This is a genomic window from Helicobacter labacensis, assembly GCF_003660285.1.
Classification (GTDB): Bacteria; Campylobacterota; Campylobacteria; order Campylobacterales; family Helicobacteraceae; genus Helicobacter; species Helicobacter labacensis.
The window spans coordinates 1-57,671 of sequence record NZ_QXQQ01000005.1 but is presented as its reverse complement, the minus strand read 5'-3'; the positions used below and the strand labels follow the sequence as shown (position 1 = coordinate 57,671).

At 46.5% G+C, this 57,671-nt stretch carries 55 protein-coding genes (1 of these 55 running past the window's edge); 30 read left to right on the top strand and 25 right to left on the bottom strand.

Features of this window, described 5'->3' with window-relative positions; translation table 11 throughout:
* Window positions 1-464, top strand: the final stretch of a protein-coding gene (locus tag EAO33_RS02940) for a lipid A biosynthesis lauroyl acyltransferase (protein ID WP_120944825.1). Its footprint begins 478 nt before the window's first position; only the last 464 of its 942 coding nucleotides appear in the window; its start codon lies off the left edge, out of view; its stop codon occupies window positions 462-464.
* Here EAO33_RS02940 and lpxE read toward each other — a convergent pair.
* The 4 genes from lpxE to EAO33_RS02920 are packed head-to-tail and all read right to left on the bottom strand — an operon-like array spanning window position 454 to window position 5,075.
* Entirely contained in the window at window positions 454-1,017 is a 564-nt protein-coding gene (gene lpxE, locus EAO33_RS02935; RefSeq protein WP_120944823.1) for a lipid A 1-phosphatase LpxE, read from the bottom strand. The genes EAO33_RS02940 and lpxE overlap by 11 nt on opposite strands.
* Entirely contained in the window at window positions 1,014-2,543 is a 1,530-nt protein-coding gene (locus EAO33_RS02930; RefSeq protein WP_120944821.1) for a sulfatase-like hydrolase/transferase, read from the bottom strand. The genes lpxE and EAO33_RS02930 overlap by 4 nt, the downstream gene beginning before the upstream one ends.
* Before the next feature lie 30 nt (window positions 2,544-2,573).
* Window positions 2,574-3,854: a citrate synthase gene (locus EAO33_RS02925; protein ID WP_120944819.1), complete on the bottom strand. Its 1,281-nt coding sequence runs from the start codon at window positions 3,852-3,854 to the stop codon at window positions 2,574-2,576.
* 57 nt (window positions 3,855-3,911) lie between these two features.
* Window positions 3,912-5,075 carry a YcjF family protein gene (locus EAO33_RS02920; RefSeq protein ID WP_120944817.1) on the bottom strand — a complete coding sequence of 388 codons (1,164 nt, stop codon included), beginning with the start codon at window positions 5,073-5,075 and terminating at the stop codon, window positions 3,912-3,914.
* A gap of 88 nt (window positions 5,076-5,163) precedes the next feature.
* Between EAO33_RS02920 and icd the strand changes: the two genes are divergently transcribed.
* The 5 genes from icd to EAO33_RS02900 all read left to right on the top strand — a co-directional run bounded on the left by icd (window position 5,164) and on the right by EAO33_RS02900 (window position 8,799).
* Window positions 5,164-6,441, top strand: a complete 1,278-nt coding sequence (gene icd / locus EAO33_RS02915; RefSeq protein ID WP_120944815.1) for an isocitrate dehydrogenase (NADP(+)) — start codon at window positions 5,164-5,166, stop codon at window positions 6,439-6,441.
* A 34-nt stretch (window positions 6,442-6,475) separates the two neighbouring features.
* Window positions 6,476-7,120, top strand: a complete 645-nt coding sequence (locus EAO33_RS02910) for a class II glutamine amidotransferase domain-containing protein (protein ID WP_120944860.1) — start codon at window positions 6,476-6,478, stop codon at window positions 7,118-7,120.
* 16 nt (window positions 7,121-7,136) lie between these two features.
* A complete protein-coding gene (locus EAO33_RS09705) occupies window positions 7,137-7,259 on the top strand; it encodes a hypothetical protein (RefSeq protein WP_268877451.1) in 123 nt (40 codons plus the stop codon).
* A 152-nt stretch (window positions 7,260-7,411) separates the two neighbouring features.
* The gene (locus tag EAO33_RS02905) at window positions 7,412-7,996 is read left to right on the top strand and encodes a hypothetical protein (RefSeq protein WP_162982192.1); all 585 of its coding nucleotides are present in this window, start codon (window positions 7,412-7,414) and stop codon (window positions 7,994-7,996) included.
* 44 nt (window positions 7,997-8,040) lie between these two features.
* A complete protein-coding gene (locus EAO33_RS02900; RefSeq protein WP_120944811.1) occupies window positions 8,041-8,799 on the top strand; it encodes a hypothetical protein in 759 nt (252 codons plus the stop codon).
* Here EAO33_RS02900 and EAO33_RS02895 read toward each other — a convergent pair.
* The gene (locus tag EAO33_RS02895) at window positions 8,722-9,189 is read right to left on the bottom strand and encodes a hypothetical protein (RefSeq protein ID WP_162982191.1); all 468 of its coding nucleotides are present in this window, start codon (window positions 9,187-9,189) and stop codon (window positions 8,722-8,724) included. The two genes, EAO33_RS02900 and EAO33_RS02895, sit on opposite strands and share 78 nt — an antisense overlap.
* Before the next feature lie 90 nt (window positions 9,190-9,279).
* Between EAO33_RS02895 and EAO33_RS02890 the strand changes: the two genes are divergently transcribed.
* From EAO33_RS02890 to EAO33_RS02880, 3 genes are all read left to right on the top strand, one after another.
* Window positions 9,280-9,666 carry a hypothetical protein gene (locus tag EAO33_RS02890; protein WP_120944807.1) on the top strand — a complete coding sequence of 129 codons (387 nt, stop codon included), beginning with the start codon at window positions 9,280-9,282 and terminating at the stop codon, window positions 9,664-9,666.
* 159 nt (window positions 9,667-9,825) lie between these two features.
* Window positions 9,826-11,274: a glutamate decarboxylase gene (locus EAO33_RS02885; protein WP_120944805.1), complete on the top strand. Its 1,449-nt coding sequence runs from the start codon at window positions 9,826-9,828 to the stop codon at window positions 11,272-11,274.
* Between the two features lie 486 nt (window positions 11,275-11,760).
* Window positions 11,761-12,144, top strand: coding sequence for a hypothetical protein (locus tag EAO33_RS02880; RefSeq protein WP_162982190.1), 384 nt, complete (start codon window positions 11,761-11,763; stop codon window positions 12,142-12,144).
* 626 nt (window positions 12,145-12,770) lie between these two features.
* Here EAO33_RS02880 and EAO33_RS02870 read toward each other — a convergent pair.
* Window positions 12,771-13,790, bottom strand: coding sequence for an aliphatic amidase (locus EAO33_RS02870; RefSeq protein WP_120944799.1), 1,020 nt, complete (start codon window positions 13,788-13,790; stop codon window positions 12,771-12,773).
* 440 nt (window positions 13,791-14,230) lie between these two features.
* Here EAO33_RS02870 and EAO33_RS09810 point away from each other — a divergent pair, with 440 nt between their 5' ends.
* The 14 genes from EAO33_RS09810 to gyrB all read left to right on the top strand — a co-directional run bounded on the left by EAO33_RS09810 (window position 14,231) and on the right by gyrB (window position 32,467).
* Window positions 14,231-17,008, top strand: a complete 2,778-nt coding sequence (locus EAO33_RS09810) for an McrB family protein (protein ID WP_120944797.1) — start codon at window positions 14,231-14,233, stop codon at window positions 17,006-17,008.
* Window positions 17,005-18,366: an McrC family protein gene (locus EAO33_RS02860; protein WP_120944795.1), complete on the top strand. Its 1,362-nt coding sequence runs from the start codon at window positions 17,005-17,007 to the stop codon at window positions 18,364-18,366. The genes EAO33_RS09810 and EAO33_RS02860 overlap by 4 nt, the downstream gene beginning before the upstream one ends.
* A 163-nt stretch (window positions 18,367-18,529) precedes the next feature.
* Entirely contained in the window at window positions 18,530-19,150 is a 621-nt protein-coding gene (gene ribE / locus EAO33_RS02855) for a riboflavin synthase (protein WP_120944793.1), read from the top strand.
* Window positions 19,150-19,419 (top strand): EscU/YscU/HrcU family type III secretion system export apparatus switch protein, encoded by a 270-nt coding sequence (locus EAO33_RS02850; RefSeq protein WP_120944791.1) that lies wholly within the window; start codon window positions 19,150-19,152, stop codon window positions 19,417-19,419. The genes ribE and EAO33_RS02850 overlap by 1 nt, the downstream gene beginning before the upstream one ends.
* Window positions 19,420-19,513: 94 nt before the next feature.
* Window positions 19,514-19,855 carry a 4Fe-4S binding protein gene (locus EAO33_RS02845; protein ID WP_120944788.1) on the top strand — a complete coding sequence of 114 codons (342 nt, stop codon included), beginning with the start codon at window positions 19,514-19,516 and terminating at the stop codon, window positions 19,853-19,855.
* Window positions 19,852-20,982, top strand: a complete 1,131-nt coding sequence (locus EAO33_RS02840) for a 2-oxoglutarate synthase subunit alpha (protein ID WP_120944786.1) — start codon at window positions 19,852-19,854, stop codon at window positions 20,980-20,982. Before EAO33_RS02845 ends, EAO33_RS02840 begins: the two co-directional genes overlap by 4 nt.
* Window positions 20,983-21,810, top strand: a complete 828-nt coding sequence (locus EAO33_RS02835) for a 2-oxoglutarate ferredoxin oxidoreductase subunit beta (protein WP_120944784.1) — start codon at window positions 20,983-20,985, stop codon at window positions 21,808-21,810.
* Window positions 21,811-21,812: 2 nt separating this feature from the next.
* A complete protein-coding gene (locus EAO33_RS02830) occupies window positions 21,813-22,379 on the top strand; it encodes a 2-oxoacid:acceptor oxidoreductase family protein (protein WP_120944782.1) in 567 nt (188 codons plus the stop codon).
* The gene (gene lysA / locus EAO33_RS02825; RefSeq protein WP_120944780.1) at window positions 22,376-24,298 is read left to right on the top strand and encodes a diaminopimelate decarboxylase; all 1,923 of its coding nucleotides are present in this window, start codon (window positions 22,376-22,378) and stop codon (window positions 24,296-24,298) included. The genes EAO33_RS02830 and lysA overlap by 4 nt, the downstream gene beginning before the upstream one ends.
* Window positions 24,288-25,175, top strand: coding sequence for a DUF2156 domain-containing protein (locus tag EAO33_RS02820; protein ID WP_120944778.1), 888 nt, complete (start codon window positions 24,288-24,290; stop codon window positions 25,173-25,175). Before lysA ends, EAO33_RS02820 begins: the two co-directional genes overlap by 11 nt.
* Before the next feature lies 1 nt (window position 25,176).
* A complete protein-coding gene (locus EAO33_RS02815; protein ID WP_162982189.1) occupies window positions 25,177-26,835 on the top strand; it encodes a bifunctional chorismate-binding protein/class IV aminotransferase in 1,659 nt (552 codons plus the stop codon).
* A gap of 27 nt (window positions 26,836-26,862) precedes the next feature.
* Complete coding sequence (gene ppsA / locus EAO33_RS02810) at window positions 26,863-29,274, top strand: pyruvate, water dikinase (RefSeq protein WP_120944774.1); 2,412 nt, start codon at window positions 26,863-26,865, stop codon at window positions 29,272-29,274.
* Entirely contained in the window at window positions 29,271-29,969 is a 699-nt protein-coding gene (gene pepE, locus EAO33_RS02805) for a dipeptidase PepE (RefSeq protein ID WP_120944772.1), read from the top strand. Before ppsA ends, pepE begins: the two co-directional genes overlap by 4 nt.
* Window positions 29,970-30,163: 194 nt before the next feature.
* Complete coding sequence (gene gyrB / locus EAO33_RS02800; protein ID WP_120944770.1) at window positions 30,164-32,467, top strand: DNA topoisomerase (ATP-hydrolyzing) subunit B; 2,304 nt, start codon at window positions 30,164-30,166, stop codon at window positions 32,465-32,467.
* 175 nt (window positions 32,468-32,642) lie between these two features.
* On the opposite strand, the gene EAO33_RS02795 is transcribed toward gyrB, so the two are convergent.
* Genes EAO33_RS02795 through EAO33_RS02770 form a run of 6 tightly spaced genes read right to left on the bottom strand, consistent with a single transcriptional unit; the run spans window position 32,643 to window position 41,894 of the window.
* Window positions 32,643-34,778: a hypothetical protein gene (locus EAO33_RS02795; protein WP_120944768.1), complete on the bottom strand. Its 2,136-nt coding sequence runs from the start codon at window positions 34,776-34,778 to the stop codon at window positions 32,643-32,645.
* Window positions 34,779-36,020: a tRNA methyltransferase gene (locus tag EAO33_RS09390; RefSeq protein WP_235853013.1), complete on the bottom strand. Its 1,242-nt coding sequence runs from the start codon at window positions 36,018-36,020 to the stop codon at window positions 34,779-34,781.
* A complete protein-coding gene (locus tag EAO33_RS02785) occupies window positions 36,017-38,155 on the bottom strand; it encodes a glycoside hydrolase (RefSeq protein WP_120944766.1) in 2,139 nt (712 codons plus the stop codon). Before EAO33_RS02785 ends, EAO33_RS09390 begins: the two co-directional genes overlap by 4 nt.
* A gap of 2 nt (window positions 38,156-38,157) precedes the next feature.
* Window positions 38,158-39,342: a tRNA methyltransferase gene (locus tag EAO33_RS09025; protein ID WP_162982188.1), complete on the bottom strand. Its 1,185-nt coding sequence runs from the start codon at window positions 39,340-39,342 to the stop codon at window positions 38,158-38,160.
* Between the two features lie 2 nt (window positions 39,343-39,344).
* Window positions 39,345-40,511 (bottom strand): hypothetical protein, encoded by a 1,167-nt coding sequence (locus EAO33_RS09385; protein ID WP_235853012.1) that lies wholly within the window; start codon window positions 40,509-40,511, stop codon window positions 39,345-39,347.
* Window positions 40,512-40,571: 60 nt separating this feature from the next.
* Window positions 40,572-41,894, bottom strand: coding sequence for an NCS2 family permease (locus tag EAO33_RS02770; RefSeq protein WP_120944764.1), 1,323 nt, complete (start codon window positions 41,892-41,894; stop codon window positions 40,572-40,574).
* 88 nt (window positions 41,895-41,982) lie between these two features.
* On the opposite strand from EAO33_RS02770, the gene tilS reads away from it, so the two are divergent.
* The gene (tilS, locus tag EAO33_RS02765) at window positions 41,983-43,014 is read left to right on the top strand and encodes a tRNA lysidine(34) synthetase TilS (RefSeq protein WP_120944761.1); all 1,032 of its coding nucleotides are present in this window, start codon (window positions 41,983-41,985) and stop codon (window positions 43,012-43,014) included.
* On the opposite strand, the gene ybeY is transcribed toward tilS, so the two are convergent.
* Together ybeY and EAO33_RS02755 are read right to left on the bottom strand one after the other, a co-directional pair.
* A complete protein-coding gene (gene ybeY, locus EAO33_RS02760; protein ID WP_407920459.1) occupies window positions 42,983-43,348 on the bottom strand; it encodes an rRNA maturation RNase YbeY in 366 nt (121 codons plus the stop codon). The genes tilS and ybeY overlap by 32 nt on opposite strands.
* 98 nt (window positions 43,349-43,446) lie before the next feature.
* Window positions 43,447-44,367: a hypothetical protein gene (locus EAO33_RS02755; RefSeq protein ID WP_120944757.1), complete on the bottom strand. Its 921-nt coding sequence runs from the start codon at window positions 44,365-44,367 to the stop codon at window positions 43,447-43,449.
* 112 nt (window positions 44,368-44,479) lie between these two features.
* On the opposite strand from EAO33_RS02755, the gene EAO33_RS02750 reads away from it, so the two are divergent.
* Window positions 44,480-45,343, top strand: a complete 864-nt coding sequence (locus EAO33_RS02750; protein WP_162982187.1) for an outer membrane protein — start codon at window positions 44,480-44,482, stop codon at window positions 45,341-45,343.
* Here the strand turns inward: EAO33_RS02750 and EAO33_RS02745 are convergent.
* Window positions 45,340-45,798, bottom strand: coding sequence for a phosphatidylglycerophosphatase A family protein (locus tag EAO33_RS02745; RefSeq protein WP_120944755.1), 459 nt, complete (start codon window positions 45,796-45,798; stop codon window positions 45,340-45,342). The genes EAO33_RS02750 and EAO33_RS02745 overlap by 4 nt on opposite strands.
* 49 nt (window positions 45,799-45,847) lie before the next feature.
* On the opposite strand from EAO33_RS02745, the gene serB reads away from it, so the two are divergent.
* The gene (gene serB / locus EAO33_RS02740; RefSeq protein ID WP_120944753.1) at window positions 45,848-46,468 is read left to right on the top strand and encodes a phosphoserine phosphatase SerB; all 621 of its coding nucleotides are present in this window, start codon (window positions 45,848-45,850) and stop codon (window positions 46,466-46,468) included.
* Here the strand turns inward: serB and mrdA are convergent.
* The 8 genes from mrdA to EAO33_RS02700 are packed head-to-tail and all read right to left on the bottom strand — an operon-like array spanning window position 46,458 to window position 53,233.
* Window positions 46,458-48,230, bottom strand: coding sequence for a penicillin-binding protein 2 (mrdA, locus tag EAO33_RS02735; protein WP_120944751.1), 1,773 nt, complete (start codon window positions 48,228-48,230; stop codon window positions 46,458-46,460). The two genes, serB and mrdA, sit on opposite strands and share 11 nt — an antisense overlap.
* Window positions 48,217-48,657 (bottom strand): hypothetical protein, encoded by a 441-nt coding sequence (locus EAO33_RS02730; protein WP_120944849.1) that lies wholly within the window; start codon window positions 48,655-48,657, stop codon window positions 48,217-48,219. The genes mrdA and EAO33_RS02730 overlap by 14 nt, the downstream gene beginning before the upstream one ends.
* On the bottom strand, window positions 48,650-49,276 hold the full coding sequence (gene yihA, locus EAO33_RS02725) for a ribosome biogenesis GTP-binding protein YihA/YsxC (RefSeq protein WP_120944749.1): 627 nt from the start codon (window positions 49,274-49,276) through the stop codon (window positions 48,650-48,652). The genes EAO33_RS02730 and yihA overlap by 8 nt, the downstream gene beginning before the upstream one ends.
* On the bottom strand, window positions 49,263-49,823 hold the full coding sequence (lptA, locus tag EAO33_RS02720) for a lipopolysaccharide transport periplasmic protein LptA (protein WP_407920458.1): 561 nt from the start codon (window positions 49,821-49,823) through the stop codon (window positions 49,263-49,265). The genes yihA and lptA overlap by 14 nt, the downstream gene beginning before the upstream one ends.
* Window positions 49,820-50,398: a hypothetical protein gene (locus EAO33_RS02715; protein ID WP_120944745.1), complete on the bottom strand. Its 579-nt coding sequence runs from the start codon at window positions 50,396-50,398 to the stop codon at window positions 49,820-49,822. The genes lptA and EAO33_RS02715 overlap by 4 nt, the downstream gene beginning before the upstream one ends.
* The gene (locus EAO33_RS02710) at window positions 50,399-51,370 is read right to left on the bottom strand and encodes a septal ring lytic transglycosylase RlpA family protein (protein WP_407920457.1); all 972 of its coding nucleotides are present in this window, start codon (window positions 51,368-51,370) and stop codon (window positions 50,399-50,401) included.
* Window positions 51,354-52,454, bottom strand: a complete 1,101-nt coding sequence (locus tag EAO33_RS02705) for a lytic transglycosylase domain-containing protein (protein WP_120944743.1) — start codon at window positions 52,452-52,454, stop codon at window positions 51,354-51,356. The genes EAO33_RS02710 and EAO33_RS02705 overlap by 17 nt, the downstream gene beginning before the upstream one ends.
* A complete protein-coding gene (locus EAO33_RS02700; RefSeq protein WP_120944741.1) occupies window positions 52,454-53,233 on the bottom strand; it encodes a TatD family hydrolase in 780 nt (259 codons plus the stop codon). The genes EAO33_RS02705 and EAO33_RS02700 overlap by 1 nt, the downstream gene beginning before the upstream one ends.
* A gap of 143 nt (window positions 53,234-53,376) precedes the next feature.
* Here EAO33_RS02700 and EAO33_RS02695 point away from each other — a divergent pair, with 143 nt between their 5' ends.
* The 4 genes from EAO33_RS02695 to EAO33_RS02680 are packed head-to-tail and all read left to right on the top strand — an operon-like array spanning window position 53,377 to window position 56,456.
* Window positions 53,377-53,850 (top strand): hypothetical protein, encoded by a 474-nt coding sequence (locus EAO33_RS02695; RefSeq protein ID WP_205589484.1) that lies wholly within the window; start codon window positions 53,377-53,379, stop codon window positions 53,848-53,850.
* A 52-nt stretch (window positions 53,851-53,902) separates the two neighbouring features.
* Complete coding sequence (locus EAO33_RS02690; protein ID WP_120944737.1) at window positions 53,903-54,418, top strand: NAD(P)H-dependent oxidoreductase; 516 nt, start codon at window positions 53,903-53,905, stop codon at window positions 54,416-54,418.
* 5 nt (window positions 54,419-54,423) lie between these two features.
* The gene (locus EAO33_RS02685) at window positions 54,424-55,242 is read left to right on the top strand and encodes a hypothetical protein (protein WP_162982185.1); all 819 of its coding nucleotides are present in this window, start codon (window positions 54,424-54,426) and stop codon (window positions 55,240-55,242) included.
* Between the two features lie 8 nt (window positions 55,243-55,250).
* Window positions 55,251-56,456 carry a hypothetical protein gene (locus tag EAO33_RS02680; RefSeq protein ID WP_120944732.1) on the top strand — a complete coding sequence of 402 codons (1,206 nt, stop codon included), beginning with the start codon at window positions 55,251-55,253 and terminating at the stop codon, window positions 56,454-56,456.
* On the opposite strand, the gene EAO33_RS02675 is transcribed toward EAO33_RS02680, so the two are convergent.
* Window positions 56,443-56,751, bottom strand: coding sequence for a cupin domain-containing protein (locus tag EAO33_RS02675; RefSeq protein ID WP_120944730.1), 309 nt, complete (start codon window positions 56,749-56,751; stop codon window positions 56,443-56,445). The genes EAO33_RS02680 and EAO33_RS02675 overlap by 14 nt on opposite strands.
* A gap of 284 nt (window positions 56,752-57,035) precedes the next feature.
* Window positions 57,036-57,554: an outer membrane beta-barrel protein gene (locus EAO33_RS02665; RefSeq protein ID WP_235853011.1), complete on the bottom strand. Its 519-nt coding sequence runs from the start codon at window positions 57,552-57,554 to the stop codon at window positions 57,036-57,038.
* Between the last annotated feature and the right edge of the window lie 117 nt (window positions 57,555-57,671).

Genomic DNA, 57,671 nt, shown 5'->3' with positions numbered 1-57,671 from the left:
CTGTAAACGCCATGCTCATCAAAAGGCGCGAAGCCTTTGGGGTGCGCTTTATTGACAAAATGGGGGCGTTTAAAGAACTCTTGAAAATTTACAACCGGGGCAAGGGGCTAGTGGGGATTTTGGTGGATCAAAATATCTCGCCCAAAGAGGGAGTTGAGGTGGAGTTTTTGGGGCACAGGGCTACACACACCACGATCGCCTCCATTTTATCGCGCCGCTATAACATCGCCATTTTGCCCGTGATCGTGGACTTCAATGAGGATTATAGCCACTACACTGCCACCTACTACCCCCCCATTCGCGCCCAAAACACTAAGGACGCGCAAAGCGATATTTTACAAGCCACCCAAGAGCAGGCTAGCTTGAGCGAAGAGATCATCAAAGCCCACCCGGAAAGCTGGCTATGGTTTCATCGGCGTTTTAAAAGCACGCACCCAGAAATTTACCACAAGCCTAAGTCTTAAGATGGCTAGCCAAACACAGCGCGCACAGCATGCCCACACTAAACCCGGCGATGAGCGCGCCCATAGTGTGCGCGTTATAATAGATACGCGCGCCCATTGTCAAAAAGGCTAGGGGCAAGAAGATCAGCCACACCCAGCCATAACGGCGCACCAAAAAGCCCAAAGCACAGGCGATCATAGAAGAGTGCCCGCTGGGCATGTTCTTGTTGCTCCCATTGGGGCGCTCACCCAAACGCCTACCAAAAAGCACCACATTATTTAGCCCCCATTTGAGCGCGTGCGTGGCGATGGTTGTGGCGATACTCACATGGATAATTTGGATCAAACCGATAGGATCGCGCTTGATCAAGGGTAGGGCAACAGAGGCGATGGTGGGCACAAAACGGGCATAATGTTCAGTAGCGTTAAACACTAAAGGGACTTGGGGTTGTTTGGCGATCTTAGGAAAGGGGGTGATCGCCCCGACTAAGAAAAGCGCGATGAAAAGCATAAGAGTCTTAAGGGGGAGACATCTAGGGAAACTTTGCGCATAAAGGGCTTTGAAAGTTTTCATTGGAAAATATCCCAGTGGGGGTTGTAGGCATTACTAGTCCCTACCACCCCAAACGCCCCCAGAATGCTAGAAAAGATCACGCGTTGATCGTAGTTTTGCAAGAGGGGTTTGAAGCGGTGGGTAGCTTTGAATGCCGGGTTAGCATAGACAATGAAGGGGACTTGCTTTTGCACATCTGGGGCGATCAAATAGGGTGTGCCATGCAAATATAGCCCATGTTCGCCCAAACTCTCGCCATGGTCGCTCATGTAGAGCAATAGCGCGGGGTTTTGGGTGTGTTGCAATGTGTCAATGATATTATCTAGCACCATGTCGTTATAGACAATGGTGTTATCATAGGCATTCACCAAACTCTCCACACTGCAGGCACTAGGCTCGCTATGGGTGCAAAGGGGCTTAAAGGGGGCAAAATCTTGGGGCACTTTGTCCACATATAGGGGTCCGTGTGAACCCTTGAGGTGCAGGATCACTAAGAGATTGTCCTTAGCGTATTGTTGCACCACAAAGGGCAGGGCATGCGCTAAAGCCATGTCAAAACCAAGCTGATTTACCCCCTTAGCTTGCAACCAATGCTGCCATGTATACTCGCTAGGATGCCAATCTACACGCATGGGAGGTTGCCCGTCATTAAGACTAAGCCACACCACTTTTATGCCCTGTCTGTGCAAGAAAGAGGGGAGATTTTCATAACCCTGTTTGCAAGTGAGCATGCAAGAAAGAGCGGCAGTGGTATAGGTGGCACAAGAAGTAGCCTTGAGGGCTAAAATTTCTTGCTTGTTTAAACGGGCTTGTAATTTGGGTGTGGTAGCCCTAGCATAACCATAAATGCCATAATTAGCCCGCCTAGCACTCTCCCCAATGGCTAACACCACGACCGTATTATGGGCTTTAAAAAAGAGATTGTTAAATGCTTTGGGGGGGCTTTGATGCCATGAGGCTAACAACACCCTAAAGGCGTTTACGCTGTAGCTATAGGGCAGGGCTAGCCCGCCAATGTATCTAGCGTGGTGATCTATAAATAACCATTGCTTGGTGTGGGTGAAACTCCAAAGCAAAAACACTAAGGCAGAACCTAAAAAAATGCCCAGTTTAGCCCGCCTCCTAGTCTTAGCCACAGGCAAGATGAAAAATAGCCCAGCTAAAATAAGCCCTAGCACCACAAAAAGCCACAAATGCCCCCCGATGAGCGCGCTCATTTCGCTAGTGTTAGTGTGCAAGACATTGCCCATCATGCTCTTAGTCAAAAATACATGGTAAGTGTCAATGTAATAAAAAGCGATGGCATTGCCCAAAGTCAACAACGCCATCACAGCTTGCATGCAAAAACTCCCCAACAAAGAGAGCAACACCAGCAACATGTTCGTAGTGCAAACATAGGCTAAAGCCACACTCCACACAAGCCCCCACCCCCCCTCATGCTCTAGAATATAGCGCCACAAGGGGGCATGGAAGACAAGCAAAGAGACAAGACTATAGAGTAATAACACCCCCCAAAGAGGCAAGGGTTTGATGCTAAAGCGTGTCAAGCTCTAAGATCAACCCCATATAACAATCCCCTATTTGCCCACATAAACCTGTCGTGGGCGTGCGATCCTAGCTTGGGTGTTTTTCACATGTTCTAAGAGTTGCGCGCACCAGCCCACCGTGCGCCCGATGACAAATACCGGAGTGAAGAAACGCACGGGGATCTTCAAGGCGCGCAAAATCGTGCCGGAGTAAAAATCTACATTGGGGTAGAGATTGCGCGCCACAAAATATTCATCTTTGAGCGCCACCTCCTCTACTTTGGCGGCGATCTCATCTAGATGGGGGTCCATCTTAATGCCCTTTGCTTGCAAATCGTCCTTGAGCTTTTTAAGAATACGCGCGCGCGGATCGTAACTCTTATAGACGCGATGCCCAAAGCCCATGAGTTTAAAAGGGTCGTTTTTATCTTTCACGCGGGCGATGTATTTGTCTACATTTTTCACATCCCCAATTTCTTCTAGCTGAATCAAAACTTTTTCATTCGCCCCCCCATGCAAATGCCCCCATAGCGCGCTAATCCCCGCGCTAATGGCTGCATAAGGGTGCACACCTGTAGAAGCGACATTGCGCACGGTGGTGGCTGAGGCGTTTTGCCCATGATCGGCATGCAAGGTCAAAATCTTATCAAAGGCTTCTACTTCTAGGGGGGTGATTTCCACTTGACCGTGCAAACTGTGCTTAAGTCGACCATGCGGGTAGGCGCGCAACATAAACAAGATATTTTCAATGTAACTCCTAGCCATATCAGGGTAAATCAAGGGCGCGCCAATCTCATTGCGGTAGCAAATAGCGGCTAAGGTAGGCATTTTAGCCACAATGCGCCTAGCCATCGTCTGGTAGTCCTCTTCATTCTTCATAGCCCCATGATCGGAGTAGAAAGTAGACAGAATAGAAACCCCGCTACTGAGCTTTGCCATTGGGTGGGCGTTGGTGGGGAAAGCGTGGAACATATTGCGCAAAGTTTCGTGGATAAAACTCCTATGGCGCAACTCTAACTCAAACTCTAAAGATTCATCGGCATCTTTGGGAAGCGAATCTGTCAGCAAAAGCTTACACACATCGCTATAGCGGTATTTGGCGACTAATTCCTCTAGGGGGTAACCTTTGTAGTAAAGCTCCCCCTTTTGTCCGTCAATATAACTAATTGTAGATTTGCACCCGGCAGTGGAGGCATAACCCGGATCATAGGAGAGAAACCCCGTGCGTTCGTAGAGTTTGGAAAAATCTATACCATCAGCCCCACGCGTGGCTTGGATGGTTTCAAATTCATAGCGTTGTTGGGTGGTATGATCAATGAGTGTAATAGACATGTGTTCCTTTCATCAGTGCGTTTTAGATTATACCCGCCCAAAGATTAAAGCAAGGTTCTATTTGAGTCCCTTAGTGATCTCTAGGTATTTTTGAAACACCTCAGCGCACAAGGTTTTGAGGGCTCGATTCAGGTCTTCAAAATTATCGTCTAAATAGGCGACATAAGCCTTACCCATTAATCCGGTTACTGAGCCTGCTAAGGTGGCGTTGATCGCTCCCCCTGCCAAACTGCCCACCCCCGGGATCAATTTTAACAAGCTCCCCGCACACGCACGCGCCACTAAACCCGTGCCTAGCACGCTAGCAAAAGTGCCCACTAAAGTTTTGGCATTTTCCTCAGAAACCTCTAGATCATAAATCTTGCTGATATGAATGATCATCGCAATTTGGGTGGGTAAGAGCAGGGCAAAGTCCGAAAAAGGGATAGGAGTCGCCCCAATGGCTGCTGCTGCGCTGGTGTAGCCCAAAATAGCGTTGTGGGCTTCCTCTTGGCGTCTTTGGCGCAACGCCTCTTTAGCTTGAGCCTGCATCTGCAAATCGTATTGTTGTTTTCTCTCTAGGGCGAGTTTTTGCGCCTCATCTAATAGATCGCGTGATTTGTCAATGAGTTCTTTAATCCCCCTAATCTTTTTAATATCTCCTTCATCATCTTCAATCTCTAGAGCCCTGACACGCTCAAAATGCGCCTCATCTACTTGAAATTTGGCACGCACGATCTCAGAAAATTTTTCGCCCTTATCGTCCTTATCTTGTTGGGCTTTGGTGATCACCACGATAGTAGGGATCGCACAAGTTTTAAGCATGCTATGAAGTTCTAGCTCCCCCTCTTGCACGCGCCGTCCTGATTCTTGAATACACAGCCAAGCGATGTGGATTTGCTCCTCAAGCACCGCTCCCCTCTTGGTGTCTAAGAAATCTTGAATCTGGGCTTTGGTGCGCTCAAAGTCTTTCATCTCAAGCCCCTTAGTGTCATAAATACTCAAATCCTCTTTAATATAGCGTTGGATCTCTTGGGTTACTGGCTCGCCCTGCCCTGTGGGGGCGACTTGCTCCCCAAAGACCGCGTTAATAAGCGTGCTTTTCCCCACTCCCGTGCCCCCAGCCACTAACACATTGAGATTGTAATGCGTAACTGGGGCTTTAGCCATGATCGCTTGGGCTTTTTTAAAACCCTTAGACATCAAATCCTCCAAGTCCAAAACGATTTCAGATTGCGCCATAATTCTCCTTCATCTTTCTCATAGCTTAACTAAAAATTTTAAACCCCTTATGCTAAAATTCCCTATCTTAATTTAATAGGAGTAGTTCATGTCTTACAACCCCAAGTATTTAACCCCCCCCAAAGAGGGGCAAGCCATCAGCTATGAAAATGGCAAATTGCATGTCCCAAGCAATCCCATTATTCCCTTCATTGAGGGCGATGGGATCGGGGTGGATATTACCCCTGTGATGCGCAAGGTGGTCGATGCGGCTGTGCAAAAAGCCTATAAAGGTGCCAAAAAAATCGCGTGGTATGAAGTCTTTGTGGGCGAAAAATGCTACAACAAATTCAAAGACACACCGGGATTAAGCCTAGAAGAACAATGGTTGTTACCCGATACGATTGAGGCAATCAACCATTTTAAGGTTTCTATCAAGGGACCTCTAACCACCCCCGTAGGCGAGGGCTTTAGATCGCTCAATGTCGCCCTGCGCCAAAAAATGGATCTCTATGTGTGCTTGCGCCCCGTGCGTTGGTATTCAAGCCCTAGCCCGGTGAAACACCCTGAAAAAGTGGATATGGTGATCTTTCGTGAAAATAGCGAGGACATCTATGCTGGGATCGAATTTAACCAAGATAGCCAAGAGGCTAAAAAGCTCATCAAGTTTTTACAAGACGAGCTCAAGGTGACAAAAATTCGCTTCCCCAATACTAGCAGTGTGGGGATCAAGCCCATTAGCCTAGAGGGGACTGAAAGGCTTGTGCGCAAGGCACTTGAATACACCATTGACAACGATCGCGCTAGCCTTACCTTTGTGCATAAGGGCAATATTATGAAATACACCGAGGGGGCGTTTATGAAGTGGGGCTATGCTTTAGCCCAAAGGGAATTTGGGGCAAAACTGCTAGATGGGGGTCCATGGTGCACCCTTAAAAACCCCAAAACAGGCAAAGAGATCGTCATTAAAGATATGATCGCCGATGCCTTCTTGCAACAAATCTTGTTGCGCCCGGCTGAATACGATGTGATTGCCACGATGAATCTCAATGGGGACTATATCTCAGACGCGCTAGCCGCAATGGTGGGGGGGATTGGGATTGCTCCGGGGGCAAATATGAATGATAGTGTCGCGCTCTTTGAAGCCACGCATGGCACAGCCCCCAAATACGCAGGGCAAAATAAGGTCAATCCGGGCTCTATTATCCTCAGCGCGGAGATGATGTTGCGCCACATGGGCTGGGTAGAAGCAGCGGATTTGGTTGTGGTGGGCATGCAAAAGGCGATTGAGAGCAAAAAAGTAACTTACGATTTTGCGCGCTTGATGGAGGGGGCTAGCGAGGTGTCTAGCTCAGAGTTTGGAGAAGTGATCGTTGCGCATTTGTAGAAATTAAAGTAAATAGGGGGGGTTGGGGTGGCAAATGGGACAAATCACATTATTTTTAGGGCTTTTGTGCTTTCTAGCTAATGTGGCGTGGGGGGTGAGTTGTGATCCCAATCCACATTACCACTCGGACTATGTGCTTAACCAAGCAAGCAATTTTGCGGGCAAACTTAAGGGTGATGCAGAGCATGTGCAATATGTGCTTGAGAATAATAAAGCCGTGGTGGGTGGGATCACTTATTGCGGGGCTGTGGTGCGTGGTTATAGACCGGAGTATAGCACAGACGATGATCCGAGCTTAAGTTTTATGTGTTTTGGATTTAGCAGGGGAGCTAAGTGGTATGATGGCTCTTGCTTGTTGTTAAATCCAGAGTCTCCCCTATCTGAAATCAACATGGAGTTTAAAAAGGATGCCTTTCTCTTGCATATCAGAGAGGATAACTATGAATGTGAGCGCAGTATATCCACCTATAGAAGCACTTTGAGTTTTAAGCCACATGGAGGTCGCTACCTCCTAAAAGCCATTAATGGGCAACTTGACACAAAGGAAGATTACCCTATGGATCCCATTTATCGCCAAAAAAGAGATGGCAAACAAATTTTTATGAATGCAATGGATCGCAATATCATAGAAAACTTGCTAGATCGTTGCCAAAATAAGGGGTATTGTCAAGACAGATAAAAGCAGGAGTGATTAAATGGCAAAGTTTCTTGCGTTTCTGTGCGTGTGGGTGGGTCTTTGCTATGGCTCAAATATGGCTCTATTTGAGCGCGCGCTTGAGCAACAAACACAGGATTTTATGCATGTTTTGGATATGTAGTGGCGCAAAGATTGCAGGTGTAGGGAGGGGTATAAGTTTAATCCAACCTATTGTTGGTGCGATTCTGCGCTCTTTGAGGCGGACCCTGGGGGGATGTTCGTGGGTGGTAGCATCACTACAATACCCAAATATTTGAGATAAAAAAACCAAGCATGCGTGTGTTTGTGATGTGGGGATCAGCTATTGCTGAGGGGGCTAGCAATGGGATTAGAACCGTGTGTTTTAGCGTGCTCAAGGACTTGGTATGGCATCAAGGTTCTTGTGTGCAAATTGAAGATGAGGAGCCCGCTGGTTTTGTGTCCTCCAGCGCGCAAGTGTCTTTTAAAAACCAACACCTTATTTTTACCCTGCGCCAACAAGACTGCTGGGTAAAAGATATGGAGCGGGGGCTTTTCCCCAATGTAGCCTATAAGCGTTTTGTATTCTCAATGCAAAAGGGGCGTTTCTTTTTAGAGCAATACCGCTACGATGAAGTGTATGAGACAAATGCTGATGGGATTTCTCAATGTGTGGATGCCAGCTTTCTTAAGGACATGGTTAAAATCAAGCCTGTTACCATCAAAAAGGCGGGTTCTAATCTTTATTACAGCCGCCAAAGAGATGGGGGGCTATTTCTAGCAAAGCAAATCACCCCTAACTTGTTAGAGAAGTTTCAGACTCGCTGTTACAAATCCAAGCGTTGTAAGCCTTTGGAGGCAGAAACTGAAAAAGCTTCTGATCAAGCATTTAACGAGTAGGTGATCTAGAAAGTTTAGAGGTGTGGAGGTGATGGGTGCGACCGATGAAATTGTTTTTAGGGGCTTTGTTAGCACTTATGGGCGTGTGCTTTGGTGGGGGTGTCAAGGATTTAGACGCTGGCGTGCGGATAATGATAGATGACATGCATGTTTTAGACCATCTTTTTGATCGCTATGGGGGAGGGTATAAGCGTTTTTTGACAACGATCTTTACTGGGCAAGTCAATAACAAACCTCTGCGCGTGGCTGTGTTCTATGCGGATCTTGTAGCACAAAACATGACCACTGAGGATTTTAGAATTTCAGGCAAAAATGTTCCCACATTCGTTTGTATGGGGATTTTAAAGAGTTTAAAAGAATTGGCTAAATCGCGCCAACAAAAGAGCTTTTGTTTGCGCCACGATGCGTTCAATAACGCGCAACTGTTGAGGTTGAGCGCCAGCGTGGTTTTTAAAAAGCATAGCTTTAGCCTAGAAGTGTGGCAGGATGTTGCGTTTGCAGATGGCTATCCGGATACCATCCATCAATCCTATGTGTTTAAGCCAAATCCTAAAGGGTTTTTGTTAGACGCGTATCTTTATGAAGAGTATGGTGGCATTGAGGGAGAAGATCCGGACACAGGAGAAGCGTTTAGAATCCAGCCGGGCAAAAATATCTATTACAGCCAAGCTAGAGACAAGCAAAGTATTTTCTTATCTAGCATCAACGATGCGTTGCTTAATAAGCTAAGAGAGCAATGCTACAAATCCAAGCATTGCAAAAGAACAGAGTTGCAAAAAGTCCTCTTCCACGCCAAAAGCTAACAAGGCTTTAAGCTGGTGGGCTAGATTGTTGATGTGCGCTTGGGAAGTGTTGCTAGCTACTAGCTGGGAATAGAAGTTGTGCACTAGGTCTTTGTTGATGTGGCTTAGCGGCGTGTGCGCTCCGCCTAGTAGCTCTACCACGCGCCTTAAAAAGGACGCGATAGATCGTTTAGAAGTGGGTTTTAGCCATTCTAGGCGTTTTTGGTAGGCTTGCACTAGATCGCCCAAAGCGCGCCCCCCCTCTGGGCTTTTTGGGCAATCTTTTCCCTCGTGCAACTCTTGGGCTTTGGCGCGGTTTTGTGGCGTGTCTAGCATTCTAAAGCTAAAGCGTTTGCGCTTGCCCTCAACATACACTTCTCCATAATAACGACCTAGAAGCAGGCGTGGCACTCACCTACAATAAAACCACATGGCGTATTGTGCACATTGAAAGAGCGCGGGCGATCATGCGCGTGTTTTTGCAAGAATATAGGGATAGTTGTGCTTAAGCGCAATGAAGTCTTACTAGGCTTGCAAAGCGTCTTAGCGCGCAAGATCAAAATTCCTAATGTGATTGTAGATGACATTTTAACTTTGGATGCATCCAAAGCTCCTTTTTTAGTCATTCGCACCACAGACACACAGATTAGCGCGCCTAGCAATGATTCATGGAAGCACACCATGGAGTTAGAATTTGAGATTTTGGCACACGACAAAGAAATGGCAGATCATCTCTTAGAGCAAGTGCTAGAAGAGCTAGAGATTTTTGCCGCGCACAAAAACCCTAAGGGAATCAAGGTAGAAAAGGTAGAGATCGCCTCTACTCCACTCTATAGCTTGGTGCTAGAGATGGAGATCATCTTTTTCACGCCTAGTTTTAGGAGTTAGGATGTTCTAACTACTTGAAAGGCAAATAATGGGCGTTTTGATTGATGGCATGAGCAATGGGTGGGAGTATAAAGACCCACCAGTCCAAAGCCCGCTTTAAAGCAAGTTAAGCGATACTAGAAAATCTATATTTTGACAAAAAGAGTAGGAGATCCTCCCATGCTACACAAAAAAAGCCACATAGAAAGAGATGAAGAGAAATTTGTTTTCAAGGCGGATAGTTCTTCTACGCCCATTTTTGGGAGTGCAGAGAGTGATGTGTTACTGCCCCGCGAAAAAATAGGGCAGAAAATGATGGATCCGCGCATTGCTTACCAGCTGGTTTCAGATGAAATGATGCATGATGGCAACCCGCGCTACAATCTTTGCACCTTTGTGCAAACCTATATGGAAGAGGAAGCCCGAAAAATTATGCTCGATTCGATGGCAACTAACGCCATTGATAAATCTGAATACCCACAAACCACCGAGATTGAAAAACGCTGCGTGAATATCATTGCCAATCTTTGGAATGCTAACCCGCAAGAAGACTATATGGGCACTTCTACCGTGGGCTCTTCAGAAGCTTGCATGTTGGGTGGCATGGCGATGAAATTTCGCTGGCGCAAACGGGCGCAAGCTCTAGGCATGGATATTAGCAAGAAAAAACCTAATCTCATTGTCGGTTCGGGTTACCAAGTGGTTTGGGAAAAATTCTGCGTGTATTGGGATGTGGAGTTGCGCGAAGTCCCTATGAGTGATTGGCATGACCTGACTTTAAATGCGCAAAAAGCCATTGAGCTTTGCGATGATTACACGATTGGCATTGTGCCCATTATGGGAATTACCTATACAGGAGCATTTGATGACATTGTAACCTTAGATAAGCTCCTAAGCGCATACAACCAACAGGCTAAAATTAGCGTACCCGTCCATGTGGATGCGGCTTCTGGGGGGTTGTATCTGCCCTTTATGCAGCCAGATCTCAAATGGGATTTTCGCCTCAAAAATGTCGTCTCTATCTCCACTTCAGGGCATAAATATGGTCTTATCTACCCCGGAATTGGCTGGGTGCTATGGCGGGATAAACAATTTTTGCCCGATGAGCTGATCTTTAAAGTGGCGTATTTAGGGGATTTTGAGCCCACTTTTCAAATTAATTTCTCCCGATCGGGCTCGCAAATTTGGGCGCAGTATTATTGTTTTGTGCGTTGGGGTTTTGAGGGCTACAAGGCTGTGCATGCTAAAACCCGCGATGTGGGGCTTTTCTTGGCAAGGGGCATCCAAGCCTTGGGGCTTTTTGAGATGATCAATGAGGGTCAAAACATCCCCATCATCTGCTGGGCTATGAATGCACAGGCGCAGCAAGAAAAACAATGGGATCTTTACGATTTAGCCGATCGCCTGCGTTTTAATGGTTGGCAGGTCCCTGCTTACCCCCTCCCAGCCAATTTTCAAAATGTCTCGGTGATGCGTGTGGTCGTGCGCGCTGATCAAAGCATGGAGCAGATGTCGCTATTTTTAAAAGACTTAAAGCAAGCCATCAAGGATCTAGAGAGCGCAAGCCTAGTGAGCCACAAACGCCAGTTAGAAGAGGGCAAAGCCGTCCCGGTGGGTTATACGCATTGAGGAATTTGGGGGGAGTCATAAATTTGGTCGGAGTCTTTGCGCTCTAAGCCCATTGCTTGTTCTGTGCGCTAGGAATGCGGGTGCAACTCCTTGCTCAATGTCATCTAAATTAGATCAAACTTTGGCGATGCTTTCTAGTGTGTGCACAGATAAGATTAGATTAATGATTTCTTTGGTCTTTGGTTTCTTGAAGTTTCTCACATCCTAACTCTTGGGCGTGCATCTGTATTTCAGCGAGTACACCATAAGAGATCGCGCCTGCTATATAAGAGCATGATTCGCATGCAAGAGCTCAATGCGCGCCAAGAAAAGGAGTTGCTAGAAATTGAGGGGCTATGTGAGGCATTTGTAGCTAAGTGGGAGACAATGCGTGAGCAAAAGAATGAGGCAGTTTTCCGGATACTGCATACCTAATGAGACTAAGGAAAAACCACGGGTTGCAAATAAGAAGGTTATTTTAAAGCGTGTGGAGCAAGCCTTAGCAAATTGGATATAAATTGGATATTAAAAACACTGCAAGAGCTAAAAAGGAGGAGTGTAAATAATAAGTTAGAGTGTGTTAAAAGAGCCATAAATGTACAATTACCGCAAACAAGAACGCTACATATGGAGGTAGGGGGCTATATTCAGGGACGCAGCTATTATTTAAGAGCCCTTAAACGCGCTTTAAAGCGCAAAATTAAACAGAGTTTGCAAATTAGGTTAACCCAAGATAAAAGCGCATGGGATAAACATGGCATCATTAGCCACCCTAATTTTGAAGGTTTTGTTAGCCAACATGGCAAAGCTCTTATTAAAGTGTTTAAAAGTAAACTACACTGGAATGATAAAGGGGAGATTCACATAGTCCCTGTAAAAATTAAGGAGTAGAGTGGAACATCTGCCTAATATGGACGCATATGAAGACCCGCTAAAGATCATCTTTGTAAACGGCGATGTGTGGGAGGGGGGTTAAGCTTTACTATGCGTATTATGTCAATAGCTATTCTTATGTCCCTGAGGGGGATGAGGATTGTTTAGGCGTGGTTTATCAAGGAGTACATTATTCTCTACGCGCTAGCGAGATCAAGGAAATTATAGGCGGCACCCGCGCACCCCATGTGAAAATAATTAAAGACGCAAAACTAAGTAAAACGCTTAAGCTCCAAAGGTGCGCTGGGTGCGTAGCACCCAAATAACTTTTAAGTCCCCAAGAACACGCAGCGCGCTAGTCCAAATAGTGCTAGTGAAAGCGCGCGCGTTTACTCCAATCTGTGCGCTTTCGCGCGCAAGCGTCCAAATGGTGCTAGTGGTGGATGGGGTGTATTCCCCCTATGCAAGACACACAAGTTTTTAAGCATACGCGCCCTGCCTACTTTACTCGTAATGATGTGAGCAAAAATCCCCAAATTGAACAATATCCCAAGGACATGGCGCGTATGTGCAGAAAATCTTTAAGCATCTCTAAAGCTCCACACCGCAGGTTTTGCGCCAAAAGCCATCTAAACCTAACCCCCTCATTCTTTGGGCAAATCATAGACCGGGCATGTAGCTACACCCACGCTAGAGCGGGTGAATTTCTCTACATTCTCTTGAGCTTTTTTGGGATCATTGACCCAAGTTTTATAAAACTCAAAGGGGCATTCTACCACGCCCTTATCCCCATCCCCACTAGCAAAGACTCCGCTATAACCGCGGTGCAAGAGTTTGAAGAGTTGGTTTTGGCTTTGATCGTATTTTCTGGCATCGCGGATTTGGTGCACAGAGAGTTGGGCATATTGGAGTCCATTTTCTTCCTCCCCGCATTCGCCCAAAGTGCGCCCATCAAAACCGATGATACTAGAGTGTCCAAAGTAAGAATACACCCCATCAAAGCCGGTAGCATTCGCCACAGCCACATAGCATTGATTAGCCCACGCCATCGCTTTTACCATTGTGATCTGCTGTTCTTTGGCTGGATACATATAACCTTGACAGCGCACAATAAGCTCGGCACCGCGCATCGCACAATCACGCCAAATCTCGGGGTAATTGCCATCATCGCAGATAATCAAAGAAACTTTTAGCCCCTTAGGTCCCTCAACCACATAGGTTTTATCTCCCGGATACCAGCATTCAATGGGGCACCAAGGCAAAATCTTGCGGTATTTTTGCACGATCTCGCCCTTATCATTGATGAGGATCAGAGTGTTATAAGGATTCTTTTGGGCTTGTTCGTGCTTTTCACCCGTGAGCGAAAACACGCCCCAAACTTTGTTTTTCTTGCAAGCCTCAGAAAAAATAGCGGTTTCTTCGCCCGGAACACTGGCTGCTGTGTCAAACATCTCTTGTTTGTCATACATAATCCCCTGCGTGCTGTATTCAGGGAAAATAATCAGATCCAACCCGGGCAAGCCCTGTTTGACCCCACCAATCACCTGAGCGATGTTGTGGCAATTTTCTAACACCTGCGCTTTGGTGTGCAATCTAGGCATTTTGTAATTGATCACCGCTACGCCCACAGTATCAGGGCTACTGCTAATATCTCCATGTCTCATATCATCTCCTTGTAATGCGTTTATTGAGGAGTCTTGAAAAACCCCAAGGGGGCTTTTACAATAGTTGCGTAAACAAAATTGCAACACAAACAAAAACAATTATGATAATTCTTAGCGCGCAATAAAAGCGTTTCAGGGATTGTTGGGGGAGTTTGCGCAATAGCCAGCGGAGATGACAACAAGAGGCTTAGAACCTAGCAAGTTAGCAGAAAAATTCGATCATGTTTTGTCTGATCTCAACTGTCAAAGTGGCTAGAGTATCCAAGAGGTTTTCATCTTGCTATAGGCAGGTTTGTCAAGGCAAGCAGGTTAGCGTGCCAAAAGTTTCTAATTTATAAAAAGATTTTGAGGGGCATAATCCCGAATATGGAATTTATGCTAACATAGAGGACGCGCTAGAAGAGATCGCTGATCATTTCAGAGGACTTTAAGGAAGTGTTATGGAAAAGCTAGAATGGAATGCAGAACAAAAAGCAGAGTTTTTAGGGTTATTGCAGGAGTTTGTGGATTTAGTGGATAAAGCGGTGCAGGAGTGGGAGGAAAGAGGGGAGAGCCCAGCCCCTAAAGCCCCAAAGAGTGCATGCGATACACTCCAAAAAAGATTAAATGCGTTTTTACGGGAGTTTGGGTATGTGTGCGTGATTAGTCCGGGATTTGGCAATTTAGCCAACAAACCGGCGATTTCTTTTTTTAGACAAGATACTTTAAAAGAGTGGTTTGCTGATCCTAAAAAGCCAACGCCCCAAAAGGGTTTTTACATCTGGTTTGCGTATGCACGCAAGGAACAACCCAAGCTCTTTGACATTTATATAGGGCGCGCTGATGAGGGTTTTGAAGAGTGCAGAAAGTGCGCCGCTTATGAAAAGTTATTTGGTGGTGATCACCCTTTGGGATACGAAGAGCGCGATTTAGGCACTATAGGAGAAATAGCAGATTACTTTTTAGAATTGGCAGTTAAGTTCAATGCGATTCCCTTAGAGGACTTTAAAGGAAATGGTATGGAAAAGGTAGAATGGAGCGAGGAACAGAAAGCAGAGTTTTTAGGGTTATTACAGGAGTTTGTGGGTTTGGTGGATAAAGCCGTGCAGGGGAGTCGCAAAAACCCTAAGCCTCCCCTAGAGAGTGAGCGTAGTGCGCTTGAAAAGAGGTTAAACAATTTTGCACAGGGGTGGGGGTATGAGTGTTTTGTGCATGCCGGTGCTGATGCTTTTAAAAAAGGAAAAGGGTATCCCGGACTTGCCTTTTTCCGCACAAAAATTGTAGGGGGTGAGAGGGGGGAGTTTGTCAATATTAGAACAGAAAACGGGATTCGGGGTTTTGATATTTGGGTGGGCTATAACTGGCACGACACTGAGGTAGTCAATGTCCCCCCAAGAGGGTTTGTCTGTTGTATAGGTCTAGCTGGTTGGGATGGAAAGCATAAAAAGATCTGTGAAAAATGCCGGGCGTATCCAAAGCTTTTTTCAGGCAAAAATACGCATCTCATCCATAAGAACGATTATCTCTATACTTACGATACTCTGGAGGAGTTTGAACAAAATATCACAGATCAATTTTTGTGGTGTGTCAATAAATTTCATGAAGTCCCTATCAATGACTTTAAAATAAACAATTCACAAACATCCCAAGAAAACCACAAAGGAGAGACTATGAAAAACAAAACCCCCCTAAACCAAATCCTCTATGGACCCCCGGGCACAGGCAAGACTTATAACACCATCAACAAGGCGTTAGAAATTTTGCTAGGCAAGCAAGGACAGGAGTTAGAAACAGAAATTAACAACGCGTTTGAAGTGTTAAAGCTTGAAATACCTCAATCCGCCCAAACACAGAGCGAGATAAACAGAGCCCGCGCTAAAACTTTGTTTGATTATTACAAAGATCAAGGCTACATTGGCTTTGTAACCTTCCACCAAAGCTATGGCTATGAGGAATTTGTAGAGGGAATCAAGCCCGAGATGAATAGCGATCAGGTGTCTTACAAAGTTGAGGCGGGGATTTTTAAACAAATGTGCCAAAGGGCGCAAGAAGCCTTAGAAAATACGGATGCGCATGTACCTAAAGAAATGGTACAGATTGATGCGCATTGGCACGCTTTGTTGGAAGCTTTTACGGCTTCTTTGAGGCAAGAACAAGAGGTTAAGGGACAATGTTACATTGAGCTTTATCAAGGGGACCAAAAAGAACTCACATGGAGTAAAACAGCAGAAGGGTTCAAGTTTGCAATCACTTACAATCAAGAAAAAGAACCGGTTTCTATTGAGGGGAGCAAATTAAGGGAGTTGTATCAAGCAGACAAGACGAGGGGCATTCAAAAACCTAAGGACATCCATGTTTCTAATACCTCTTACCATTATGCGCTCCTTAGAAAACTCACGGCATTTGAAGCAGATTACCTAAAAACCCAAAATCTAACGACACCATCCATTGAAATGATGCCACTCCAGCCAAACCCCAAAGCCCCCACCAAGCAACCCTACATCCTCATCATTGATGAAATCAATCGGGGCAATATCTCTAAGATTTTTGGCGAGCTCATTACACTTATCGAACCTAGCAAACGCATAGGCAGTAGCGAGGAATTGCGGGTAACTCTGCCCTACAGCAAAAAGCCTCCTTTTGGCGTTCCCGACAATCTTTACATCATCGGCACGATGAACACCGCCGATCGCTCTATCGCCTTGCTAGATACGGCTTTGCGCCGTCGATTCGTCTTTGAGGAAATCATGCCTAATCCTGCGTTGCTGAGCGCGAATTGCGCGGGGGTGGATTTGCAAAAACTCTTAGAGGCGATAAACGCGCGCATAGAGTTTTTGCTAGACAAAGATCACACCATCGGGCATAGCTACTTTTTGGGGCTAAAAGACTTAGAAGGTTTGCAAGATTGCTTTAAAAACAAGATCATCCCGCTTTTGCAAGAGTATTTTTATGACGATCACGCCAAAGTGAATGTCGTGTTGAATGACAATACTATGTTGTCGCCTAAAACAATGCAGAAATTTAAAGAGGGGCATAAAGCCTTAGAAAACATCAATCTAGAGGAATCTCTTAAAGATTTTGTAGACTCTGATAAAAAGGTTTATCACATCAAACCGGGTCCATGGGAAGTTGCCATGTTTGAAAAAATATATAATGATAAAGTGAAGGTAAACAACGAGGCAGGAGAAGGGTCGGCAGGTGAGAATGTGTCCGCTGAATCTTCTAATGAAAACGCATGAAAACCACACCCACGCTCTATTTAGCCGAGTACCAAGCTTTCAGCCAAACAAACATTGAAGAACGCTTAGGAGATCGTAAAGACAAAGCCCCCAAAATATGGGAAGCCCTTGAAAATTTTACTAGACAAGAAGGTAACCATCAATTTTTAAGATTTAGTGGCAACAGCCTCAAAACCCAAAATTATGTGGGTTTGATCCAAGTGCAGGGCTTTTGTATCGAGATTTTGCCTAAAATTTGTGGGCGGGATTTAAGGGATCACGCCCCCGAGTGCCAGCAGAAAATACCCAAACTTGATCGCTCAAAATTTCAAGATCAGATCAAAGAATTTATCAAGCTACAGACCAACCTAGAACCTTTAAAAAAGCCCGATTGTCCTCTCTGCTATGCTAAAGCTGTGCTTCATAATTGTTTGGCTACCCTTAAAGATACACCCTTTAAACAAACCCAATTTTCTGAGCTTAGTAGCGCACATCTGCCCCTGCTAGAGGTTTTTATCCAAATGTTTTTAGAGGAATGCCAAGCACTCATCAAACGGGGCTTAAAGCGGGATTACCTAAGCGTGTCAGAAAATCGCCCTTTTCTCAAAGGCAAGCTGGAGTTTACCCAACACCTCAAAGCTAACATGATCCATAAAGAACGCTTTTACACGATCAGCGATGAATATAGCCTAGATAACCCGCCTAATCGCCTCATTAAATCCACGCTGGAGATGTTTAAAACCTTGAGCTTAAGTCCCAAAAGCCAAGAGAAGTTAAATAGCGTGCGCTTTGTCTTTGATGAGGTAAGCCCGAGTAAAAACATAGATGCGGACTTTGCCAAAAGCGCGCACGCTAGCCGTTTTAAGGAGTATGAAAATCTTTTGGCATGGTGCGATCTTTTCTTGCGTAAAAAATCTCTCACCCCCTATAAGGGAGTAAATCGGGCGTATGCGTTGTTATTCTCTATGGAAAGACTTTTTGAATCTTTTGTGGGGCATTGGTTGCAAAGAAGTTTAGAAGGGTGTAGCGTGGGTCTGCAAAAACAAAACCGCAAATATCTAATGCTAGATCAGCAAAATAGAAAGTGTTTTGAAATGCGCCCAGATATTGTGCTAAGAAAAGATGGAAGAATCCACATTTTAGACACCAAATGGAAAACCCCTGAAAATCCTAGAGATATTTCTCCTGCCGATCGTTACCAAATGTGGGCGTATGCTAGTAAATACGCCTTTATTGAATCAGAATCAAAAAGCAGACAAAGGTGCGTAGGCGTGTGGTTGGTTTATCCTTACCAGAACAGAATGGAATTTGCGATCTACACCTTCAAAGCCAACGAGGGTATTGAGCTCCAAATCAAGTATTTTCCATTGGGCAACTAGGTTAGTCTCATTGGTAGAAAAAAATGCCACTTAGAACAAGGTTTGGTTGTGGGCATTAGCATTTAAATAGCTGGGCGTGTGCTTACAAGCTTTTTATCTCCTATTCCACCAAATTTATATTATAATCTTAAAAAGAACATAGTTTGATCTTGAAGGGGTTAGCTTGTTTAGTGGCGTGATTCACCAAATGGCGCAAGTCAAAACCTTTAACCGCAATGTGTTAGAAGTGTCAAGTGCTTATCGTCCCGCTTTGGGCGATAGCATCGCTGTAAATGGGGCGTGTTTGACGGTTATTGGGCTGTTGAAAGGGGGTTTTGTCTTAGAGTTAAGCGCACACACCCAAGAGTCGATCGCCCTAGAAAATTATGCCCCCGGGGCGCGTGTGCATATGGAGCCGGCTTTACGGCTTGATTCGCGTCTAGATGGGCATTTCGTACAGGGGCATGTTGATGGCATTGGCACCATTGTGGCTATTGAGCCCCATGCGAACCAAGTCAATTTAGAAGTCCAAGCCCCTAACGATTTTTTGCGGCTTTGTATCCCCAAGGGCTCGATTGCGCTAGATGGGGTGAGTCTCACCCTTAGTGAAGTGCATGTCCATAGCTTCAGTCTAACCATTATCCCCTACACCTTTGCTAATACTCTATTTTCTAGCTACAAGAAAGGGCAACGAGTCAATTTAGAAAGCGATCTGTTGGTGCGCGCCTTGGCGCGTTTGTTGCAACGATCCCCACAAGCCAAACCCACTTGGCAGGATGTGGATCGCATTGTGATGGGGTATTGATGGCACTCCCTAAAGCGGTCGCGCTGGCTTATAATGTGGGGCAGGATAGCGCGCCTAAGGTGGTGGCTAGTGGAGTGGGGGAGATCGCGCGCGCGATCGTGAAGAAGGCTAAAGCCTTTGATGTGCCCTTATTTTGCAATGAAGCCCTGGTGGAGTCTTTATTAGATGTGCGTTTGGATACGCCCATCCCACCCGAGCTCTATTCTAGTGTGGTAGAAGTCTTTATTTGGTTGCAGAATGTGGAGAGTCAATCGGAGTTGAGTTCTTAAGTTTTTGTGCATTTTAAGTAGCTTGTTATGTGTAATTTAGCATTTAAATGTTAGGATCGCACTTCTATTTAGTCGTGTCAATCAAGGAGTTTTGATGTCCAAGATGGTAGCTCCTCAGGGTGTGCCCGTTTGGGTGAATGAGGCGCGTTGTAAGGGTTGCGATTTGTGTGTATCTGTGTGTCCGGCTGGGGTGCTGGGTATGGGCGTGAAATTAGATCACATTTTAGGCAAGGTCGCTAAGGTGGCTTACCCAGAAAGCTGTATTGGGTGTTGCAAATGCGAGCTAGGTTGCCCGGATTTTGCCATTTATGTTGCGGAGAAAAAAGAATTTAAATTTGCCAAAGTGTCTAAAGAGGCAGAGCAGAGAGGTGAGCGAGTGCGGGCCAACCATTACATGTTATTGCAAGAGAGTGTGGCTGAGGGGAGAGGACAATGAGAGAGGTGATTTCTGATGGCAATGATTTAGTCGCTAAAGCCGCCATTGAAGCGGGTTGTCGTTTCTTTGGGGGCTATCCCATCACCCCTAGCTCAGACATCATGCATGCGATGAGCCAGCTTTTGCCTGCTCACGGGGGGCATTTTATCCAAATGGAGGATGAGATTGGGGGGGTGTGTGTGTCTTTGGGAGCGAGCATGAGTGGGGTCAAGGCGATGACGGCTAGCTCAGGGCCGGGGATTTCTTTAAAAGTGGAGCAGATTGGCTATGCCTTCATGACAGAAACCCCTCTTGTGATCGTAGATGTCATGCGCTCAGGTCCCTCCACAGGGATGCCCACAAGAGTCGCACAAGGCGATGTTAATTTTTTAAAACACCCCTCACATGGGGATTTTAAATCTGTAACCTTAGCCCCGGGTAATTTAGAAGAAATCTATAGTGAAACAATCCGCGCTTTTAATTTGGCTGAAATGCTGATGACTCCGGTCTTTTTGCTTTTAGATGAAACCATTGGACACATGTATGGCAGGGTATCTTTGCCCGACTTACAAGCAGTGCAGCAAAGCGTGGTGAATCGGCGTGTCTTTGAGGGCGATCCTAAGGACTATAAGCCTTACGGTGTGCCCCAAGACGAGTCGGCGATCCTTAATCCCTTTTTTAAGGGGTATCGTTACCACATTACGGGCTTACACCACGGACCCATTGGCTTCCCCACAGAGGATGCCCAAATTGGGGGCGCGCTCATCGATCGCCTCTTTCATAAGATCGACTCTAAAAGCGACATTGTGTGCAAAAATGAAGAGATGGATTTAGAAGGTGCGGATGTGCTTGTGATTGGCTATGGTTCTAGCGCGTTAGCTATTAAAGAAGCCCTAAGAGATTTAAAAGCGCAAGGGTATCCTAAAAAAATTGGCTTTTTTCGCCCCCTCACTCTGTGGCCCAGCCCGCGTGCCAAACTTGCAGAATTAGGCAAAAGGTTTGAGAAAATCCTCATGGTCGAGCTCAATAAGGGGCAATATGTTTTAGAAATTGAGCATGCCATGGGGCGCAGAGTAGAAGCGTTGTTGCAAGCCGATGGCAGACCCTTTACCCCCCGCCAAATCGCGCTAAAAATAAAGGAGCTCTAAATGGCATTTGATTATGATGAGTATTTACGCGTGGATAAGACCCCTACACTTTGGTGTTGGGGCTGTGGGGATGGGGTGATCTTAAAATGCATTATCCGCGCCATTGATAGCTTGGGCTGGAATATGGACGATGTGTGCTTGGTGAGTGGGATTGGGTGCAGTGGGCGCATGAGTTCGTATGTGAATTGTAATACCGTGCATACCACACATGGGCGCGCGCTAGCTTATGCCACCGGGATCAAGTTAGCCAATGCTAAAAAACATGTCATCGTGGTGTCTGGAGATGGAGATAGCTTTGCTATTGGGGGCAATCACACCATCCATGCTTGCAGGCGTAATATTGATCTTAACTTAGTGTTGGTCAATAACTTCATCTATGGCTTGACTAATTCGCAAACCTCCCCCACAACCCCTAATGGGATGTGGACGGTTACTGCCCAAAGTGGCAATATTGACAACCACTTTGACCCTTGTGAGATCACTATGGCAGCTGGGGCAAGTTTTGTCGCCCGTGAGAGCGTGTTAGACCCCAAGAGATTGGAGCGCACATTAGCAGAGGGCTTTAGCCATAAGGGTTTTAGCTTTGTGGATGTGCATAGCAATTGCCATATCAATTTGGGGCGCAAAAACAAAATGGGCGAGGCAGCCCAAACTCTAGCGTGGATTCAATCCCGTTTGTTGAGCAAACGCCAATACGAAGCCTTGAGCCCAGAGGAGAGGGAGGGCAAGTATCCCACTGGAGTGCTCAAACATGACACTTCTAAGATGGAGTATTGTGAGGCTTATGAAAGTGTGATTGAAAAAGCTTCTAAGAAAGAGAGGAGCTAGCCATGAGTTTAGAATTACGCTTTACAGGTGTAGGCGGGCAGGGGGTCTTGCTAGCCGGAGAAATCTTAGCAGAGGCAAAGATTGCCAGCGGGGGGTTTGGCACAAAAACCTCTACCTACACCAGCCAAGTGCGCGGTGGTCCTACTAAGGTAGATATTATCTTAAGTGCTGAAGAGATCATCTACCCCTATGCCAAACAAGGCGAGATCGATTTTATGCTCTCAGTAGCCCAAAGCAGTTACAGCATTTTTAAGGGCGATGTCAAGCAGGGGGGTGTGGTAGTGGTCGATCCTAACTTGGTGTACCCCACCCTAGAAGATGAAGCCAAGTTTCAACTCTACAAAATCCCCATTATCACCATTGCCAAAAATGAAGTGGGCAATATCATCACCCAGTCCGTGGTCGCGCTAGCAATCACCACTACTCTAATGGATTGCGTGGATCGCGCCCAAGTGATTGAAACGATGATCTCCAAAGTGCCCGCTAAAGTGGCAGAGTTGAATAAAAAAGCCTTTGAAATTGGAGAAGCACACGCACTCAAGGCATTGGAAGCCAAAAAAATCTCTTGAATAAAGACAGTATTGCGCGCATTGCGAGTGCGCACCCTACCCCCTTTTATCTTTACGATTTTGACCAGATCAAAGAGGCGTTTTTAGAGTTTAAAAACGCCTTTAGCGGGGGCAAATCTCTGATTTGCTACGCTTTAAAAGCCAATTCTAATTTAAGTTTATTAGCCCATTTAGCGCGCTTGGGAGCGGGAGCGGACTGCGTGTCTATTTATGAGGTGCGCCGCGCCCTATTAGCGGGCATCCCCCCCTATAAAATCCTCTTTAGCGGGGTGGGCAAATTGGAGAGTGAGATTATAGAAGCCCTAGAGAGCAAGATTTTATTTTTAAATGTGGAATCTTTTGAAGAGCTTCGGCTGGTTGAGCGCATCGCTACTGATTTAAACACCCCAGCGCGTGTGAGTGTGCGTATCAATCCTAATATTGACCCCCAAACCCACCCCCATATTTCTACGGGTTTATGGGAAAATAAATTTGGAGTAGAGGAAAAAGAGGCGGTGCAGATGTTCATGTTTGCCAAGCAGTCCCCCTTTTTAGAACCGGTAGGCTTGCATTGTCATATTGGCTCACAACTCATCGAGCTAGAACCTATCCAAGAGGCAAGCCAAAAGATGAGTGCGCTCGCGCGCTTTTTAATGGCTAGCGGGGTGGAGTTCAAGTTTTTAGACATGGGCGGAGGCTTGGGTGTAGATGAGGGCAAGGGTGCTATTAGTATTGTGGATTACGCCCAGCCCCTTAAAAGCATCGCGCAAAAACTAGACCTGACTTTAATTTGTGAGCCGGGGCGCAGAATTGTGGCAGATAGCGGGGTGTTGGTCAGTCGCGTGCAATATGTCAAACCCAGCGCACAGAAAAACTTTGTGGTGGTGGATGCGGGGATGAATGACCTGATTCGCCCCGCCTTGTATGGCGCGCGCCATCAAGTAGAGGTGCTTAAGCCCCAAGAGGGCGAGGAGGCGATCTATGACATTGTGGGTCCGGTGTGTGAGAGCGCGGATTGCTTTTTAAAGGGGGTGGCTTTAAGGGGGGTGGCTAGGGGGGATTTGCTGGTCTTTAAGCAGGTGGGGGCTTATGGGGCGAGCATGGCTAGCCATTATAATAGCCGTCCTAAGATTTTAGAGCTTGCCCTTGAGGGGGGCGTACTAAGGGTGATTAAACCCAAAGAGGAGTTTTCTAACCTCATTGCTGGAGAGCGCGCTTGTTTGCAAGAGAGCAGCCTAGAGAGCCAACGCGCCCAGATTGACGCGCTGGACACACAAATTAGTGCCCTACTTACAAAACGCTTTGAGGTGGCTAGCCAAATTGCTAAACAAAAGCGCGCACAAGGGCTACCCATCTACAACCCCGCCAGAGAAGCCCAGATTTACACCCAAGTGGGGGGGCAATTAGAGAGCATTTATACAGAGATTTTAGGTGTTTCAAGGGGGCTAGTGATCCCTGAGAGGGTGGGGGTTAGCACGCGCACAAACACGGCTAGAAGGCTTTTAGGGCAGAAATTTAAACTAAAACTCTACAACCCTCTAACGCTTTTTGATGCGATTTTGCTTAAAAGCGTGGATTATGGGCTCTTAGAGGTGCGAAGTAGTCATGCCTACGCTCAAGGGCTCAAAGCCTTAACAGAACTCATCATGCAACAACGCCTAGAGATCGCCCACAGCTTTAAAATCGCGGGTGTGTGGTGTTTGCTCGTGGGGCGTTTTGGCTTTATGGCACAAAATAACCCCACACGGCGGGCATGGTGGTTTGCTCCCACACACACAAGCCAAGTGCAAGCCCTTTTAAGTGCGTGCACAGACTCCTATTTTTTAGCCACACCGCTAGGATGCTTGCTAGAAGGCAATACAGACCTAGAGTTAAGCACCCATTTAGAGCCCCTATGTTTAGGCACTTATTCTACTACGCGGAGAAAAAGTGGAGTTTAAACCCTTAAATTTAGAGCTAAAAGGGCTATTGGACACGCATTTACAGGCAGATCGCTTGAGCGTGTCAGATGTGAATTTTACCAATTTGTATTTATGGCGACGCGCTAGGGACATTCGCCTAGCCCTTGTGTGTGGTTGTGTGGTGATTCGCACACAATACCCCAAGCAAGCTCCCTTTTATTTTTACCCCATTGGGGCGGGGGATAAAAAGGGCGCGCTTGCAGAGCTTTTAGCCCACACAAAGGCGCATAACGAAGTCTTAGAGTTTAGAGCCTTGCAAACAGATCAAAGGGCGCAACTAGAGAGTTTTTACCCCAATACCTTTAGTGTTGAAGCCAAGCGAGATCGCTTTGATTATGTCTACCACACCGCCGAGCTCATTGCCTTACAAGGCAAAAAATACCATAAAAAGAAAAACCACCTCAACGCCTTTTTAAAGCAATACCCCCATTTTATCTACGAACCTATCAGCGCGCACAAGCGCGATCAGATTGTGAGTGCCCTTGTAGAGTGGCGCGCCTTAGGGCAAGAAGATCAGGCTTTGGATTACGAACACCAAGGCATTTTGGACGCGTTAGAAGTCTTTGAAGAGTTGCAATTACAAGGGGGGCTTATTTGCATAGAGGGGCGCGTAGTGGGCTTGAGTTTTGGGGAGAGAATTAATGCAGAGATGGCGGTGATCCACATTGAAAAGGCAGACCCACGCGTGCGCGGGGCTTACCAAATGATTAACCAACAACTCCTAGCCCATGCCTTTAAAGACTGCCCCCTAGTCAATCGCGAAGAAGATTTAGGCATTGAGGGCTTGCGCCAAGCCAAAATGGGCTACAATCCTGCCTTTTTACTTGAAAAATTTCATGCCACCTATAAGGATTGATATGCAAGAAGCCATCTTTGGAGAGTTTCACTACAGCCAACCCCTGCAGAGCTTTCAGGCTTTTCATCACGCCCAATTACAAGATTTATTAGAACGCATTGACGAGCAACGCCACAAAGGCTATTTTGTGGGCTATCTGCACTACAACGCCTTAAGCGCGACCGCCTCTAAAACCCCCATTGCCTACTTTACTCAGTTTGCCCATAAGCAACCCTACACGCCCACACCCCCAAAATACATGCCCTTTCACCCCCAAATCAGTACCCCCATAGATTTTAACACCTACGCCCATCAATTTAACGCGATTCAAGAGAGCTTTAGCAAGGGAGAATGCGCACAGGTGAATTTAACTCTGCCCTTGCATTTAAAAACCCACGCTACACCCCGCGCCATTTTTGAACAAGTGTTGTTAAACCAGCACACCCCCTATTGCGCTTTTTTGCCAAGCCCTTTTGAAACTATTTTAAGCTTTTCACCCGAGTTATTCTTTGATCTAGATTATGCCGCACAGACCATACGAGTCAAACCCATGAAAGGCACAATCGCGCGCGGAACTACCCCTGAGCAAGACGCACACAACCGGGAGTTTTTACAAAACGATCCCAAAAACCGCAATGAAAACACGATGGTAGTGGATTTATTCGCCCAAGAACTCGCCCATATTGCCCACAAGGTGGAGGTTACTAAGTTATGTGAAGTGGAAGCCCACCCGACCCTTTTTCAAATGACTTCTACTTTGGAAGGCACTCTCAAAAGCCCCCAGCTTTTCCCCATTTTAGAGGCGATCTTTCCCTCTAGCTCGGTTACCGGGGAGCCCAAAGCCAAAAGCATGCAACTCATACAAGATTTAGAGCAACACCAGCGGGGGGTGTATTGTGGGGCGATTGGGATTATCGATTCTGAGCATGCTCTCTTTAATGTGCCCATCCGCACCATGTGCGCACCTCAAAAGAGCCAAACCCATACCCTCTGTGTGGGCAGCGGGGTAACGCAGGCGAGCCAGCTAGAATCTGAATACCAAGAGTGTTATTTAAAGAGTTTCTTTATTCTACCTAAAATTGAATTTAGCCTCATAGAAACCATGCTAGTGCGCCATTTAGAAATTTGCCATAGAGATTTGCACGCAGAGCGTCTAAAGAGAAGTGCACACTATTTTAACTTTGTCTATGAAAATTGGCTAGAGACTTATCAGCCCACTCAAGATGGCATTTTACGCCTCTTATGGCATAAGGACGGGAGTTATGACCTAGAATACAGCCCCCTAGAACCCCCTAAGAGTGTTAAACTCCTCTTAGCCCAAAAACCCCTAGACCCGCGCAACGATTTTTTAACCCACAAGAGCACCTACACCCCGTGGTATGAAGAGGCGCGCGCCCAAATTAAAGAGGGGCTTTGTTTTGATGTGTTGCATTATACTCCTGATGGGCAACTTAGCGAGGGGGCGCGCTCCAATGTCATTTTAGAGATAGAGGGGCAACTCTACACCCCCGCTTTTGACACAGGACTTTTAAAGGGGGTGGGCATTACACACTTGGTTGAGACGGGGCGTTGTGCTCCTAAAGAGTTGGGTTTAGAGGACTTGAGGCGGGCGGATAAGATTTATGCTACCAATGCCATTAGGGGGGTGGTGGAGGTCAAGCTAGATACGCCCATGTTATAATTTCCACACCACATACAAAGGGGTTTTATGCGCTATATCAAATTCTACAAAGAGATCAATAACAGAGATGTTAATTTAGTCGGAGGCAAGAATGCCAGCATTGGGGAGATGTTTCAAGAGCTTGTGCCCAGCGGGATTAAAGTGCCCAATGGTTTTGCGATCACTAGCGATGCCTATTGGTATCTCTTAGAAAAGGGGGGTATTAAAGCCCAAATTGTAGCCTTACTAGAGGGCGTGGATGCGACCGAATTAGATGTGCTCAAAATGCGCTCAAAACAGATTCGCGATCTCATCTTTGGCACGCCTCTGCCTGCTGATCTGCGCGATGAAATCCTGCAAGCCTACAAAATGCTCAGTGAGCAATACCACATGCGCGAAGCCGATGTCGCGGTGCGTAGCTCGGCTACGGCAGAAGACCTGCCCGATGCCTCCTTTGCTGGGCAACAAGACACTTATTTGAATATCAAGGGCAAAACCGAGCTCATCCACTATATCAAGGCGTGTTTAGCCTCACTCTTTACCGATCGCGCTATTAGTTACCGCGCCTCTAGGGGCTTTGATCACTTAAAAGTGGCGCTGAGTGTAGGGGTGCAAAAAATGGTGCGTGCGGACAAAGCCAGCGCGGGGGTGATGTTTTCTATTGACACAGAAACCGGTTTTAAAGACGCGATCTTTATCACTTCTTCTTGGGGCTTGGGGGAGAGCGTGGTGGGGGGGCTAGTCAATCCGGATGAATTTTATGTCTTTAAACCCACTCTAGCCCAGGGCAAAGAACCCATTATCAAACGCCAGCTGGGCGACAAAATTAATAAAATTGTGTATGCCTCTCGGGGGAGCGAACACCCCACTAAAACCATCCCCACCACCCCCAAAGAACAACAAAGCTTTTCTTTGAGCGATAGCGATATTTTAAACCTCGCGCGCGATGCGGCTATCATTGAAGCGCATTACACCAAAGAAGCCGGGCAATACCGCCCCATGGACATTGAATGGGCAAAGGATGGGGATAGTGGAGAGATTTTCATTGTGCAAGCCCGTCCTGAGACCGTGCAAAGCCAAAGTCTTAAGCAGAGCGCTAAGGTGTATGAAAAATACCATTTTAAAAGCGCGCCCCCTGAAGAGGTTTTGCTTACGGGTAAGGCGATTGGGGGCAAGATTGGCATAGGTAAGGTGCGCGTGATCAATAGCTTAGATCACATGAATATTTTCAAAGAGGGGGAGATTCTAGTAACAGATAATACCGATCCCGATTGGGAGCCCATTATGAAAAAGGCGAGCGCGGTGGTAACCAATCGGGGCGGGCGCACCTGCCATGCTGCCATTGTGGCGCGCGAAATTGGCGTGCCCACCATTGTGGGGGCTTTGGGGGCGACCGAATCGCTTTATACGGGCATGGAGGTTACGATCTCGTGTGCACAAGGGGAAACGGGCTATATCTATGCGGGCGCGCATGCCTTTGAGGTGGAGCGCATTGCTTTGGATGCCATGCAAGAGCCTAAAACTAAGATCTATCTTAACATTGGCAACCCGGAGAAGGCGTTTAAGTTTTCGCAATTACCTAATCACGGCGTGGGATTGGCGCGCATGGAGCTTATCATGCTCAACCAGATCAAAGCCCACCCCCTAGCTTTAGTGGATTTGCACCATAATAAAGAAGTGCCCGAGCGCGAGCAGTTGGAAAATTTGATTGCCGGGTATGAAAGCCCTAAAGATTTCTTTGTCAAAAAAATCGCTGAGGGGATGGGTATGATTAGTGCTGCCTTTTATCCTAAACCAGTCATTGTGCGCACCAGCGATTTTAAATCCAATGAATACATGCGCATGCTGGGGGGTAGCGCGTATGAACCTCATGAAGAAAACCCCATGCTAGGTTTTAGGGGAGCTAGCCGTTATTATTCGGACCTTTATAAAGAAGCCTTTGGCTGGGAGTGCGAGGCTTTATGCTTGGTGCGTGAAAAAATGGGGCTGACTAATATGAAAATTATGATCCCTTTCTTGCGCACCATTGAGGAGGCTAAAAAGGTTTTGGAGATTTTGCGTAAAAACGGGCTAGAATCGGGCAAAAATGGGCTAGAGCTCTATATCATGTGCGAATTGCCTGTGAATGTGATCTTGGCTGATGACTTCTTAAATCTCTTTGATGGTTTCTCCATTGGCTCTAATGATCTAACCCAGCTCACTCTAGGCGTGGATCGAGATGGGCAGTTGGTCAGCCATGTCTTTGATGAGCGCAACCCGGTGATGTTGGAGATGTTTAAGCGTGCCATTCAAGCCTGCCAAAGACATGGCAAGTATTGTGGGATTTGCGGGCAAGCCCCCAGTGATTACATTGAGGTCGCCGAGTTTCTAGTCAAACAGGGTATTAGCTCCCTCTCACTCAATCCTGACTCAGTGATCGCCACTTGGAATAGAGTCGTGCAATTAGAAAATCAAGCATGAATTTACTCTTACTTTCCGGCGCGCTCTATCAGGGCAAGTTTTTAGAATATGCCCTATCTTGGATTGAGGCGTTTTTTCAAACCCACCAGCTTAAAGGAAAACAGCTCGCTTTGATCGCCTATGGAAGTGTGCTTAGGAGTCAAGAGGAATGTGAGACGCATTTGCGCGCGCTCTTAAAGGGTTTTGGTGTGGAGGTGGTGGGCGTGCATAGAGGCTTAGAGATTATGCGCACCTGTGCAGGCTTTGTGATGAATGGGGGGAATAGTTTTAAGCTCTTAGAGGGCTTGTATCAACATAACTTATTAGAAGTGATCAGGGAGCGCGTGAAAGCGGGTGTGCCTTATTTGGGTTGGTCAGCCGGATCCAATGTAGCGACTCCTAGTATCCACACCACCAATGACATGCCCATCACTTACCCCCCAAGCTTGCAGGCTTTAGATTTAGTGCCCTACCAAATTAACCCGCATTTTCCCACCGGCTCAGCGCACCATGAGGGCGAGAGTCGTCAAGAGAGAATTGCCGAGTTTTTAGCCCTCAACCCTCAAGCGGTCGTTTATGGCATGCCCGATGGTATGGCATTTAAAGTTGATGGGCACTATGTTCAGATACTCCATCCTTGTAGGGCATTTTTATTCAAGTTTACATACCCTAACCAGATTGCACAGATTGCTTCTGGTAGCGTTTTTGGAATGTAGTAACAAAAGTTGCTACTTTGTGCGCAGGACTGAAGGATTGGGTGGTTTACGCCACCGCATATTAGAGTAGAAACGCCAAGAAAACAAGCCCCGCTCTTACGCGCCCAAAACCCGTAAACTTAAAGGGCGATGGGAGGAGAAAATGCTATAATCCTCGCAGACATAGATGGAACTTTTCTAAAATAAGGCTAGTGATGCACTCTTACATGGGCGATAAAATTAAGGTTCTCAAAGGGCTAGAAGCGGTTAGAAAACGCCCGGGGATGTATATTGGCGACACGGGGGCTAATGGTTTGCACCACATGGTGTATGAAGTGGTGGATAACGCAGTCGATGAGAGCATGGCGGGCTTTTGCGATCACATCAAAGTAACCTTAAGTCAATATGGATCATGCATTGTGGAGGACAATGGGCGGGGTATCCCTGTAGATATTCACCCCACAGAGGGTATCCCAGCTGCTACTGTGGTGCTCACCATTTTACACGCCGGGGGCAAATTCGATCAAGAGAGTTATAAAGTCTCTGGAGGCTTGCATGGCGTGGGGGTGAGTGTGGTCAATGCGCTCTCTATTAAGCTCATTATGACCATTTATAGAGAGGGGCAGATTTATCGCCAAGAATTTGAAAAGGGAATCCCCACCACTCCCCTAGAAGTCATCGGCACCACTAAAAAGCGCGGGACGACCATTGAGTTTTTCCCCGATCCCCAAATTATGGAAGTGGTCGCCTTTGATGGCGCGACCTTAAAACGCCGTTTTCAAGAAATGGCGTATCTGAACAACAAAATCACCCTAGAGTTTCACGACCAACCCGCCCAAATCCATGAAAGCTACCACTATCAAGACGGCTTGAAACAATTCATTATGGACAGCCAAACAACCCCGCTCATCTCTGAGATCATCGCCTTTAGCGCGCAAGTGGAGGGTATGGAGGTAGAAGTCGCACTGGCTTATAATGAAAGCTATGAAGAGCAAACCTTTAGCTTTGTCAATAACATCCGCACGATTGAGGGGGGCACGCATGAAAGCGGGTTTAAAATGGGTTTGAGCAAGGCACTTTTAAATTATATCCAAGAGAACAATGCCTCTAGGGAGGGGGCTAGCGTGGTGCAAGAGGATGTTAGGGAGGGCTTGAGCGCGATCATTAGTCTGAAACTCTTAGACCCCCAATTTGAGGGGCAGACCAAAGCCAAGCTAGGAAGCTCCTTTGTGCGCCCCATTGTGGCTAAACTGGTCTATGAAAAAGTGGCTAAATATTTTGAGGAGAATCCTAGCATCGCTAAGGCGATCGTGCAAAAGGTGCTCTTAGCCGCACGCGGGCGTGAGGCAGCCAAAAGGGCGCGTGAAATCACACGCAAGAAAGACACTTTAAGTGTGGGCACTCTGCCGGGCAAACTGGCTGATTGCCAAAGCAAAGACCCCAGAGAGTGCGAAATCTACTTGGTAGAGGGAGATAGTGCGGGGGGCTCAGCTAAACAGGGTAGAGATCGCGCCTTTCAGGCAATCTTGCCCTTGCGGGGTAAAATCCTCAATGTAGAAAAGGCGCATTTGGGCAAGATTCTCAAGTCTGAAGAGATTAAAAACATGATCACCGCCTTTGGGTGCGGGGTGGGCAAAGAATTTAACTTAGAGAAATTGCGCTACCACAAGATCATCATTATGACCGATGCGGATGTGGATGGGAGTCATATCCAAACTTTGCTGATGACCTTCTTCTTTCGCCATTTAAAACCCTTGATCGAGCATGGGCATGTCTATATCGCCCAACCTCCTTTGTATCGCTTTAAAAAGAAGAAAGTCGAGCGTTATTTGCGCGATGAGCGCGAACTCAACCACTTCTTGATCGAGCATGGGATTGATAGCATGGAAATTGAGGGCATGGGGCGTAATGACTTACTGGATTTGCTCAAAACTTTAAGCGCGTATCGATCTGTATTGCAAGAATTAGCAAAACGCTCTGTGTTGATCGAAGTATTGCGCGATTTGGTGGAGCACAAGATAGAGGGCTTAGGGTTTGAAGCCATTGCTAAACGCATGGAAAGTCTTTTAAAAAGATTGGATTATCGTGTCTTAACCCAACAGGTTTCAGAACAGGGCGCGCATTTCTTTGTGCAAACCCCCTTAGGGCTTGTAGAGGTAGGGGTTGATCAAACATTATTGCAAGACCCGCTATTTTTAGAGGCAAAAACTTTATTTGCGCGCATCGCTGAGATCGACATGGGGGCTTTGGGAATGGATGCGTTAGACTTTTTAGACAAGGTGGAGCAGAATGCTAAAGCAGGGGCGTATATCCAACGCTATAAGGGTTTGGGCGAGATGAATCCCGATCAACTTTGGGAAACCACAATGGCATTAGAAAACCGCGCCCTTTTGCGGGTTTGCCTAGAAGATGAAGCCAAAGCTCATGAAGCCTTTAACTTGCTCATGGGCGATGAGGTCGAACCCAGACGCGAATACATCTATGCGCACGCTAAAGATGTCAAACATTTAGATGTGTAAAGATAGCCCCGATCAAAGTTGCGCCTGTAAACTATACCGGCTCTGCGTTGAGTCTTGCGCTTTTCACTAGAAAGCATAGAGAGGGTGTTTCAAGCGCACGGGGTGGAGTTGTCAAATTGGATCTTTGTGGATGCCCCCCAAAACTACGGCTGGATACTTGTATGCCCTAAAAAATCTAGTGTGGAGAGACAATTTGTAGAGCTAGACACATGGTATTTTTTGTCTTGAGAGCTTTTAACTTGTCTTGGGAATCTCTATACAAGCAGGGTGTGCTATCTATATTCACTAAAGCCAGCTCACTCAAAGCACTCTGCAACGCGCTGGGGCTGTAGGTGTGATCTTTAAAAATATTCAAACAAGCTTGCTGGAGTTTTTGGCGCAAGTATTTGGGCTTGAGGCAGAGTTGGGGGTGTCTTTGCAGGGTGAGAATATCCAACCCCTCAGAGAGGGGATCATCAAAGGTGTAGTAGTAACTCTCAAACAAAAACTCAAAGAGTCGAGTCCCATACTGGGTAAAAAAGGGGGCAAAGGTGCGCATCAAGGCATCCTTATCTAGGATCGGATCGACATCACTATCGCCTAAATGCCATTTCCATATCGCATAAGTCTCTGCATAGTCCCGCTCCATGTATTCGCCCAAGAGGGCGTAAGGGCGTTCTGGATAGACTAATTCATACGCCAGCTCCGCAATTTTGAAATCTTTAAAGAAAGCTTGCACGGGCAACATGGGTTTGGGGCTTTTTTGTTCGTGTTCTAAAAAGTAGCCAATCGAATCTGCAAAGCTGGAGGGGTAAAAGGGGTGGGCTTGCAGGGCGTTCATATAGGTGTGCAAATTCATACCCTGCTGGTGCGCGTCAATCAAGGGAGAGTAGATAAAATCTAAAACATAAAGATAATCTTGCACCACCTGTTTAAGAGGGATATGTCTTGGATGCTGATCATCAACATTGAAGAGCGAGCCAAAGAGCAAGGTAAAAAGATGCATGAGCTCAAATTTTTTTAATTCTGTAATGAAGTGCTCTTCTTGCTTGTCTCTGGGTTTTAATCTTTGCAAAAGAGGGATTTGGTCGATAAATCTATATCCTAGTTTCTCTAAAGTGGGAAGGTCGTCTAGCACAACTTGGCTTGTAATGAGATCACGCCCCGGATCACACGCATTATTACCCTTGTCCATGAGCTTTTTGATTTGCTTAGCAGTTTGGATCAAATGATCAAGGGGGGTAGGCTTGTAGCTGAAAGCTAAGTCTATCCAAATGCGCGTGTCAAATTCTTGTTGCAAGCGTTGTTGCAGGGCTTGGCAGAGGGCATTTTTGGAGGGGAATGTCTGGAGTTTGTCTTGTGGGGTTAAATACGCACAGGGTTTATCATGCACGGAGAATAGGCGCAAGTGTTGGAGTTGGGTTTTTAAAATCTGGCTGTCTTTTGGCAAGGAATTAAGTGTTACCACACATTCTTGTTGGAGTTTGGGGGTTAGATACTTGGGGTGTAGGCAAATGGCGGGGCGATCTTGCAAAAGTTGGGGGGTGATGTCTTGTAAATCCACATAGGCATCTATATTTGTGATGAGTTCTCGCGCGCGCACAAAATGCAGGACTTTGAGATGCTCAAACTCTTGTAATACCTGCGCGCGTGTGCTCACATCAGTAAATAGGCGTTGTCTATCCCAATAACCCAAAGTGATCTCAGACCACACATGATCATAGACAGACACCAAAAACCCATTATAGAGGCGATCAACCCCTTCTAGATCGCTTGGCAGGGGGGCTAAAATCCCCTCTTTATTGAAATCCACATAATATTCTATGGCGCTTGCGTAATTGCTCACTTCGCGCTTGATGCACCTTTTATCAAAATTTTCTTGGCAGCGTTTTAGTTGGTAGGGCAAGTCCTCTTCAAAATTGACAGCAAGATTTTTCAAATACTCCACAGGATTTAGCCCTGCTTTGTGGGCATTGAAAAGCGGAGCGTAGAGAAGATTGAGGTCGGTTAAAAACATTTGCGCGATGGCTTCGCGCTTATCCTTCATGTGATTTTGAATCAAGATCACTAAATAAAAAGCTTCTAGGGTTTTGAGCGTTTGTAAAAAACGCGCTTCTGGGGCATCTTTGGGTTTGAAGGCTTGGATCAAAGGCACTTGATCTAGGACATTTTGGGCTAGATTCATTTCAATGCCCCTTGCTTTTAAGGGGTCTTTCTCCTGTGGGTTTTTGATGTATTCTTGGAGAGCTTGGAGGGCTTGGAGTAGGGGTGGGTGCTTGGGCATGCACGCACACATCACAAACAAACAGATCACAACCAACAAGCGCGCCATCTAAAACTCCTTGACTAAGTTTTTTTGTAATACCACACACAACGCATTATCAGACTTAAAAATTTGGAGCTTATCCTTAGGGTCTAGATACACACAAGGACTCTCATCAATAGAGATCAAACGCACGAGGTGTAATTGTTCTTGAATGTCTTTAGCATTGTAAGTTTGGGTTTTAAAGAGTTGTAGGCAAGTTTGCTGGGATTTTGGGCTTAAGTATTTGGGACTTAAACACATGGTGGGGTGGTCTTTTAGAATAGTAACGGGGTTGTCTTTTAGGTGGGTGTAAAAGGGGGCGTTGTGGCTTAGCACAAGGAGACGGGCTAGATAGAGGGTAGAGAGGTGGTTGGGGTCTATGCGTTGCTTGTGTCGTTGCAACATCTCTTTATAGGTATCATCATCGACATAAGCGGAGGGGGGGATCTCTTCTTGCTTGCCATCGTCGGCAACAAAATATTTATCTTCATCATCGCCAAAGATGTTGAGGATCGTTAGGCGTTCCCATAAATTGCGGGAGCCGATCTTTTGTTGGAAAAACCCATAAGAGCCCGCCATGTTTTTGATGTCTGTATGCAGTTGTTCTAAGAATTTATCGTTAGAAATGTCTTCATCATAGGCGTTTGCAATGATGTCATAAGCACAGCCCGCACAGGTGCTGTTATCATTGCAATAATCATTAGGGGCAAAGGGGGCGGGGTGACACTTCTTTTCATCGACCAATATATGCCGGAGCTCTTTAATATAGGCAATAGGGTCTAAACCCATCTTATGGGCGTTGAAAAGCGGGGCATAGAGGAAGTGGGCGGTGTCTAAGAATGCTTGGGCTAGTGTGGCACTTTTAGGATGATCGGCATACGCATTGTACACCCCGATACTATCTAGCGCGCGCAACATCTCCCGTTGTTTCAAATGCGCCAAAAACCGCCTTTCTGCTTTATTCTTGGGCTTAAACTCTTGGATTAAGGGCATGTGTTGGATCGCTGTTTGGGCTAGAGGGATGACGCCCTTGATGTATTTTGAAATGTCCCACGCAATGCTCATGTAGTCCCATCTCTCATCTTCTTCAGGGTCGCCCACGGCGTCTTGATTGCCTTTATCCATGTGGTCATAGAGTGCCTTAAACGCCCTAAAAAAGGGGGCGTTTTTGGATTCTTGAGGTTTTTCCATGGGAATCATGATAGTCAATACATTTTCTTTAGCCTGCAGATTTAAGAGCAAGAGAGCTAAAAGCAGGAGGCGGATCATTGAAATTCCTTTTTTAGGTTGGTTTGCAAGGCTAGGCATAGGGCGTTGCTGGATTTAAAAAGTTGGAGTTTGTCGCTGGCGTTGAGATACACGCATGGGGCGTTGTTTGTGGAGACTAAACGCAAGGATTTTAAATACTTTTGCAAGGGTTTGGGGTTGTAGGTGTGTTGCTGGAAGATATCTAGGCAAGTGGCTTTAGCCTCGCTGTTAAGGTATTTGGGTTGCAGGCAGGCGGTGGGGTGGGCGCGCAAGCGATCGGCAGAGACTTTTTCGGGGTGTAATAGCGTGTCTGTGTAAATGTCTTGGTTGGTGAAAAACGCCTCAATGCGGTTTTGGTAGTGCAAATCCCATAGCGGAGCCTCTTTGGGAGTCCACCATTTGGCTAAATCCCTATAAAATAAGAACCCGCGCTTTTCATCCCATGCCGCCGTCCATAGGGGTAGAGTCCATTTGATAGAGATAAAATCTCTAGAAGAGAGATTAAACTCATACCTCTTTAAAAAGTAACTGCCTGATTTGGCACTTCTAAAATCTTCAAGCCATAGGCTCTTTGGGGTGTTTTTAGGGCGTGTGCAAAAATCGTCTTTTGTGCATGGGTAGGTGTTGTGTGGGGCGGATTGTTTGAGATTTTGTAAATACATGCTAGGGTCTAAGCCAAGTTGCACGGCTTTGATTAAGGGGGTGTAGAAGAAATCAATCCTGTGGAGGTAATTATAAGCCAACATGGGGGCGGAAACGGAGTCAGGATAGTATATATCCACATCAAAATCCGTAAAGTACAAAGAGCCTAGCAACAGGGCTAAAAGATGGAGGCGTTCGTAATCAAACACATGATGCCACTTGGGACCCTGCAAAGAGGCTAGGGGCGTGGCTTGCAAAATGGCTTGTAGGCGTTCTTTAAAGGGTTTGAGGTCGTGGGGGGGTGTATTGATCATGTGGATCAAGGCATCTTGTGCCTCTTGAAAGGCTTTAGCCACATGAGAGGGGACAACCATACCCATTTGGGGCGGATTTGCCTGTAGGGTCTTACAAAGGGGGTCTTTAGAGGGGAAATTTTGGATCGTGTTTTGGGGGGTGAGATAGAGGCAGGGTTGATTATCAAAGGCGATGAGGCGGGTATTGCGGAAGTAATTGTAAAAATCCATATCGGGATTCTTCAACAAGGCTTGGCATGCTAGGGTGTCTGTTTTAGAGTCCTTAAGACATGCATAGAAACCCACGCGATCCAAAGGGGCGGGGGGTTGAGAGGGGCTAAGCGTGCGCACACCTTTTAGCCATATGTCAAAGCGGTAAGCATAATAATCTTTCAAAAGCTGCATATCATACAGACTCACGCCTAAAATGGTTTGGAGCTGTTTGTAGTAGCCTTCGCTTTCTTGCAAGGCAATATCATAATCGTGATTGAATAAGAAATTATCTAAACCCGCCATTAGAGTTTTAAGGCGTAAGATAGTGGGCGAAGAGTCTTTAGCTAGCATGTTCTCTAAGGCTTTGAATTTAGTGTCATAGTCCTTTGAGGAGAAGTTTAGGTGGTTGATCAGGGTGTTTTGATAATCAAAAGAAGAGCCAAACCAAATTAAATCGTTTAAGAAAGATTCTAGGGGCAAGCCCTGTTTGGAGATATTGATTAAAAGGGAGTAGAAAAATTTTAGGTTATATTGCAAGGCGTTGAAGAGTTTTTGGGCTTCAAGGGGTTTTGGAGGGGGTGCGCCATTTTCTAGCGCATCCTCACAATCCACCTCGCCACTGATTTTAGCGCGCACCAAGCCAAAGGCATGCAAGGCTTCAAAGCCCCGAATTTGCGGGTAAAGCGGGAGACTTTTTAGGCGTTGCATAAAGGGCACATGGTCTATCATTTGGATAGCTAGACTCATCCATGTTTTATAACGCCGTGCTACGACTTGTGGGGTCATAAAGGATCGATCCATTCTGCTTGGATCACACTCCGCTTTAAGGGCAACTTGCAAAGCGCTGTTGTGGGCATTTACGAGCGAATCATAGAGGCTCTTAGCCGCCTTGAGAAAGGGGGCATTTTTGGATTCTTGGGGTTTTTCCATTGGAATCGTGATGGTCAATACATGTTCTTTGCCCTGTAGATTTAGCACCAAGAGGGCTAAGAGAAATAACCGGATCATTTTTATTCCTTTGTTAAATGTTTTTGCAACGCCATACATAACGCATCACTAGACTTAAAAACTTGGAGCTTGTCCTTAGGGTCTAAATACACACAGGGGCTCTCATCAATAGAGATCAAGCGCACGAGGTGCAATTGCTCTTGGATGTCTTTAGCTTTGTAGGTTTGGGTATCAAAGAGTTGTTGGCAAATTTGCTGTGATTTGGGGCTTAAGTATTTGGGGCTTAAACACATGGTGGGGTGGTCTTTTAGCGTGTCTTTTAAAATCTTGGGGTCGTCGTTTCGCAAGAGGTCGTAAAAGGGGGCGTTGCGCTCTAAGGGGATCACCCGTGCTGTGTAGAGATCAAAGAGATGTTCGGGGTCTATGCGTTGGGTATTTTTATCCATGAAGTCCCAAAATGTACATCTGAATACATCTGTGTTAGTTACCCGGTCCCAAGATATCCCCCCCTCAAAGATGGTGTCCAAAACTAGCGCAACCCAATAACTATAGTCTGCATGGTGGGCGAAGATTTCCATAGGTATATCCGCTTCATGCATATCTTGGGCTAAGCGTTTTCTAAAAGGCTTATGAGGGACAATGTTTTTTCTGTCTGCTTCATATACCCTTGTTCTGTTAAAATCAAGGATATTTCTGATGCGACGCAAATCAGTATTTTTAGAAAAGATGCGATGGAGTTGCTCTAAATAGGCGATCCCATCTAGCCCTAGCTTGTGGGCGTTAAAAAGTGGGGCATAGAGCCATGCGTTGATGTGTAAAAATTCGCGGGCAGCAAATGTAATCTTTTCATCAAACGAAATCTCTGTGAAGTCAAGGGCATGGAGCATTGCCATATTTTTAACATGGGCTAAGAATTGCGCTTCTCTTTTGTTTTTGGGCTTAAACTCTTGAAACAAGGGGACTTGCTTAGCTACAGCTTTGGCTAGGGGGATGGAGGCATCTGTATAATGTCTTGTAGCCCGAAACAGGGCGGGCAGGTATTCGGTATATGAGATATTTGGGTCGAGATCATCGTCTATCTTGGCAGAGGATTTTTGCTTGTAAGTATAGAGTGCCTTAAATGCCTTGAAAAATTGTTGGGCGTTTTTGAATTCTTGGAGATTGCCTATTGGAATAAGGATAGTCAATACATGTTCTTTAGCCTGTAGATTTAACACTAAGAGGGCTAAGAGAAGTAGGCGGATCATTTTTATTCCTTTACCAAGTGTTTTTGCAACGCCACACAGATCGCATTGCTAGACTTAAAAATTTGGAGCTTGTCCCTAGGGTCTAAATACATGCAAGGAATGGTATCGATAGAAATGAAGCGCATCGCTTTAAGATAGTCGTTTAAATCCGCCTGCTTGTAGGTTTGGGTTTTGAAGACTTGCAGGCAGGCTTGTTGGTGTTTAGCAGAAAGGTATCTAGGGTTTAGACAAATGGTGGGGTTTTCTTGGAATTCTTTGGTGTATTGATCCGTATCTTTAGCGTCTATGTAGAACTCATAGGCATGCAAAAGCAAAAAGATTGTGCGTGCTAGGTAGTGGGTGGAGAAAAGCGTGTAGGGGTCATCTTTTGATCCCACCAATTCATCCGTGTGCCCGTCCCTTAGGGCTAGATTAGCCCACATAATCGTGCCTTCTCTTAGAGCTTGCCAAAATTCGATAGCTGAAACCATCGATTCGCTGTCGTGCTTTAAATGCCCTAAAAATGCCTTTATCGGTTCTCTGCATGAAAGAGTAGAAATGAGAGTGTTTAGATCGCGTTGGAAGATGTCTAGATCTGTTGTCGTGTTTGCATGGTGGCACTTTGGGCAAAGGAGTTGCAACAACGCATCAGCATTAAGAGAGTGCATGTAAGCTATGGGGTCTAAGCCCATTTGGTAGGCTTGGATTAGGGGCGTGTAGATGAAGTTAACGCTATCTAGGAAATCTTGGGCGACCTGCTTGGGCGTGGCTTCAAATTTGACCACAGGGCTACAAGGATCTGAGATAGAATTTTCAACCAAGTATAAGAGGTGGAGGGCTTCAAATTGCTTGAAATTTTTTAAAAATTTCTCTTGTGTAGCGCTATAGGGTTTGAGTTTTTGTAGCAATCCTTGAGGGGTGTATTTGAGCAAACCTTTTCCAAAATCCACTAAAGCAATTGCCGGATGAGACAAATATTTCGCATATTGGTGTGTGGTGCCACACGCTTTGCCACCAAACTGCTTTAAGGCATCTAGTTGGGCGGCGACCATCTTAGCGCGCATTTTTGCAATACCCTGAATGAGAGCGGGGGGTATTTGCTGATCCTTTACCTTAAGCTTTGCCTGAAGAGTTGGTGTCTCTTGAGCAAAACCTAGGACAAACAAGACTAACAAAATCAAACCACGCATGAAAATTCTTAATTTATAAAAATTTATGCAATTTTGGAATGCAGCTGTGTGCCATGCGCTCTAGGCGTGCGCGCCATGCAACGCGTCAAGGACAAATTGCAAGCTAAAGAGAATCATAAAGACATACAAAAGAGGATGGACTTCTTTAAACTTACCCCGACAGATTTTAATGAGGGGATAGAGGATCAGCCCTGCGCCCACCCCGCTAGTGATGCTATAAGAGAGGGGAATCCAAAAGAGCACAAAAAAGGCAGGCAGGGATTCTTCTAGGTCATGCCAATCAATGGCACTCAAATGACTCATCATCAAAAACCCCACAACAATTAAAGCAGGGGAGGTGATAGCAGGCACGCTGGCTAACATTTTAGCGATGGGCGCAAAAAAGAGCATACAAGCAAATAGCAAGGCGATCACCACGCAAGTAAAGCCCGTGCGCCCGCCAACACTCACCCCCGCACCCGATTCAATGTAAGCAGAGGTGGGCGAAGTGCCCACAAGCGCGCCCAAAGTGCTGGCAAGCGCATCGGCAGACAACGCCGCTTTAGCGTTGGGGAAATGCCCATTTTCAAGCAGGTTGGCTTGTTTGGCAACACCGATCATCGTGGCGGTGGTGTCAAAGAGCATGATCAAAAAGAAGGTGAAGATCACCGCGCTTAAATCAGGTTTGAATGCGCTTAAAATATCTAGCTTAAAAAAGGTGGTGCTGGTGTGTGTGGGGAGTTCTAAGAGGTGATCGGGGAGTTGGATATGCCCTAAAAAGAAACTCAGCAAAGCAGTGATGAGCATGCCCAAAAAGATCGCCGCTTTGATGTTGTAAATCATTAAAACAAGGGTAACTAGCAAACCCAGTAAAGACATGTAGGCAATGGGGTGGGTAAAATTGCCTAAAGTAACCAAAGTTTCTGGTGAAGCGACAATCAAATGGGCATTTTGCATGCCAATGAAAGCAATAAAAAGCCCAATGCCCGCGCTCATGCCTGCTTTTAAGGGGTTGGGGATCGCCTTGATCAAGGCTTGCCTAAACCCACTCAAAGAGAGGGCTAAAAAAATGAGCGAGGCTAAAAACACACTCCCCAATGCACTCTGCCAAGAAATCCCCATACTCAGCACGATCACAAAGGTGAAGTAAGCGTTCATGCCCATGCCCGGGGCAATGGCGATGGGGTAATTAGCCAGCAAGCCCATAATGAGCGTGCCCACCACCGAAACTAAAATGGTAGCCACAAACACCCCTCCAAAATCCATGCCCGCTTTTTGCAAAATGGCTGGATTGACAACAAGGATATAAGCCATCGTGATGAAAGTGCTCAACCCGGCTAAAATTTCGGTGCGCAAATTGGTTTGCCGTTCGTTAAATTGGAAAAAGCGCGCTAAGGCTTGCATGGCTTGCTCCTTATGGATTTAGTGGCTTTCATGTTAGAATGGAGCAAAAAGGCAGATTCTAATGGGTTTTGCTTGAGATAGGGCTTAAATGATCGCCTTAGAGGGCTTGGAGTATTTGTTAAAGAATCGGTGTTTATTGGGCTTTTCAGGCGGGGGGGATAGTGTGGCGTTGTTCTATCTTTTATTAGAACAGGGCGTGCGCTTTGATATGGCGATCGTGCATTATGCTCTGCGCGATCAAGCCCATTTAGAGGTGCAATACGCCCTAGAATTGGGGCGCAAACACGCCAAAAGCGTGCATGTGCTCTATGCGCCTTTAAGGGGGGGCAATATTGAGGCTAGAGCGCGCGCGCGCCGCCATGCTTTTTTTGATCGCTTGAGCGCGCAATTTGGCTATACCTGCGTGATTCTAGCCCACCACCTCAATGACAAATTAGAGTGGTTTTTGATGCAATTAGCTAAGGGGGCAAGTTTGCAAACCCTCTTGGGCTTTGAAGCCTTAGAAAATAGAGAGCATTACAGCCTAGCGCGCCCTCTGATTTACACCCCTAAAAGCGCGCTTACAAAATATTTACACGCCAAGCATTACCGCTATTTTGAGGATTGTAGCAATATTGATCCACGCTTTAGGCGCAATGTCTTTAGGCAGGCTCTAAGCGATGTGTTCTTGGGTATGCAAGGCGCGCACAAGGGCTTAAAGCGCAGTTTTGAGGCTTTGGGTGTGGAGAAACACCAGCTTTATCCCCCTATTGAGATGGTTTGTGTGGCTAGGGTGTGGGTGTTTAAAGAGAATAAGCAAAAATTATATTACATTGATATTTTGTTAAAACGCTTAGGCTATGTGTTAAGCCAGCCCCAACGCCTAGAGTTAGAACGCCAAGGCTTTAATACCCTCTTTAGCACGCGCGCTAGGGTGTATTGCGTGGGGGTTTTGGGGGGCTTTGTCTTTGTGGGCGCAAGAAAACACGCGATCAAAGCCATGCCAAAAGCCTATAAAATACAATGCCAACTCTTGCAAATCCCCCCCACCTTGCGCCCCGCACTTTTTAGCCCAAAATGGCAAGAACATTTGGAGGCAATTAAACAGGCTAAATCCACTCTGTGCGCGCCATCAAGCTAGGGGGCAGGTTGAAGTGTTTGATGATCTCTTGTTCTAGGGCGCGTTGTTGCCCTTGATCGCATTCGTGATCGTAGCCTAGTAGGTGCAAATAGCCATGCACAAATAATAAGGTGATCTCCTCTAAAAGCGCATGCCCACGCGCTTGGCTCTCCTGCAGGGCTAAATCCACATTGATTACCACGCTCCCCAAAAGCGCATGCCCGGGGATTTCTATGGGGAAACTCAGCACATCGGTGCTTTTAGGGATATTTCTAAACTCTAGGTTTAATTTAGCCATCTGTGCGCTAGAGACTAACACCAACTCCACACAGTGATCGCCATTAAGATACTCCATAATGGACAAAAGTTTGGGGGTTAGCCAGCTTTGCAAATCTAGGGGCAGATTCTCTTGGTTAGCCTCGCAAATGATCTCAATGGCACAAGCAGACAAGGTTAGGCTTTTAGCGCGGGGAGTTCGTAGTAGGTTTCCTTATCGCTACCCAAGTAAAGCTTACTTTCGCCAACGAGGATATTAAACCAGCAATCATCACTAATCTTTATACACTTGTTTCCCCATGAACGCTTGCTATCTACATAGACAAACATTGTATCCTGTTTTGGCTCGTAATACCTACCTTCATGTCTGATTTCATAATCGGATAAAGCAGCCATAAAATCCGCTTTTGAAAAAAAATAACAATTTGCAACGGGATATTCAAGCCCTTCATTCTCTTGAAACATGGGACTTGCAAAAAAGTAGAGCAGAAGGGCGGGGTAATGTTTGGGCTCGCCTTTCCAAAGAGATTTTTTATGCTTGATTGCAAGTTTATCCATCACATTATGAGTATCCAAACTCAACTCTTCAAAATAATTGTTGAGTAATTCCACTAAAATCATCCTTCCGCTCTCCAAGTCGGGAGCATTAAGAAAATCATCTTTAAGTGTGTAATAGGATTGATGGGGTTTGAGCTTGACATTAAGGCTAGAGATAGACTTCACACTAGGTTCGATCGCCTCTTGGATCAATTTCCTAATAAGTTTCTCTAATTCTGTTTGTTGCCCTTGATACTTCTCTAGCTGGGCTTGTTTGTTGGCTAGGGCTTGTTGGCTCTTTAGCACCGCCTCAATATCCTCTTTTTCCACGCCCACGCTAAAGATTTGGCACAGCGCAAGGATGATCTCCACATCGCTAGTGGCATTAATGGCTAGGACTTGCTCTAACTCACTTTGGAGCGCACGGGAGCGCAACCAGCGTTGTAAAGTGTTGCTTTTATAGTGCTCCAACACATCTAAGATGTCAAAATGCTCTCTAAGTTCCTCCAAACTACCCACGCGATGGTTATCACAATGCAAAACAAATTTAGCTAATTTCATGGTTGCTCCTTAAAAAATAATTACAGCCCCCATTATAGCTAAACTCGCATAGGCGCGTAACTTAAACCTTGACAATCAAGCTAAGACACGCTAGAATTTTTGGTCTATTTTATTGACAAAGAAAGGTTACTATGCTACACTCACAAGCCACAAGCCACAAGCCACAAGCCACAAGCCACAAGCATTAAGCTTTAAATCCTCTCTTTTAGCCCTCAGTGCTCTTGGCCTCTTTTCTCTAGCTCCTTTAAGCGCGGAAGAAAACGGCGCGTTTATAGAGGCTGGGTTTCAATACTCTAATTTCACCCAAACCCAAAAGGTGAGCAAACCCGTTTTAGAACAAGTGCTAGGCAAATCGCCCCCCTACAATGGGAATCTCTTTGGCGCAGACATCCAAATCGGTTACAAACAATTCTTTGGGGCTAAAAAACGCTTTGGCTTGCGCTATTATGGCTTTTTTAGCGGTCAGGGGGGGAGCTATTACAACACAATGGGCAGGTTTAGCCAACCCTCTGCCAATCTCTTTTATGGCGTAGGGATGGACGCGCTCTTAAATTTTTATGAGAAGAAAGATCGCACTTTTGGCATGTTTGTCGGGGTGATGATCGGGGGGAGTTCTTGGCTTATGGGCAAGGCTTATGATCAAGGGCAGTGCGTGTATAGCAATGATGACGGGCAGTGTATGAGCATGAATAACTATTATAGCGATCGCGCCCGCGATTTTAACAGCGAAGAGGGTTTCCAAGCCAAGTTTTCGCCCACCTTCGTGCAGTTCCTCGTCAATATCGGCTTTAGGGCTAATTTCACCAAGCATCAGGGCTTTGAGCTAGGCGTGCGCATCCCCACCATCAACGACCCCTATCTCACTATCACGCGCACGCAGGATTACGAGGAGTATGGGGTTAAAAAGGGCGATTTTATCAGTTTCAATCTCAGACGCAACATAGCTATCTTTGCTAACTATGTCTACAATTTCTAAAAAAGCAGGTTGACAAAGTGGACTAGGAGTAAAGCGCACAGCCCGCCTAGCAAACCCGCCAGAGCGTCATCGCCCACTACCCCAAGCCCGTTTGTTACCTTTGCGTCGATTGTGCCAATTAAAGAGGGCTTGTAAATATCAAAGAGTCTAAAGAAGACAAAGCTAGCTATTAGACTCAGCCAACCCCAGCCAGCTACCGCCATCGCGATCCACATCCCCACCAATTCATCGATCACGATGTGTTTAGGATCATGGGTGTTGTGCTCTTGTTCGTAAATGTCGATTTGTTTGATCGCGATCAACCCAATGAGCAACGCGCTTAAAAACAAGGTATTGGGCGAGGCGTATAAAATAGGCAAACCCAGTAACAAAGCGACTACACTCCCAGCCGTGCCCGGACCCTTGGGGAACTTGCCCGCGTAAAATACAGTTAAAAAGCACTCTCTTGCATCCATGAGCACATTATAACAAAATTGGCTAGAATAGGGGTTTTTAAGGAGAGATATGAAATTGGCTGTCTTTGATTTTGATTCCACTTTAGTGGATGCCGAAACGCTAGAGGCACTAGGGGAGGCATACGGGGTGGGCACAGAGATCCAAGCGTGCACCACTGAGGCGATGGAGGGCAGGGCAGATTTCTACACCAGTTTGCTTAGTCGGGTGGCTTTACTCAAGGGTATGGATGTGCGCGTGGCTAGGGCTGTGTGTGAGGGCTTACCCCTACACAAGGGGGCTAAGGAAGCAATAGAGGGTCTACGCGCGCGTGGCTATAAGGTGGTGTGTTTTAGTGGGGGGTTCAAACTAGCGACCGCATTTTTTAAGGAAAAATTAGGCTTGGATGCAGATTTTAGCAACACCTTGCATGCGCGCGCTGGGGTGTTGGAGGGTTTGGTGAGCGGACCTATGATGCGCGGGGATTCCAAAAGAGAGATGTTATTGGGTTTGCAACAACTCTTAAGGGCGCGCCACACTGTGGTGGTGGGCGATGGGGCTAATGATATTTGTATGTTTGACTTAGCTGATGTGAGCGTGGCGTTCAACGCTAAAGAGATTGTCAAGGAGCGCGCCAGCGCCATAGCGCGCTCGCTAGATTTGCGTGAGGTGTTAGATCACCTCAAGGCTTGATATAGCCTAGCTCTAAAAGCGTGTTAGCCATTTCTTTGAGCAGGGGACCATTCTTGCTCCCCCCCTCTCCATGTTCTACTAAGATGGTGATGACATACTGGGGGTTTTCATAGGGTAAAAACGCCGTGATCCATGCATGCGATCGCTGGGAGTATTCCATTTGGCTTTCCCTTATCCGTGTGGTGGTATTTTGATCGATGCTCACCACCTGCGCTGTGCCCGTCTTGCATGCCAAACTCACCTTAGCCCCGCGCGTGCTTTTATACGCCGTTCCCCCCTGCTGGTCGCATGCCTCATGCATACCCTTGCGCAAAATAGGCAATTTGGATTTTTCAAACGCGTCCAAAACATCTTTGGACTTGAAATCCCCATGCTGGTGGAAGTGGGGAGTGGGGAGTTTGCCTGAGGCTAAAAGGGCGGTGTAATTAGCCACTTGCAGGGGTGTGGTGAGAAAAGAACCCTGTCCGATGGCTGTAATAAGCGTGTCGCCCACATTCCAAACACTCCCAAAACGCTTCATCTTCCAGCTAGGATCGGGCAAAATGCCCACAAACTCATTGGGCAAATCCACCCCGCTTTTTTTCCCAAAACCCATTTGCGAGAAAGTTTTGGTGAGTTTCTCAATGGGAAGGTCTAGAGCGAACTTGTAGAAGTAAACATCTACGGACTCCTTAATGGCTTTGTAGAGATTGGAGTCTTGATGCCCCCCGGGTTTCCAGTCCCTAAACTTGCGCTTGCCCACTTCAATATAGCCGGGTGTGGGGATGGTGGTGTTTTCGTTCATGGGTAAATTCTCTAAAAAACTCAAAGCGCTCCCCATTTTCACCACAGACCCCGGGGGGTAAAGCCCATTGACGATCCGATTTAGCAAGGGATTGCCCGGATTGTCCTGCAAGCTCTTCCAATCTGCTAGGCTAATCCCCCCGATAAAATCATTGAGGTTGTATTCTGGGTAACTCCCAGCCACTAAAATTTCCCCATTGCGCGCGTCCATCACAATGATCGCCCCGCGTTTGTCTGCAAAGAGAGTATCTGCCTTGCGTTGTAAGCGTTTGTCCAAACTCAAAATGAGATCGTTATTGGTTTTGGGTTCTTTGACCTCTAGCACTTCTAATTCTTGGTTGAGCGCGTTCACACTCACCAATTTATATCCTAACGCGCCTTGTAAAAGAGCGTTATACTCTTTTTCTAGTCCAGTTTTGCCGATGGTGTGGGTGTATTGGCTGGGGGGGTTTTTAGCGATGTCATTGCTATCAGCCGCGCCTAAATAGCCAATGACATGGGAGGCTAGAGCGCCATTGGGGTAGTGGCGTTTGTTAGCCGGGGTGATGACGATGTCTGGGATTTGCAAGAGTTTGGCATAGAGAGTTTGCATGGTGGCATAGGGGACAAAATCTAAAATAGGGATCGCGTTGTGGTTGTAGCGTGAATTTTGTTTTTGGTAGTTGTCTAGCGCGTCATCTTGGTTTAAATTAGGGAAGTAACGCCTCAAAAGCGCAATTCTGGCTTGCAACACGGAGTTTTTTAGCGCGGGGGAAAGCGCGATACTAAAACCTAGCTGGTTGATGGCGAGCAATTCGTGGTGGCGATCCATGATGATCCCCCGTGTGGGCACTAAAATCTCTTTTTTTGTCATGTTGCGCAAGGCGAGTTGCTCAAAGTAGTCATTGGTCTTGATGGTGAGAATAAAGATTTTAAACACCAGCACCGCCCACACCAAACCCAATAAGCCCAACACAAAGCGCATTCTAAACCCTAGCATACACTCTCCAAAGCAAAAACTCTAGCACGCTGTAACTCAGTGCTTCCTTCCAAAAGGGGGCGTAATTGTGATTCCAAAGCGCTAAAAAGCCCAAATACAGCCCATAAACACAAAAGCCATGCACCAAATCCCCCAGCACATTGTCTTGAAAAGCGCGCAATAAATTGCGCACAACCAGCTTTTCATAAAAGATGAAGAGCAAGATAAGCACCCCTAAAGGTTGGGTGTAAATGAGTTCCACACTCACAAGGCAGGCAAAGATCCACCACAGCACTTCTGCGCGCGGATTCTCTAAAGTGTGGCGGTAAAATGCAAAGAGGAAAGCTAGCATGGGGGGTAGCCAAGTGTAGATGTCGGCGATATTGCTGTAGAGATAAAAACCCAGCCAAGCTAGCACTAAGCCAATGGGGAACTTGGTTTTAAACATCAAGGCTCTTGGCGAACAAATTCTTGATGATGGCGCGCTGGAGGTCTAAAAGCGTCCCAAACTTAGAATCGAGCGCGCCTTGTGCGCTAATTAGGGGGGCATTGTGGGATTTATAGAGGGCATGCTGGGCGTTCTTATTGAGCTTGTCAAATTTAGTAAAAACGCGCTCTAGGCTTTGATCGGGGCGTAAGATATGTTGTAAAAAGGCGCGCACTTGCTGGTCTAATTCTAGGTTTACATGCCTAGAATCGATCAAGTGTAGGATGAGTTTGATAGAGGGGCGTTGTGCCAAAAGCGCGCTTAAAAAGACTTCCCACTCCCTTTTAACCTGCTTAGAAACCTTGGCGTATCCAAAACCAGGCAAGTCAATGCAACCAAAACTTAGAGTTTCTTGGGGAGCAATGCGCCATGTTGTGCTAAAGAAATTCGCGTTCTTGGTCTTGCCCGGGGTGGTCGAACTCTTGGCGATTTGGCGTTGTAAAATGCGGTTGATCAGTGTGCTTTTGCCCACATTACTACGCCCCACGAACGCCACCTCTGGCGCGCACGCCGGAGGGCATTGGGCTAAATTGCTCGCTGTGATCAAAAAACGACTCTGGACAACATTAATGGGATTCATGGGCTTCTTGTTTGGGGGTGCTTTGGGTAGCTTGTTTGGTGGCTTGGGCTTTTTTTTGCTTTTGCTTTTTTTGTTCTTGCTGGATGTCGTCCATGTCAAAGACAAATCTAGCGGGCTTGTCCTTGCCCCCTAGCACATCGGCATACCCGCGTTCTTTGCTCAAAATGATCTCCTCGCCCTTGATGGAATTGATCTTACCCACTTCGTTCACCACCGCATTTTGCAACAAGCGGTATTCTTGTTTGATCGCATCGTAAATGAGGCGATCAGAATGCCCCTCTACTTCGCGCCCATCTTGGGTTACTAAGTGGAACTGCACCGCGCCCATCGCCTCGTATTTGACCGGTTTGCGCTTGGCGTTGGTGTAGATAATAACCTTATTGGCGTTGAGGGTGTCTTTGCCCTTTTTGATGTGCACATGACCCTCTATAGTGGTGATGTGCTTTTTATCATCGGCTAGGAATTTATCGGCGATCACCTCTAAGGTTTCTCTAATGGGCGCGCTTTGCAAAAGCGCTAGCGCTAGGAATAACACCCCCCATTTCACAATTTCAAGCCCTTCGCGTTAGGGACATGGGGTTTGGATTGTTTGGCGCTTTGCAAATCGATGAGCGCGTGGACGCGTTTAGCGCGTAAGAGCCCACTGACATGGTTGTAGGAAATATCCTCCCCGTCCACATTGCCCTCAGGTCCACGCATCTTAAAGGGTCCCTTGCCTTGAAACATCTGCTTGCTGTGATCGTAAATCCCGTATTGACTCCAGAAACTCTGCCCACTGCTGGTGGTGTAAAACACCCCCTTAGGGAAACTGTAGAGTTCTTTTTTATGCACCATCACCTCCCCCTTTGCTTGTTCTTGCACCTTGTCTTGGGGGTCGTATTTACTCAAGATGAAGTCATAGAGCACTTCGCGATCGCTATATTGCAACGCCCTAGCCCCTTGTATACTCAAATCCGTGCCTTTAGGATTGGTTTGGAACGCTTCAAAACCACGCACTTCAATTTTGGCAAAATCCTTGCTAACCAATGGGGGGGTAGGGTGGGGTTGCAAGAAAAAGACAATCAAAGCACCCATCGCCACACTCACCCCTATGAAAAACACCCATAGCGTATTGAGACGCACCTACTCGCGCACCAAAAAAGCAGGCTTACCCATGCTCTTAGCAAAATCGTTTGCCTCCGCTTCGCTTTGAAACCCTTGAATAAACACCCGGTAAATGGGTTGGTTGCCCTTAGTGCCTTGCACAATGCTGGCATGGTAGGGGGCTTTAAGCAGTGGTTTTAAATCTTGTTGGGCTTTTTGCGCGCCCTCATGGCTTCTAAAAGCCCCCATTTGCAAGGAAAAACGCCCTCCGCTCACGCTTTTTTGACTCTCGCCCACTTTGAATTCCTGTTTGAGTGCGTGCGCTTGGGGGGCTTTCTCTAAAGTTTTTTCGTATTGCTTGGCAATCACCCCCCCAAAGCCCAACACCTCCAGCCTGACGGGCGCGACCCCCTTACTCACCATCGCGATGTCGTGCGCGGCGATATTGGAGAGATCGATGATCCGATTAGCCACGAAGGGTCCGCGATCGTTGATACGCACAATGGTGCTCTTGTTATTGTCCTTATTGGTAACCTTAACTATGGTGTTCATGGGCAGGGTTTTATTAGCCGCTGTGTGGGCATACATGTTGTAAGTCTCCCCATTGCTGGTGCGCTTGGCATGGAAATTGGGTCCATACCAGCTAGCATAACCATCAAAGGTCTGCCCTACATTGACTTTTGTGGGGTAATACATCTTGCTTCCTACCCGATAAGGGCGCATGGTCGCTCGCTGAATCGCCTCTGAATCGCGCATGCCCGCTGTCAAGCTATTGGCCGGGACATTTGCCATGCTCTCAGGGGCGTTAGATGGCTTGGGGTTTTTAGATTTGTGTTTGTGCCAGGACCAAAAGGAATGTTTGCGTGGCTGGGGCGCGCCAAACTCCCTAGCGTCATCATAGGCGCGCAAACTCTCATGCTTGGAGAGCAAGGGACGGCTACTCTTGTTCTGGTTGGGTCCACAGCCCCACAGCACGCACAAGACCAGCAAGACCTTAAAACGCCACATCATTTTGCGCGACTTTTTTCAAGCCCTTAGTGGGGTGTTGCTTGAGAATGGGGATGAGAAGAGTTTGGCGGGTGCTTAAAAAAGAACCCTTCAAATTATTCATAGCCTTTAACATTGCCACACTGGTGTGGAATTTGCGCGCGATAGAGTAAAGCGTTTCTCTAGGCTTGACCTTGTGGGTTACAAAGGCGTGTAGGGGGTTACCCGGCTTGTAATGTTGCTTGAAGTGGGCGAGATTCTCATAGGGGATATAGACGGTGTAGGCTTTATCGGGGGGGAGAAAATTGTAGTGGAATTGGTGGTTATAGGACTTGAGTTGGCTTAAAGGGATGTGCGCGCCTTTGGCAATAGAAGAGAGTAAAGTGCCCCCTTGGATTTTCAAGCTGGCTAAACTGGTGTATGCCCCGCGGTTGAGTAGATATTCCTTGTGTTGCAAGGCATCTAGATTATTGAAGGCGATGGCTAAACTCAAAATGGATCGAATATAACCGCGCGTTTCTTTGGGAAGGAATCTCTTGCTATCGTCCAACAAGACATTAATATCATCGCTACCGGCCTCTTGAATGGCTTCTAGCACCCTTCTTGGTCCATAGTTATAAGCCATCGCCACTAGATACCATTGCTTGGTTTGTTTGTAAAGCATGTGTAAGTAAGTGATAGCCGCCCGTGTGCTTTTGATAGGATCGCGCCGTTCATCTACATAATTATCCACCTGCAAACCCAACATTCTAGCCGTGTCGGGCATGAGTTGCCAAATCCCCACAGCCTTTTTGACACTATAGGCATTGGTGGAAAAATTCGACTCCGCCATTGCCATGAATAAAAACTCCACAGGAATATCCGCTTGGGCTAGCATGCTCTTGATAGTGGGGATAAACACCCCATTGCGATCGTAGCGTTGCACGAAGTGATCCCAAGCCTCCTGCACACTTTGCAGACTCTGCGAATTGTCCACACTAGCTAGAAACTCCGCGTTGACTCCAAAGCTATTCAAGGGCTTGAGATTGAGGGCGGTGCTGATGGGCTGGGCGCAGGCTAGAGTGTGCCCCACAAAGAAAGTTGCCAAGAGTTTTAAAGGGCGCGCCATTAAGACACCTTAGCCAAAGGGGCAAGCCCAAAGAGAGTTAGCGCGTTGGTGTTGGTGGTGTGGGCTAGGTGGGCAGGTTCTATGTTGAGAATTTGGGCGACCTGTTGGGCGATTAAGGCGGTGTATTTGGGTTCGTTACGCGTGCCTCTGAAAGGATGGGGGGTTAGATAGGGCGCGTCTGTTTCTAGCACTAGGCGTTCTAGCGGGATTTGCGCAAGGGTTTTTTGTAGGTGCTTGGCGTTTTTAAAGGTCGCCACCCCCCCAATGCCATAGTAGAAGTTTTCGCGCAGATTTAGCAAGATACCATCCCCATTAAAGCAATGCAACACCCCGCGCGCGTGGGGGTAGCTCTTCAAAATGGCGTAAGCGTCATCGCTAGCTTCTCTAATGTGCACGATCAAGGGCTTGTTGTAAGCTAAAGCCAACTCAATCTGGGCACAAAAAACTTCCTTTTGGCGCACCTTGTCTATGGACACCCCTTGGCGTTGGAAGTAATCTAGCCCGCATTCCCCCACAGCCACGCATTTAGGGTGTTGGATATGCCTCTGTAAAAACGCATGATCAAAGCGATGCGCATCTAAGGGGTGCACCCCCACAGCGAAATACAACTCCTCATGGTGCGCGCACAGTTGCAAAGCCCTGTCTAAATCCCTAGGGTCTGCGCCCGGAATCACCATGCGCGCGATTCCTGCCCGCTTGGCGTCCTCTAAAACCTGTTTGACATCGGCATGGTAAAGACGATGATCCAAATGGCAATGCGTGTCTATCCATTGCAACATCAATTCCTCCGCGTTTGGCTTTTTAGAAGTATTATATTATATTTTTAAAAACTTTACCTCCCCACCTCAGCAAACTTGAGCAAAAACTCCGCTAATTAGCCCGCTTATGCTATGATCCTCAAATAAAATGCAAGGAGCGTGTGTTGGGAGCGATCTTTACACTCTCTAAGCCCAGAAAATGGCTAATTAAGTGGCAGACTAGGCGTTTAGGCAAGCAACTCAACACCCAAATTCTGCTTTTTAGCGTGTTGATCTTTTCTGATCAAAGCGATCTGGATTGCCAATTAGAGAAGCTCAAGACCTATTTAGCCCAAAAACTCCCCGCGCGCATCGCCTCTAAAGTCTTTGAGCGCGTGTTATTGCACATTTCTAATTATGGTCTAGATGAGGCGTTGTATCTTAGGGATCGCGCCCGTGTCTTCGAACTCTTGGTGCAAAATATCCAGCTTTACGCGTTGGTGTTAGACATGTGGGATGAGCCTTTGTATGCCAACCAGTGCGATATTTTAAAGATCGCCGTGCAAAACGCCTACGACAAACGCTACCAACTAGACACCCAAAGCCAGCGCGCGCTAGCCTACCAAATGCGCCAGCACAACCCTACCAAAACACTTTAAGCGCGCAGCAACACGGATTGGCTATGATAACCCATTTTCATAAAGGAAAAACATGCCAGCTTTAGTGATCTTTGCCCACCCTAATTTTGCTACCTCGCGTATCAATAAGGCGCTAAAGAACGCGCTTGAGGGTGAATCTGTAGTTTTTAGCGATCTCTACAGCAAATACCCGGATTTTAAAATCGATGTTTTAGCCGAGCAAGAACTCTTGTTGCAACACCAGCACATTGTCTTCCAATTCCCCATTTGCTGGTATTCCTACCCGCCCTTACTCAAGCAATACCTAGATGATGTGTTGACTTATGGCTTTGCTTTTGGCGCATCGAACAAGGCTTTAGCGGGGAAATCCTTTTATCTGTGCACGAGCTTTGGGGCGCAGGAGAGCGCGTATTTAGCCCCGGGTAGCTATAGTGTAGAGACATTACTCAGCCCTTTTAAGGCGACTACGAAGTTTGTGGGGGCGACACTCCAAGGGCATTTTAAAGTCTTTGGTAGCGCTGAAATTAGCGATGCCAACTTGGCGCAAATATGCCAAGAATACCGACAATTCTTAACCAACACAAAATGAGGGCGTTGCGTTATCTCTTTGTGTGTTTTGCGCTGATCCAAGTTGCTTTTAGCCAACCCTCTAAGGCGTTGATCCAAGGCATGCAAGATATGCGCGCGCTCACGGTGCGCATGTATGAGGAGGATTTGATCAAGGATTTTACGGGGGCAGAGGATTGTAAAGACTATTATTTTTATAGGGATGCGATGGAGAGGCATGCTTCCTTGTTTTTCTCTTTGGCTTTAGATTTTATGGATCAGATTCCCCTGCTAAAAAACCTCCAGCCAAAAACCCCCCAAGATAAAGAATTTGTTAAGATTTTGAAAGTCTATGAGTCCTTCCAACTCTTTGCGCTTTTGCGTAGCTATATCCCCGATATTGACTGCTATACTTATGTTTCGCCCCCCGATGCCTTTGATGCCACCCAAGTAACCCAAGCTTTTTTAGATGGTTTCAATCTATTTTTTGCCCCCGTGTTTCAAGCCCAAAAGGAGGGTGTAAGCCTATGGGATACCCTAGTCAGTCAAACTACAAAGGTGGGAGAATGCGATTATGATGTATGTAACACATACCAAAAAATTCAAGACAGCCTAGATAGCATGTCAGAGAGACAAAAAAATGATCCTGCCATCAAGTCCTTTTTGCGCACCTTTAAACAGCTAGATTTGCTCTCTAGTGGATTTGAAAATGATGCCTTTGACAGCTATGAACAAGAAAGCTATTACAAGTTCATTAAAGCCTTCTTGGGCGTGGATTTGCAACAAAACCCTGCTATTCTCTTAGATGCCTATTATGACTCAAGGCTTAAGGTCCTTTTGCAAGACATCTATACACATTTGCATTAAGGAGTTTTATGCGTGCTTTCGTGTGGATTTGGCTCTTATGCTTGGCGTTGCTAGGGGCTAAGGTCTCAGACAAGGATAAAGCCTTTGAGGCGTGGTATAAGTCCTTTTTCCCTCCAGATGCATGGAGAAATCAGATGCAAGCCTTGAAATTGGAGATGATTGATAAAGATGTTACCTATACGCGCCTGCTTTTGGATCGTAGTGTGGATAAAGAAACGCGCCAAAAACGCCTCCAAGCTTTTGAAAAACAAAGGGCTCAAGATTTCTACAAAAAAGCTTGGTCCCTTTTGGATATATTCCCCATCTTTAAAGATCACAAACTCCCCGCACGCACGCATAAAGCCTTTAAAAGCATCGCCTTACTCTTGTTATGGGAGTATTTGGAGGACACCCGCTTAACTAATATAGACTTTGACCCGGGCGACTCTGTATATCCTGACCCACTTGATCCCTACTTCTTTCTCAAAAATACCCTCCTCCCCTTTTTCTTCTCGCCTCTGCTTGCTTCTCAACTAGACCCCCTAGCCTATATCCAAAGCCTACCCTCCATCAAGCACACTTGCACACAAGACAAATGCGCCTATTTAAATGACTTGAGTGCCGCTATGGGGTTTTTCTTTTGGGTTTATTCCACTGACGCTTACGACGAAGCGGATCCCATAAATATTTGGACTCGTTTCAATCCCGACCCCTTGCGTGAGAATCTTAAGGCTGCGTGGTATCTAGCCCAACTTGCCAAAAACCACAACCCTTTTTTAGAAGAAATCATCAAAAGCGATCCTGACAGCTTTTTAGAGGCGTTTAAAAATTATGCCTTGATTAGAAGTCTATTCTACCTACACAACACCAAATTTTATATCCAAGGCTTGTTTCAAGACTACTTTCCAGATTTTGAGAAGTCTTTTAGCATCTCTGAATACGCTATTCGCTATAAAGACCCCCACACACGCATTTTAAAACAGCCCCAACTCTGCTTGCTCCCTAAATACCTCAGTGATAAAGCCAAGAAAGCTTGTTTAGGGGTGTTGAAAAACCCACCTAAAAGCGTGCTTGACTCTCTGCGCGCCCTATTCAAACAAACACGCCTTTTAAGTGTGGATGATATTCCCTGTGTGTATTTAAACCCACAGGGGGCGATTCAACATTTTAAAACTAAAAGCGCGATCTGCAGGGCTTTGCTAAAGCTGGATTTTGGAGTCCTTAGTGCGCGCTAGTTTTATGGAGGCTGAGGTTAAGGACACTATCTTCTAGCCCGCCTAGACTATGGGGGGTGTTGGCATCTAGGGCAATGCAATCCCCCATTTCTAGGGTGTGCCTTGTGCCCCCTACTTCAAACCAAATACGCCCCTTTAAAACGCGCACCACGATTTGCCCGGGGGCTTGGTGTTCGCGCATCTCTTGTCCCTCAGGCATACAAATGCGAATCTCTTTACTGCTGGGCGTTTCTAACAACACTTGCAGGTGCAAGGAATTGAAATTCACACCCTCTAAAAAACGCAATATTGGCATCACAAACTCCTTAAGGTGTGAAGTGCCCAAATGCTAAAGACATTTGGGCTTCCTAGGCTGATGTTGCCCGTAGGGAGAGTTTGGTTCTCACTCTAGTCCCTATAGTAGGGATTTTACAGAGTTTGAGCTCCAACGCATTCCCTACAGGTCTCACACATCATATCTCCAAAGGCGTAACTTTCGACACTCCCTGCCGTAGATACGAATGTATGAGAGTATTATACCACGGATTAGTGGCATTCATCCCACCCGCTAAAGACGGGTGGGATTTCTGCCGAGGAGGTTTAAAAAATTTGGGTGAAATTCATGAATAATGAAGAGCTTTTATAGCTGTCTAGCAGGGTTAAACTCTCATAACCATTGATACTTGTGGGTGCCATGAGAGTGCGAGTTTGGGAGATCAAGGGCACGCGCGCGCCCAAGCTCCATTTGAAGCGATCCATGCGCACGCTAATCCCAAAGACCGCGTCAATATTGGCATTATTGCTCACCTGCGCCTGTGTAATATTAGAAAATTGTGCCGTCCAAATATGGGCGATTCCTAAGAGTCCCCCAAAAAAGCCATAGGCTTGAATCTTAGCCCGCCCGCCTGCCCTAGGCTTTCTGATCTTGCTATAGACATTGAAGAGCAAATTAGCCCCTATGCCAAGACTATAGCGGTTGACATTATTAGCCCGAATCGCCGCGCTCAAGGCTTTATCCATGTAAAGGTAGCGATAGCCAAAATAGCCATAGTAGGCGATGCCCATAAAGGGCGTGAAATACTTTTGATACCCCCCCTCTAATTGCACCCCAAACTGCAAAGAACGGCTTGATAGGTTTTTGTTGGTGATGGTGATCATTGGGCGCGTGGGGGCGTTGATGGTGGGCAGAGGGGTGGGGGTGGTAGAGATGGTGGGCACACGTCACATGGGTGGGGA

Coding starts and splice junctions, on each gene's coding strand:
- EAO33_RS09025 (WP_162982188.1), bottom strand. CDS start 39,342: ATGATCCGCCTACTTCTCTTAGCCCTCTTAGTGTTAAATCTACAGGCT.
- EAO33_RS02680 (WP_120944732.1), top strand. CDS start 55,251: ATGCGTGCTTTCGTGTGGATTTGGCTCTTATGCTTGGCGTTGCTAGGG.
- EAO33_RS02845 (WP_120944788.1), top strand. CDS start 19,514: ATGTCCAAGATGGTAGCTCCTCAGGGTGTGCCCGTTTGGGTGAATGAG.
- EAO33_RS09390 (WP_235853013.1), bottom strand. CDS start 36,020: ATGATCCGCCTCCTGCTTTTAGCTCTCTTGCTCTTAAATCTGCAGGCT.
- EAO33_RS02710 (WP_407920457.1), bottom strand. CDS start 51,370: ATGATGTGGCGTTTTAAGGTCTTGCTGGTCTTGTGCGTGCTGTGGGGC.
- EAO33_RS02850 (WP_120944791.1), top strand. CDS start 19,150: ATGGCACTCCCTAAAGCGGTCGCGCTGGCTTATAATGTGGGGCAGGAT.
- EAO33_RS02920 (WP_120944817.1), bottom strand. CDS start 5,075: ATGGCGCAATCTGAAATCGTTTTGGACTTGGAGGATTTGATGTCTAAG.
- lpxE (WP_120944823.1), bottom strand. CDS start 1,017: ATGAAAACTTTCAAAGCCCTTTATGCGCAAAGTTTCCCTAGATGTCTC.
- EAO33_RS09810 (WP_120944797.1), top strand. CDS start 14,231: ATGGAAAAGCTAGAATGGAATGCAGAACAAAAAGCAGAGTTTTTAGGG.
- ppsA (WP_120944774.1), top strand. CDS start 26,863: ATGCGCTATATCAAATTCTACAAAGAGATCAATAACAGAGATGTTAAT.
- icd (WP_120944815.1), top strand. CDS start 5,164: ATGTCTTACAACCCCAAGTATTTAACCCCCCCCAAAGAGGGGCAAGCC.
- EAO33_RS02830 (WP_120944782.1), top strand. CDS start 21,813: ATGAGTTTAGAATTACGCTTTACAGGTGTAGGCGGGCAGGGGGTCTTG.
- EAO33_RS02730 (WP_120944849.1), bottom strand. CDS start 48,657: ATGTTTAAAACCAAGTTCCCCATTGGCTTAGTGCTAGCTTGGCTGGGT.
- EAO33_RS02675 (WP_120944730.1), bottom strand. CDS start 56,751: ATGCCAATATTGCGTTTTTTAGAGGGTGTGAATTTCAATTCCTTGCAC.
- EAO33_RS02795 (WP_120944768.1), bottom strand. CDS start 34,778: ATGGCGCGCTTGTTGGTTGTGATCTGTTTGTTTGTGATGTGTGCGTGC.
- EAO33_RS02905 (WP_162982192.1), top strand. CDS start 7,412: ATGCGTGTGTTTGTGATGTGGGGATCAGCTATTGCTGAGGGGGCTAGC.
- EAO33_RS02910 (WP_120944860.1), top strand. CDS start 6,476: ATGGGACAAATCACATTATTTTTAGGGCTTTTGTGCTTTCTAGCTAAT.
- EAO33_RS02885 (WP_120944805.1), top strand. CDS start 9,826: ATGCTACACAAAAAAAGCCACATAGAAAGAGATGAAGAGAAATTTGTT.
- EAO33_RS09385 (WP_235853012.1), bottom strand. CDS start 40,511: ATGCGTGGTTTGATTTTGTTAGTCTTGTTTGTCCTAGGTTTTGCTCAA.
- serB (WP_120944753.1), top strand. CDS start 45,848: ATGAAATTGGCTGTCTTTGATTTTGATTCCACTTTAGTGGATGCCGAA.
- EAO33_RS02840 (WP_120944786.1), top strand. CDS start 19,852: ATGAGAGAGGTGATTTCTGATGGCAATGATTTAGTCGCTAAAGCCGCC.
- EAO33_RS02700 (WP_120944741.1), bottom strand. CDS start 53,233: ATGTTGCAATGGATAGACACGCATTGCCATTTGGATCATCGTCTTTAC.
- EAO33_RS02815 (WP_162982189.1), top strand. CDS start 25,177: ATGCAAGAAGCCATCTTTGGAGAGTTTCACTACAGCCAACCCCTGCAG.
- EAO33_RS02870 (WP_120944799.1), bottom strand. CDS start 13,790: ATGAGACATGGAGATATTAGCAGTAGCCCTGATACTGTGGGCGTAGCG.
- mrdA (WP_120944751.1), bottom strand. CDS start 48,230: ATGCTAGGGTTTAGAATGCGCTTTGTGTTGGGCTTATTGGGTTTGGTG.
- EAO33_RS02925 (WP_120944819.1), bottom strand. CDS start 3,854: ATGTCTATTACACTCATTGATCATACCACCCAACAACGCTATGAATTT.
- EAO33_RS02690 (WP_120944737.1), top strand. CDS start 53,903: ATGCCAGCTTTAGTGATCTTTGCCCACCCTAATTTTGCTACCTCGCGT.
- EAO33_RS02860 (WP_120944795.1), top strand. CDS start 17,005: ATGAAAACCACACCCACGCTCTATTTAGCCGAGTACCAAGCTTTCAGC.
- tilS (WP_120944761.1), top strand. CDS start 41,983: ATGATCGCCTTAGAGGGCTTGGAGTATTTGTTAAAGAATCGGTGTTTA.
- EAO33_RS09705 (WP_268877451.1), top strand. CDS start 7,137: ATGGCAAAGTTTCTTGCGTTTCTGTGCGTGTGGGTGGGTCTTTGCTAT.
- yihA (WP_120944749.1), bottom strand. CDS start 49,276: ATGAATCCCATTAATGTTGTCCAGAGTCGTTTTTTGATCACAGCGAGC.
- gyrB (WP_120944770.1), top strand. CDS start 30,164: ATGCACTCTTACATGGGCGATAAAATTAAGGTTCTCAAAGGGCTAGAA.
- ybeY (WP_407920459.1), bottom strand. CDS start 43,348: ATGGAGTATCTTAATGGCGATCACTGTGTGGAGTTGGTGTTAGTCTCT.
- EAO33_RS02755 (WP_120944757.1), bottom strand. CDS start 44,367: ATGAAATTAGCTAAATTTGTTTTGCATTGTGATAACCATCGCGTGGGT.
- EAO33_RS02785 (WP_120944766.1), bottom strand. CDS start 38,155: ATGATCCGGTTATTTCTCTTAGCCCTCTTGGTGCTAAATCTACAGGGC.
- EAO33_RS02770 (WP_120944764.1), bottom strand. CDS start 41,894: ATGCAAGCCTTAGCGCGCTTTTTCCAATTTAACGAACGGCAAACCAAT.
- EAO33_RS02745 (WP_120944755.1), bottom strand. CDS start 45,798: ATGGATGCAAGAGAGTGCTTTTTAACTGTATTTTACGCGGGCAAGTTC.
- EAO33_RS02835 (WP_120944784.1), top strand. CDS start 20,983: ATGGCATTTGATTATGATGAGTATTTACGCGTGGATAAGACCCCTACA.
- pepE (WP_120944772.1), top strand. CDS start 29,271: ATGAATTTACTCTTACTTTCCGGCGCGCTCTATCAGGGCAAGTTTTTA.
- EAO33_RS02705 (WP_120944743.1), bottom strand. CDS start 52,454: ATGGCGCGCCCTTTAAAACTCTTGGCAACTTTCTTTGTGGGGCACACT.
- EAO33_RS02900 (WP_120944811.1), top strand. CDS start 8,041: ATGAAATTGTTTTTAGGGGCTTTGTTAGCACTTATGGGCGTGTGCTTT.